The sequence below is a fragment of the Arthrobacter sp. P1_D4 genome, assembly GCF_056406115.1.
Genome location: NZ_JBFUAU010000006.1, coordinates 111,482 through 169,152, shown reverse-complemented (window position 1 = coordinate 169,152; position 57,671 = coordinate 111,482). Strand labels below are relative to the sequence as shown.

Here is a 57,671-nt window from a genome sequence, read left to right as displayed (position 1 = left end):
GAAGAAGGCGGCAGAGGCCAAGAAGGCCGCTAGCGCCTAGTCCCTCGCTCCTGGCGCGCTGCAGTGGCGCGCTCCAGCCGCCGTCGGCCTAGCGGCCTTCGGTGCCGTCCTTGACCCTCACCAACAGGGATCCCGGGTCCACCTCGACGGTGACCATCGTGGCCTCGCCGGAAGGATCGCCGTCGACCTGGGTGGGCATAGGTTCCGGGCACCGGATAGTGATCTTGCCGCACCGGTAATACGTCATGACCGGCAGGTCCTTCGTGTGCTTCAGGACGATCTTTGTGTACATGGCCAGCCAGCCGATCGCACTGCGCGGGCTCATCACCACCACGTCCAGCATCCCGTCATCGATCATGGCCTGCGGGATGAAGTCGATTCCCCCGGGGATCAGGCCGCAGTTCGCGAACAGGACGCTGCGGATCTTCCGGGCCTGCTCAGGCTGGCCATCCAGCGCGATGGAGACCTTCTTGCGGCGCCCCAGAAGGTGCCTGGCCCCGGCTTCCGTGTACGCCAGCCAGCCCACCGCCCTCTTCAGGCCGTCAAGGGTGTCGCTGACTACTTCGGCGTCCATGCCGATGCCTGCAATCACCAGGAACGTGTGTTGCGCTGACTCCCCGGTGAGCGAATTTTCCAGGGTGAGCCGCGCCGTATCGATGAACCGCTGGTCCCCGAACAGGGCGGCCTGCACGTTGCCGGGCAGGTCGTTGACCTCCAGATGCACATTGCGGGCCAGGAGGTTTGCGGTGCCCAGCGGGATCACGCCCATGGCGGTGTCCGTCCCGGCGAGGACCTCCGCCACCACACGCACGGTACCGTCGCCGCCGCCGGCCAGGACGACGTCGGCCCCGTAGGCCACCGCAGCCCGCGCCTGCGAGAATCCGGGGTCCTCTGCGGTGGTTTCAAAGACGCGGGGCGCCGGCCAGCCGGCCGCCGCGCACGCTGCTTCAATCAGGCCACGGGCCTCGGCAGACTTGGCCTTGATGGGGTTCAGGACCACGGCCACCTTCTGGCGGCCCGGGCCCGGGCTGTGGGTTTCCTCCCACACGGCACTGCGGGTGTGCTTGGCCTTCAGCCGGCGCACCCCCCACCAGCTGGAGACGGCAAAGACCAGGGCCCCAGCGATGACGAGGTAGAGCAGCCAGTCGCGCATTGTGATCCAACAGTATCCCGCCAGCGCATGCAGGCCGGCTTGCCGGGCAACCGTGACCGGATTGGATACTCTTGTCTGGTGATCGACGTAAAAGACCTCAGCGAAAATCCGGACAAGTTCCGTGCCAGCCAGCGCGCCCGAGGCGCCGACGAATCCGCGGTGGACGCGATCATCGCTGGGGACTCGGCCCGGCGGGCAGCCCTGATCCGGTTCGAGAACCTGCGGGCCGAGCAGAATGCGTACGGGAAGAAGGTCGCGCAGGCCAAGGGCGAGGAAAAGCAGGCCCTCCTCGCCGAGGTCAAGGCTCTGGCGGCCTCCGTCAAAGCGGCATCGGCCGAGGCCGATCTCGTCCAGGCCGCCCAGGACGAACTCCTCCGGACCATCCCCAACCTGATCGAGGACGGCGTCCCGGCCGGCGGTGAGGACGACTACATTGTGGTCAAGACGGTGGGCGCGCCGCGCGAATTCCCCGACTTCGAGCCGAAGGACCACCTCGAGATCGGCGAGCTGATCGGGGCCATCGACATGGAACGCGGGGCGAAGGTTTCCGGTTCACGCTTCTACTTCCTGCGCGGCGTCGGCGCCCGGCTTGAAATGGCGCTGCTCCAGATGGCCATGGAACAGGCGATCGACGCCGGGTTCGTCCCCATGATCACGCCCACCCTGGTCCGCCCGGAAACCATGCAGGGCACCGGCTTTGACGTCAAGCACGACGCCGAGATCTACCGTCTCGCCGAAGACGACCTGTACCTCGTGGGCACCTCGGAGGTGGCCCTCGCCGGCTACCACGCCGACGAGATCCTGGACCTTTCGGCCGGCCCCATCCGCTATGCCGGCCAGAGCTCGTGCTACCGGCGCGAGGCGGGCTCGCACGGCAAGGACACCCGCGGCATCATCCGGGTCCACCAGTTCAACAAGGTGGAGATGTTCATCTACACCACGGTTGAGGACGCTGCCGCCGAGCACGCCCGCCTGCTGGCATGGGAAGAGGAGATGCTGGCCAAGTGCGAGCTCCCGTACCGCGTCATTGACACCGCCGCCGGCGATCTGGGCAATTCCGCGGCCCGGAAGTTTGACTGTGAGGCCTGGGTCCCCACCCAGGGCGCATATCGGGAGCTGACCTCGACGTCGAACTGCACCACGTTCCAGGCGCGCCGGCTGAACATCCGGGAACGGGTTCTGAACGAGGACGGCGCGCCCAAGGGCACGCGGGCGGTCGCCACGCTCAACGGCACCCTGGCCACCACCCGCTGGATCGTCGCCATCCTGGAGCACCACCAGAACCCCGACGGCTCCGTCAACGTCCCCGCCGCCCTGCAGAAGTACCTCGGCGGCATGACGGTTTTCCCCGTCCTCTAACCCCGGTCCCGACCCCAGCCAGGCCTCCGATGGCCGCCGGGTAAACGCCCACAACAAGGACATTATGTGGGTGTTTACCGCAAGTTCACGCCTTGCTGTGGCGTGTGTCCTAGCGGCAGTCGGGGGTCTCTGCTCTACTTGTGAGATGACAACAATGACTGAATCCTCAGTCGCCGGCAACGATGACCGGCGCACCACACACCAGAACATGACAAACCAGAACACGACAGACCAGAACACGGCGGCCCCGGCCAGCGCGGCCCGGGTGGGAAACTCCCGGAACCGAGCCGGCGACAAGATGCTGATCGCCCTGGACGTCGATGGCACCCTTGTGGACCACGACGGGCATATGTCGGTTCCTGTCCGAGAGGCCGCCCAGGCCGTGGTGGCCGCAGGCCACCACGTCATGATCGCGACCGGCCGCTCCCTCAACGCCACATTGCCCGTCATCGAACATATCGGGATCGAGAACGGTTACGCCGTGTGCTCCAACGGCGGTGTGATCCTGCGCGTCGACTCCGGACTGCCCGAGGGCTACGAAATCCTCCACAAGGCAACGTTTGACCCCGGGCCGGTCCTTCGCGCGCTGCGCAAGCGGTTGCCCTCGGCCAAGTACGCGCTCGAGGACGGGGACGGCAACTTCCTGTCCACAGAACGCTTCCAGGACGCCAGCTTCGGCGTCGAAGCGGTCGGCGTCGACTTCCAGACCATGCTGGAGGCTACCGCCGTGCGCGTGGTGGTCTTCAGCTCGGAGAATACGCCCGAAGAATTCAACACCGCGATCCGCCACATCGGGCTCGCCGGCGTCACGTATTCGGTGGGCTGGACGGCGTGGCTGGACATCGCCGCTGCCGGTGTCACGAAGGCCAGCGCACTGGAACAGCTCCGCGACCGGCTCAGCATCGAAACGCACCGTACTGTCGCCGTCGGCGACGGCCGCAATGACATCGAGATGCTGACCTGGGCGCGCCGCGGCGTGGCCATGGGCCAGGCCCCCGTTGAGGTGATTGCCGCTGCTGACGAAGTGACGAAATCGGTCTACGACGACGGCGCCGCGCACGTGCTTCGCAGCCTCCTCTAAGGCCTCAAGGGCGCGGCAAACGGTCGGGCGGTTCCGAGGAGGGGCCGGGACGGGCTAGCGGACGTCGAGGATGAGGCTCAGGAGCCGCGCCGCAGCGGGCCGGGCCGCGTGCTCTTCGTTCCACTGGGACCGGGCCACGGCCTTGCTCACGGCCTGGGTGGTGATCCCGAGTTCCTCTGCGACCGTCTTCTGCTGACCCCGAACCCCCGGGGTGAGCAGGTCCAGTACCCGCCATTCCGCCTGGCTGCGGTCGTGCACGATGTGGCCCAGGAGGCGCAGCACGGCTTCCGCCTCTGCGGCAAGATCGGCCAGCGGGCCCTCCACGGCCACCCGGACGCGGTCCTTGTGGTTCCGGAGACGATCCACCGCGCGCCGGGCGTAGATCAGCCCGTGCCCGGAGGCGTCCTTGATCTGGTTCGGCAGGGGTTCATTGACCGGGCCCACGCCAATGCCCACGTACCAGCTGCCGCTGCGCAGGGCGATCATGGCCGCTTCCACCGTCTGATGCGGACAGTCCAGGATCCCTTGGACCTCATCCTCAACGGAACGATCGAAATCAAGGCGCGCCGGAATGTGCCGCAGGTCCTTGAGGAGCTGCGGCACGCGGTCGCCGTCGCGCCGGCTGTCGGTTTGATTGATGGTCAGCGTGAACATTCTGGATGACACACTACCTGCTGGCACTTGCGGGGCAAGTTGCCGGCGGCCGGTGACGGACCGGGGTTGTGCCCCGTCCGCCGAACGTGTTGCGATGGACCAAATGTGCCGACGCAGGAACCACGAGGCGAGGATCCCAGTGAGTAGTGACGTGAATGGAACCACCCGCGCACAGATGCCGGCCGAGGGCTCGTCCCTGGACAATGCGGTCCTGGACACAGGGATCCTGGACACCGCGGCCCTGGACCTGGTGGACCGCTGGTGGCGGGCGGCGAACTACGTCTCGGTGGGGCAAATCTACCTCCGGTCCAATCCGCTGCTGCGCGAACCCCTCCGCGCGGAACACACGAAGTCCAGGCTCCTTGGTCACTGGGGGACCACACCCGGACTGAATTTTGTCTATGCCCACCTGAACCGGGCTATCCGCCGGGACAGCCAGCAGATGCTCTTCATCGCCGGTCCCGGCCATGGCGGCCCCGCGGTGGTCGCCAACGCCTGGCTGGAGGGGACCTATTCGGAAATTTACGGCCACGTTGGTAACGACGAAGCCGGCCTGTCCGAGCTGTTCAGGCAGTTCTCCTACCCCGGCGGCATTCCAAGCCACGCCGCCCCGGAGACCCCCGGTTCGATCAGCGAAGGCGGCGAGCTCGGCTACTCGCTGGCACACGCGTATGGGTCTGTCTTCGACAACCCGGACCTGATCACGGCCGTCGTCATCGGTGACGGCGAAGCCGAGACCGGGCCGCTGGCTGCCAGCTGGCATTCGCACAACTTCCTTAACCCGGCGGCCGACGGCGCTGTGCTGCCCATCCTGCACCTCAACGGTTACAAGATCGCCAACCCCACGATTTTGGCCCGTATGCCCGAGGCCCAGCTGGAACAGCTGCTGCGCGGCTACGGGCACGTCCCCCATTTCGTCACCGTGGCCGATCCGGCCGACACAGCCGCGGCGCACCGGGATTTCGCGGCCGCACTGGACGCCTGCCTGGCCGGGATCCGGACCATCCAGCAGCGCCACCGCAGCGGCACTGCGCAGGACGGCACTGCGCAGGACGGCACTGCGCAGGACGGTGCTGCGCAGTGGCCCATGATCGTGCTCCGTTCGCCCAAGGGCTGGACCGGGCCCAAGACGGTGGACGGGGAGCAGGTGGAGGGCACCTGGCGCAGCCACCAGGTTCCGCTGAACGAGGTTCGCACCAATCCTGGGCACCTGAGCCAGCTGCAGCAGTGGCTCGAGTCCTACCGGCCGGCGGAACTCTTCGACGATCGCGGACGCCTGAGGCCGGAGACGGCCAGGAACGCCCCGGCCGGTGCGCTGCGGATGAGCGCAACCCCCCATGCCAACGGCGGGATCCTGCTGCGCCCGCTCAACCTGCCGGACTACCGCCGGCACGCCGTCGACGTCGCCGAGCCCGGCATCGAAAGGATCAGCCCCATGGTGACGCTCGGCCCCTGGCTGCGCGACGTCATTGCGCTGAACCCCGAGACCTTCCGGCTCTTCGGCCCCGACGAGACGGCATCGAACCGGCTGCAGGGCGTCTACGAGGCCACCGACAAGGTCTGGCAGTACAGGATTGATGCGCTGGATGAGCATATTGCCCGCGCCGGGCGGGTAATGGAAGTCCTCAGCGAACACCTCTGCCAGGGCTGGCTAGAGGGATATCTGCTGACGGGACGGCACGGGGTGTTCAACTGCTACGAGGCGTTCATTCACATCATCGATTCGATGTTCAACCAGCACGCCAAATGGCTCAAAGTCCACCGGCAGCTGCCGTGGCGCCAGCCCGTGGCCTCACTGAACTACCTCTTGTCCTCCCACGTGTGGCAGCAGGATCACAACGGCTTTTCGCACCAGGATCCCGGCTTCATCGACCACGCCGTGAACAAGAAGGCCGAAATCATCCGGGTCTACCTGCCCCCGGACGCCAACACGCTTCTGGCCGTGATGGAGCATTGCCTGGCCTCCCGCGACTACGTCAACATCGTGGTCAGCGGCAAGCAGCCCTCGCCAACCTGGCTCGGGCCTGACGCGGCCTCGCACCATTGCCGCCGGGGCCTGGGCATCTGGGAGTTCGCCGGCTCCGAAGTCGCCGGTGAGGAGCCCGACGTCGTCCTTGCCTGCGCCGGCGACGTCCCCACGGTCGAAACCGTCGCCGCGGCCGAGCTCCTGAAGCAGGGGGCGCCCGGGCTGAAAGTGCGGGTGGTCAACGTCGTGGACCTCATGCGGCTCCAGGACGCCAGCGAGCACCCGCACGGGCTGACGGCCCGGGACTTCGACGGCATCTTCACGGCGGACAAACCGGTGATCTTCGCCTATCACGGCTACCCCGCGCTGATCCACCGGCTCACCTACCGGCGCACCAACCGGGAGGGCCTGCATGTTCGCGGCTACAAGGAGGAAGGCACCACCACGACCCCCTTCGACATGGCCATGCTGAACGGAATCGACCGCTTCCAGCTGGCAATTGACGCGATCGACCGGGTCCCCGGACTGGCCGGGAGGCACTCGCTGCTGCGCCAGTCCCTGCAGGACAGCCGCATGCGGGCCCGCGACCACACCCGGCAGTACGGTGAGGACCCGGCGGAGATCAGCAGCTGGTCGCTGCGGATTTGAGCAGTGCCCGCCGGGCTAGCCCGGGAGCTCCTGCAGCCCGCCCCGGGGCAGATGGATCCAGCCTTCGGTCAAGGCAGCCGCGGCGTGCCCGGGCCCGGGCCGCAGCGTCGCGCCGACGGCGACGGCCCGCGCGGACAGGGCGGCGATGAGGGCATCGAACATGTCATCGGACGCCGCAAGATCGGCCCGGTACTCCGCCAGGTCCAGCCACGGCGCCTTCACGGCCAGATCCGCCACCGCTGAGGACAGCTTTTCCGCCTCCGGCGCCCCGCGCCCCTTGTAGCCGCGGGCATGGATCCCCCAGAGTTTCAGCGACGCCGCCGGGTACACCTCGGCAAGCCGGCCGCTGCCGTCCCTGGCCTGCGGCCCGTACTCCTTTGCGATCTTCGCCTGGATCACCGCGCAACGCATCGCCGGGTGGGCCAGCCGGTCCGCGGAGATGCTGAGCGGGATCAGGCCGGTGCTGCCGGTGACGAAACGGTCGGTGTCGCGGTAGGCGAGCAGCCGGCGGCCCTCGATCCCGTCATGGTCCAGCACTGGATGTGGTTCAAAGCTCAGGTGCCCGGCGATGAAGGGAAGAAACGCGTCCGGCCAGCCCAGCGGGGAATCGATCCCCGTCATGGCGCTGGTGCCGAAGAGGCGGAGGATCTCCTCGTCGCCCACGTCCAACGACAGATGCGCCAGGCGCGCCGCGCCGTGATCCCATTCGATGACGGCCGCTGCCGTCTTCTTCGCGGCGGCAGCGAGGTCGACGCCGAGAGTCCGCATCACCGCGCCCCAGCCACTTGACTGAACGCCGATCGAAAAACGCCCAACAAAAACGCGGGGTCACGTACCGCCCGTTCCGGAACCCCGGATGGGCGGTATGTGACCCCGCGCTGGAGTACAGGAACGGTCAGTGGCCGGCTGCCGGAACGTAACGCTTGATGGAGGCTGCCAGTTCGGCTTCGGCGGCGGCACGGTCGCCCCAGCCCTCGGCCTTGACCCACTTGCCCGGCTCCAGGTCCTTGTAACGGGTAAAGAAGTGCTCGATTTCCTTGATCAGGAACTCGCTGACATCGCTGATCTCTTTGATGTGGTCGAACCGGGCATCGGTCGGGACGCACAGGACCTTGGCGTCGCCGCCGCCGTCGTCGGTCATGTTGAACACGCCGATCGGGCGGGACTCGACGATCACGCCGGGGTAGAGGTCGAAGTCCTGCAGGAGCACCAGCGCGTCCAGCGGATCTCCATCCTCACCCAGGGTGTTCTCGAAGAAACCGTAGTGGGTGGGGTACTGCATCGACGTGAACAGGACGCGGTCCAGGCGGACGCGGCCGGTCTCGTGGTCGACTTCGTACTTGACGCGCGATCCTTTGGGGATCTCGATGGTCACGTCATGCTTCATGGAATGCTCCTCGACGAATTCAGGGGGTGCGCGGCACGTGCATAAGGGCTGTCGGTGCCGCCGACTACTATTGAGGATATAGCGAGAGGCGCTGGTTTCAGGAACTAGTGGGGACATTTCAGGACTAAGGACCAGCAGCAGCATGAAACCGAGAACCAGCCGCGAGGGTACCCAGCCGGTGCCCGGCAGGGGTCGCAGGATGCCCGCGCTGCTGCTCCAGACCCTCCTCGTGGTGGCAGTGGCTGTGCCGGCCGGCATCGCCATCTCCCCGGCGTTCCTCAGCCATGACGGGTCATCCGACGCCTCGCAGACAGCACCGCCCTGGCAGCAGATCCCCGCCACATTGAGCCCTCCCGGCAACAGTTTGGGGGCAGTCGGGCCCCTCAGCACTTCCGCGCCGGTTCCGGCCGGGGCCGCCCTCGCCGCGCAGTTGAACAAGACCCTTAGGCCCGACGGCGCCGGCACCTTCACCGGCATCGTCCAGGACGCCGCGACGGGGCAGGTCCTCTTCGACCGGGCTGCCGACGAGGCCCGCGTTCCGGCGTCGAACATGAAGCTCCTCACAGCCGGTGCGGCCCTGCGTGTCCTGGGCCCCGACCGCCGCTTCAGCACCCGCGTGCTGGCAGGGCCGACCCCCGGCTCGGTGGTCCTGACCGGCGGAGGTGATGTCCTCCTGGGCGCCGGAGAATCGGCCCCGGGCGCCGTTCTGGGCCGCGCCGGGCTGACCACGCTCGCGAAGGCCACTATCGATGCCCTCAAAGCCGGCGGCGTCACCGCCACGGTGAACGTCCTGCTGGATGACTCCCTCTTCAGCGGCACCTCGCTCAGCCAGGCGTGGAGCCCAGAGGACGTAGCCGCCGGGGAGATGGCCCCGCTGTACCCGCTGGCGCTGAACTCCGCCAGGTTCGATCCCGCCAAGACCACCGGACCCCGCCCGCGGGACGCCGCCATGACCGCCGCCGAGGTGTTCGCCGCCCGGCTCACGGCGGCCGCGGCGGCCGGGGGGCTGTCCGTGGCCCCCGGCGTCGCCCGGGGCCGGCCCGGTGACGCGCCGGAGGGCGGGCACGCCAAAGTCCTGGCCGAGGTCCAGTCCGCCACGGTGGGGCAGCAGGTGGACTTGATGCTGCAGACCTCGGACAACTACCTCGCCGAGGTGATGGGACGGATGACCGCCCTCGGCGTCGGCCGGCCCGGCAGCAGCGACGACGCCATTGCCGCCGTGCTGCAGCAGGTCAAGGACATGGGCGTTCCCACTGACTCGCTCCGGGCCGCGGACGTCTCCGGCCTGGCCCTGGCCAACAGGGTCTCGGCCCGGCAGCTCACGGACGTGGTCCGGGCCATGACCTCGGGCACAGACCCCCGGCTGCGCGCCGCCCTGAGCGGGTTCCCGGTCGCCGGGCTCACCGGCACCCTGGGGGACCGCTACACGGATGCGGCCTCGGCCGCGGGCGCCGGGCTGGTCCGCGCCAAGACGGGCACACTGAACACAGTCATTGCGCTTAGCGGTTCCGTGGTCGACGCCGACGGCCGGCTCCTGGTCTTTTCCTTCGTCGGCAACGGGCTGACCCCCGGCGCCGCGAACAAAGCCGCGCTGGACCGCTCCGCCGCCGTCCTCGCCGGCTGCGGCTGCCGCTGACGGCGCGGGCCGGCCGGGACCCCGCGCAGGTCTGGCTCTTCGCGCCGGTCTGGCCCTTCGGCCGGAGGTCCCGGAGCCCGGCCGGTTCGCCGGTCAGCGAAAATTAAGGCGCATTGTCGGGGCCCTGTGATCTGATGGACCCCATGGAGTCCTCTGCAAGCGAGACATCAAGCGAGACATCACCCAAGACGCCGAGTGCGGCATCGGTCCAGGTCCCGGATCTCATCAACTGGGAGCTCGCCGCGTCCACGGCAGCCCGGCTGACGCCGGCGGGCCCCGTCCTGGGCAGCGCCGAGATCGGCGCCGCCGTCGAAAATCTGCGGCTCATGGCGGACATTTCCGTGCCGCACGTCCACCACATCACCGGCCTGGACGCCGCCCGGGACCTGCGTGACTCCGAGGTCCTCGTCGTGGACCGGGCCTCATGGGCCAAGGCCAACACGCAGAGCTTCGCCGTCATGCTCAAGCCCGCCATGGGAAAGCTGCTGGAGGGCCGCGGTTCCATCAGCCCCGGCGCTGCCGGGGTCAGCGCGGCCATCACCGGCAGCCAGCTCGGCGCCATCCTGGCCTTCCTTTCGAGCAAAGTCCTGGGCCAGTACGATCCCTTCTCAGCGCTGGCCGAAAACTCCACGGCCCCCGCTTCCGGACGGCTGCTGCTCGTAGCGCCGAACATCATCTCCGTGGAACGCGAACTGAAAGTCGAACCCGCGGACTTCCGGCTCTGGGTCTGCCTCCACGAACAAACCCACCGGGTGCAGTTCGCCGCCGCACCGTGGCTGCGGCACCACATGCTCCAGGAGATCGAAAACCTCAGCGGACTGTTGCTGGGCAATGTCGATTCCCTGATGGAACGGGCCTCGGCGGCCGCGAAATCGCTGAAGGACCGCGCGGCACCCGGCGCCGCGCCCGGACGCGGCGCCATCCTGGACCTGCTCCAGAACCCGGAGGAAAAGGCGGCCCTGTCCCGCCTGACTGCCCTCATGAGCCTGCTCGAGGGTCACGCCAATGTGGTCATGGACGCCGTGGACGCCAGCATCGTTCCCTCGGTGAAGACCATCCGGCAACGTTTCAACGACCGCGGCCAGGACCGCGGCATGATCGAGAAATTCATCCGCAACCTGCTCGGCCTCGACGCCAAGATGCGCCAGTACAGTGACGGCGCCAAGTTCGTCCGGGAAGTGGTGGCCGCCGCCGGCATGGGAGGCTTCAACAGAGTCTGGGAGTCCGCGGACCACCTCCCCAGCGAACCCGAGATCCACGACTCCCGGCTCTGGCTCGACCGGATGGGCCTCTAGCCGCCATGACTGCCCCCGACGGCGCCGGTTCGACCTCGATTTCCAGCGGACGACGCCGGCCCGGCCGCCTCGCGCCGGTGGTCGGCACGGCACGAAAAATGCTGCAGGACGCCCTCGCCGCGGCCGGCTACCCGGACCGCGTCCTGGTTGCCTGCAGCGGCGGCCCGGACTCGCTGGCTCTCGCCGCCGTCGCCGCCTATTTCGGGCGCCGGGGCCACGTGGACGGCCATCCTGTCTCTGTCGGCGCCGTCGTCGTGGACCACCAGCTGCAGCCGGGCTCGGCCGCGGKCGCGGCCACCACGGCCCGGACCCTCGAGGAGCTCGGGATCTCTCCCGTGACGATCAGGACTGTCGACGTCGCCTCCAGCGGCGCGGGCCCCGAGGCCGCCGCCCGGGACGCCCGCCATGCGGCCCTTGAGGCCGCCGCGGACGAGGCAGGTGCAGCCGCGATCCTGCTCGGCCACACCCTCGATGACCAGGCCGAACAAGTGCTCCTGGGCCTGGCGCGCGGGTCGGGCACCCGGTCCCTCGCCGGGATGCGGCCGGCCCGCGGCCGGCTGCTGCGCCCGTTCCTGGGCCTGCGGCGCGCGGACACCCTGGAGATCTGCCGGGTGGAGGACCTGGAGCCCTGGCACGACCCGTCCAACACCGATCCCGTGTACGCGCGTTCCCGGACCCGGGTTGAGGTGCTGCCCCTGCTGGAGGACAAGCTTGGCCCCGGCGTTGCCGAATCGCTCGCCCGCACGGCCGCGATCCTGCAGCTCGACGCCGATTATCTGGAGGACGTGGCGAACGACACGTTCGAGCGGCTGCGCCAGCAGACAGGGGAGGAGATCAGCCTTCCGGAGGCCGGGCTGAGGGATCTTGCCCCGGCCGTGAGGTTCCGGCTGATCGCCAAGGCCGCCGCCGCCGTCGGCGGTCAGCAGCCCAGCTACCAGCGGCTGCTCGCGGCGGAAGCGCTCCTGCGCCGGCAGGGATCGGCCGGCCCGGTGGAGCTTCCCGGCGGGGTCAGCGTCTTCCGGCTCTCGCTCGCGCAGCTCCTTGCGGCGGAGCCGTCCGCCGCCGGTGTTCCCCGCGAAGCCGCCCGCTGTGGGAAGCTTGTATTCCGGCCTCAACAGCCGCCCCGAAATTAGTCGCACCCCGCATCTACACAGGAGCCATTGGTGGATTCAAACGACGTCCAGGCAGACCTCAAACACGTTCTCTACACCAAGGAACAGATCCAGCAACGGATCACCGAACTCGCGGCGCAGATCGACAAGGACTACGAGGGCCGCGACCTCCTGATCGTCGGCGTGCTCAAGGGCGCCGTCATGGTCATGGCAGACCTGGCCCGTGCGCTGCACACCCACGTCTCCATGGACTGGATGGCCGTGTCCTCGTACGGCTCGGGCACGCAGTCCTCAGGCGTGGTCCGCATCCTGAAGGACCTCGACACCGACCTCATGGGCAAAGACGTCCTGATCGTCGAGGACATCATCGATTCCGGCCTCACGCTGTCCTGGCTCAAGACGAACCTGGAATCGCGCGGCACGGCGTCAGTGGAAATCTGCACCGCCTTCCGTAAGCCGACTGCCGCCAAGGTCAAGATCGACGTCAAGTACGTCGGCTATGACATCCCCAACGAGTTCGTGGTGGGCTATGGCCTGGACTACGCCGAGAAGTACCGCAACCTGGACTTCGTCGGCACCCTGGCCCCGCACGTCTACGAGTAAATCGTTCACGCGAAGGCAACCCCGCCCGGGCCCCGGGCGGCCGGAGGCCCGGCCCCGCTACGCCCACAGGGAACTTTTGCCCTTTGCCGTGCGTGAGGTAGTGCGACGGTGTATAGCTAGAAGCTGACGCAGCACCACACGCGCGCAGACCGGTCGCCGTGCAGCACTACCAGGAGGGACGGGGCCAGCCCCGAACAGATGAAAGCTAAGAGTTTCTTCAAGGGCCCCGGCATCTGGATTGTCGTCGTGGTGGCCATGCTGCTGCTGGCATTTGCCACGCTTGCGCCGGGCGGCGCCAGCCGGATCGACACCGACAAGGGCCTTGAGCTGCTGACAGCCGGCGGCAAGGTTGAACAGGCCAAGATTTTTGACGCCGAGAACCGGGTGGACCTGGTCCTGAAGGACAACCTTCAGGTCGACGGGCAGGACAAGGGCAAGAACGTCCAGTTCTACTTCGTCAACGCCCGCGCCCAGGACGTCGTCAAGGCCGTCACGGACTCCAAACCGTCCGGCGGCTTCACCGACCAGCCGATCGAAAACAACTGGTTCTCCGGGCTCTTCTCCCTGCTGGTGCCCGTGCTGTTGCTCGGCGTCCTGTTCTGGTTCCTGCTCTCCCGGATGCAGGGCGGCGGCTCCAAGGTGATGCAGTTCGGCAAGTCCAAGGCCAAGCTCGTCAACAAGGACATGCCCCAGGTGACCTTCAGCGATGTCGCCGGCGCCGATGAGGCCGTCGAGGAACTCGAGGAGATCAAGGAATTCCTGCAGGAACCGGCCAAGTTCCAGGCCGTTGGCGCCAAAATCCCCAAGGGCGTGCTGCTCTACGGCCCCCCGGGCACCGGCAAAACCCTCCTGGCCCGCGCGGTTGCCGGCGAGGCCGGCGTACCCTTCTTCTCCATCTCAGGCTCCGACTTCGTGGAAATGTTCGTCGGCGTGGGTGCCTCCCGTGTCCGCGACCTCTTCGAGCAGGCCAAGTCCAACGCGCCGGCGATCATCTTCGTCGATGAGATCGACGCCGTCGGCCGGCACCGCGGCGCCGGAATCGGCGGCGGCAACGACGAGCGCGAGCAGACCCTGAACCAGCTGCTGGTGGAAATGGACGGCTTCGACGTCAAGACCAACGTCATCCTGATTGCCGCCACGAACCGCCCCGACGTCCTGGACCCCGCCCTGCTGCGTCCGGGCCGCTTTGACCGGCAGATCGGGGTTGAGGCCCCCGATTTGATCGGCCGCGACCAGATCCTGCAGGTGCACGCCAAGGGCAAGCCGATGGCTGCCGGCGTCGACCTCAAGGCTGTTGCCAAGAAGACACCCGGCTACACGGGCGCGGACCTGGCCAACGTTCTGAACGAGGCCGCCCTGCTGACGGCCCGGTCCAACGCCAACCTGATCGATGACCGCGCCCTGGACGAGGCGATTGACCGCGTCATGGCCGGCCCGCAGAAGCGCAGCCGGGTCATGAAGGAACACGAACGCAAAGTCACCGCGTACCACGAAGGCGGCCACGCCCTCGTCGCGGCTGCCCTGCGGAACTCCGCCCCGGTCACCAAGATCACCATCCTGCCCCGCGGCCGTGCCCTCGGCTACACCATGGTGGTCCCGGAAAACGACAAGTACTCCATCACCCGCAACGAGCTGCTCGACCAGATGGCCTACGCCATGGGCGGCCGCGTCGCCGAGGAACTCGTCTTCCACGATCCGTCCACGGGTGCATCCAATGACATCGAGAAGGCCACCGGGATCGCCCGGAAGATGGTCACCGAGTTCGGCATGAGCGAACGGGTCGGATCGGTGCGCCTCGGCCAGGGCGGCGGCGAGCCGTTCCTGGGCCGCGACGCCGGCCACGAGCGCAACTACTCGGACCAGATCGCCTACATCGTCGACGAGGAAGTGCGCCGCCTGATCGACGGCGCCCATGATGAGGCCTACGCCATCCTGACCGAGAACCGGGATGTCCTGGACGAGCTGGCGCTGGAACTGCTCGAACGCGAAACACTGAACCAGGCCGAAATCGCGCAAATATTCACCCACATCCGCAAGCGCGACTTCCGCGACGTCTGGCTCTCCAAGGAGACCCGCACGCTCCAGACCGCCGGCCCGGTGGAGTCACGCCGCGAAAAGGCGGAGCGTGAAGCCCAGGAGGAAGCCACCCACGCCCGGCTCGAAGAGCCCTTGGATGCCCAGCCCCCGCATGCCCAGGGCGTCGGCGGGCAGGAGTCCTTCCAGGGCGGTGCAACAGATATCGGGACTGATGGTCATCCCGGCTAGGCTTCTTCTGTGACTTCTAACTTCGACGACGACGTTCCCGCCCCCGCCGCTGCTTCGGCGGGGGACGGGGGAGCCCCGCATTCAAAGTCCAAAGTGGACCGCCCCAGGATCGAAGCGGCAGTACGGGAAATCCTGCTGGCGATCGGTGAGGACCCGGACCGCGGCGGCCTCATTGACACCCCGAAGCGGGTGGCCAAGGCCTACGTGGAAATGTTCGCAGGCCTGCACCACGACCCCGCCGAGATCCTGGCCACCACCTTCGACCTCGAGCACGAGGAACTCGTGCTGGTCAAGGACATTCCGTTCTATTCCACCTGCGAGCACCACCTGGTGCCGTTCCACGGGGTGGCGCATGTGGGCTATATCCCGTCCCACGACGGCAAGGTCACGGGCCTGAGCAAGCTGGCGCGCGTGGTGGACATGTTCGCCAAGCGCCCGCAGGTCCAGGAACGCCTGACCACCCAGATAGTCGAGGCCCTCGTTACGCACCTCAATCCGCGTGGCGCGATCGTCGTCGTCGAATGTGAACACCTGTGCATGTCCATGCGGGGAATCCGCAAGCCCGGCGCCAAGACCGTCACCAGCGCAGTGCGCGGGCAACTCCATGACCCGGCCACCCGTGCCGAAGCCATGAGCCTCATACTCGGAAGGTAAGAACACAGACCATGGACTCCCTAGCTGCAGCCCCGGGCACCGGCCCCGCCACTTCGCCCCTGCCCATCCTGCGCAAACCGCGCCCGGCGGCGAAGTTCCAGGACCTGCCCACGGACCGGACACTGGTGATGGGAATCCTCAACGTCACCCCTGATTCCTTCAGCGACGGCGGAGCCCACGCGACGGCGGACACGGCGATCGCGGCCGGGCTGCGGATGTTCTACGCCGGGGCGGACATCATTGACGTCGGTGGCGAATCCACCCGCCCGGGTGCCACGGCAGTCGGCGCTGACGAGGAACAGCGCCGCGTCCTGCCGGTCATCGAGGCCCTGGTCAAGGCCGGCGCCCTGGTCAGCATCGACACCACCCACGCCGCGACGGCTGCCGCGGCCCTGAAGGCCGGCGCCGCGATCATCAACGACGTCTCAGGCCTGACCATGGAACCGGAAATGGCCGAACTCGCCGCCCGCACCAAGGTCCCCTACATCCTCACGCACCGCCGCGGCGACGCCAGCACCATGAACTCCCTGACGGACTACCGTGACGTCGCCGGGGAAGTCGTGACGGAGCTCTCCGGCGTCCGCGACAAGCTGTACGCCGCCGGGGTCGCGCCGGAACAGATCATTGTGGACCCGGGACTGGGCTTCGCCAAGAACGAGGGCCAGAACTGGGAGCTCCTGCAGCACCTGGATGTCCTGCAGGCCATGGGCCACAAGGTCCTCGTCGCCGGCTCACGCAAACGCTTCCTCGGCAGCCTCCTGACCGTGGCCGGCAAGGCCGCCCAGCCGGTTGAACGCGACGCCGCCACCGCCGCCATGACCGCCATCAGCGCCTTCCGCGGCGCCTGGGCTGTGCGCGTGCACGACGTCGGCGCGAGCCTGGACGCCGTCAAGGTCGCCGCCCGCATGGTTCCCCCGGCGCCGGCCGGTTCCGCCAACGCCGGCACCAACTGACCGGCCGGCACCATGGATCAGATCACGCTGAGCGGCGTCACCGCCGTCGGCCATCACGGTGTGTTCGATTTCGAGCGCCGCGACGGGCAGCCCTTCGTTGTCGACGCGGTGCTGCACCTGGACTTCAGCAAAGCGGCCGCTTCCGACGACGTCCTGGACACCGCGCATTACGGCGAGGTGGCCAACTGCATCCGGGACTGGATCACCGGTGAGCCGCTGAACCTGATCGAGGCCCTCGCGGTGCGGATTGCCGAGGACGTCCTGCAGAAATTCGCCGTCGCCGCTGTGGACATCACCGTGCACAAGCCCAAGGCCCCGATCGAAGTCGACTTTGGCGACGTCGCCGTCAGCGTGCACCGGAGGCGGACGTGAGCCCGCTCTACACCCGTGCCGTGATCGCGCTCGGCAGCAACCTGGGGGAGCGCAGCGACACCCTGTCCGCCGCCGTTGCAGACCTCGTCGACCCGCCGGAGGTGCGCCTGCTGGCCATCTCGCCGATCGTCCAGACCAAGGCCGTGGGAGGTCCGCCGGACCAGCCCGACTTCCTGAACATGGTGATTGCCGTCGAGACGTCGCTGCCGCCGCTCGGACTGCTCGAGCACTGCCACGACGTGGAGCAGAAGCATTTGCGGGTGCGCGAGGTCCGGTGGGGGCCTCGGACCCTGGACGTGGACATCATCACGTACGGGGATGTGGTGAGCTCCGATCCCGAGCTCACCCTGCCCCACCCCCGGGCCGCGGAACGGGCGTTCGTGCTCTATCCGTGGTCGCTGATCGATCCCGCGGCGGAGCTCAACGGCGAACGCGTGGGCGATCTCGCGGCGAAAGCCGCCGATTTCGCCGACCTTGCCACCTTTGACGGCTTCCAGAACCCCGCCGCAGCGGATGTCACTGCCACGGAGATCACCGGCGTGCCCGGTGCGGCGGAGCGGCCGTGAAGCTGACCAGCCCCCTGCTCCTGCTGGCCATTTGCGTGGTCCTGGCCGTGGCCGGCTGGTTCGCCACCATGCTCTCCGGCCGCTACGGCCTGGCCACCCCGGTGCTGCCGCTGACGGGCCTGGTGACCATGGGCGTGATCGTGGCCCTCACGCTGGTGCTGGGCATCCGCGTGCTCCGGTGGCGCAACGGCAAGAAGAAGAAAATCCTCAACCCCATCCTGGCTGCCTGGACCCTGGTCCTCGCGCAGGCCTGCGCCTACACCGGCTCGGTCCTGCTGGGCTGGCACGCGGGAATCGTGGTGGAGCAACTGAGGCTGTGGAACCTGCGCAGCAACCAGGAGATCACCTGGCAGGCCCTGGCCATGGCTGGCGGCGGCCTGATCATGGTGATCGTCGGGCTCGTCGTCGAGCGGTTCTGCCGGATTCCCCCCGAGGACGGCGACGCCGATTCCCGGCCAGGCGTGCAGGGAAAACGCAGCAAGCCGTCGGCGGAAGGCGAATATGCCTACCGAAGCGATTGATCCTCCGGGCATCGACTGGCTCCGGGTCTCCCCGAAGTACGTCACGGTGCGCCTCGCGGGGTGGGCGCTGGGAACCCTGGTCGCGGTGGCCCTGCTGTCGCTTCCCCTCATCCTGGTGCTGACCGGCGTGTGGACCTGGCTGCCGGTCTGGCTGGCCGTCGCCCTCCCCGCGGTCGCGCTGCTGCTGGCCCTGTGGCGGCTCGCGCTGATTCCCCGGCAGGTGCGCTCGATCGGCTACGCCGAGCGTGAGGATGACCTCCTGATCCGGCGCGGCATTTTCTTCCAGCGCACCCTCGTGGTTCCTTACGGGCGGATGCAGTACGTCGACATCGCGGTGGGCCCGGTCGAACGCCAGCTGGGCCTGTGCACACTGAAGCTGCACACCGCGGCCGCCGCGACCAGCGCCGAGATTCCCGGGCTGCCCGCGAGCGAAGGCGCCCGGCTCCGCGAACAACTGTCCGCCCGCGGCGAAGCCCGGCTGGCCGGGCTGTGACGGGAAGGCCGTGACGGGATGGCGCTGACACCGGAGGATGCCGGACCCGCCGCCGACGCAACCGCCGTCGGATCCGGTATCGAAGGAACTGCCGACGCCGGCTGGCTGCGCGTGCACCCCGCCTCGCCCTTTGTCCGCGGCTGGGTGGCGCTGGCTGCGCTGCTGTTCTTTTTTGGACGCGACAGTTTCGAACGGTTCCTGCAGGGCGGCCCGCTCTTTGACGAGCGGCTGGCCGGACGGGCGCCCTGGCTGCTGCTCGGCGGCGGCGCCCTGATTCTGCTGACCGTTCTCGGCTACGTCCTGAGCTGGTACTTCACCCGCTACCAGGTGGCCGGCGGCTACGTGCGCGTCAACACCGGGTTCCTGTTCAAGCAGCAGCGGCAGGCCAGGCTGGACCGGGTGCAGGCGATCGACGTCGTGCAACCCCTGCTTGCACGGATCTTCGGACTGGCTGAATTGCGGTTCGAAGTCGCCGACGCCGGCCAGTCCGCGGTGCGCCTGGCGTACCTGCGCGCGGACGAGGCCCGGCAGCTCCGCGCGACAATCCTGGCCCGCGCCTCCGGTGCCGCGGGCGGGACGCCGGCGCGGGAACCGGGAGACCCGGAGTCCGGAGAGCTGGAGGCCGCCGCCGTGGAAGCCCCGGAACAGGCCGTGCTCACCGTGCCGCCGCCGCGCCTGGTGGGCTCGCTGCTCCTGAGCGAACAAAGTGTCGTGATCCTGGCTGGCGGCATTGCCTCGGTGATGCTCTCCGCCGTCACGGAAAACCGGAACTTCACGGTCTTCCTGATCCCTGCCGCGATCGGGCTCATCGCCTCCTACTGGTCCTCGTTCAACAAGGGCTACAACTTCACGGCCGCCATTTCCCCGGACGGCGTCCGGCTGCGCTACGGCCTGCTGGACACGCAGGCGCAGACCGTTCCGCCGGGCCGGATCCAGGCGCTGAAGGTCAGCCAGCCGCCGCTGTGGCGGATATTCGGCTGGTACCGGATCCAGGTCAACGTGGCCGGCTACGGCCTGGCCGGCAGCGCCGGCGAAGGATCGGCCCGGACCACGCTGCTTCCGGTGGGATACCTCGGCGACGTCATGGAAATCCTCTCCCTGGTGCTCCCGGATCCCGGGACCCCGGACCCGGTGGGGCTGTTCACCGCGGGGATCACCGGCCTCGCGGACCCTGCCGGGACCCCGGACAGCGCAGCGGGGAAGGACCCCGACGGCGGCTTCGTCACCAGCCCGCGCCGGGCCCGGTTCCTGGCGCCGCTGGGCTGGCGGCGCAACGGCTTCGCGGCAACGGAGACCGCCCTGCTCCTGAGATCGGGCCGCTGGTGGCGGAACTTCGTGGTGGTGCCGCACCAGCGCACCCAGTCCATGGCGCTCCAGCAGGGCCCGCTCGCCCGGCGGTTCCGGGTGGCGGACCTGGTCCTGCACACCACGGCCGGTCCGGTGGCCCCGCGGCTCATCCAGGCCGGGCTCGACGAGGCCCGGGCCCTGTTCGATGCCCAGTCGGCCCGTGCCCGCGCCGCGCGCAAGCACCAGAAGAGCGAACACTGGCTGGAGCCGGCGGCCCAGCCGGCCGCACCACCCGCCGAAGACCCCCAGGAAGGCCCGCATCATGGCTAAACCAGGACGCCTCGGCGTTGGAATCATTGGCGCAGGGAAGGTCGGCGCCGTCCTGGGGGCGGCGCTGCGCGGAGCCGAGCACGCCGTCATCGGGGCGTCCGCCGTTTCGGACGCCAGCAAAGAACGCGTCGAAACGCTCCTGCCCGGCGTCCCGATCCTGGACGTGCAGGACATCGTGGAGCGGGCCGAACTGGTCCTGCTTGCCGTCCCGGACGATGCCCTGGGCCCGCTGGTGAACGGACTGGCCAAACTCGGCGCCTGGCAGCCCGGCCAGCTCGTGGCGCACACCTCCGGGCGCTTCGGCGTCGGGATCCTGCATCCGGTCCGCGCCGCCGGTGCCGTGCCGCTCGCGCTGCACCCGGCCATGACGTTCACGGGCATGAGCCTGGACCTCACCAGGCTCCTGGACTGCACCTTCGGCGTCACGGCCGACGCAGCGATGCTGCCGATCGCCCAGGCACTCGTCGTCGAAATGGGCGCCGAGCCCGTCGCGATCGCCGAGGCCGACCGCGTCCTGTACCACGCTGCCCTCGCGCACGGCTCCAACCACCTGGTCACGCTCGTGGCGCAGGCCTCGCAGCTGCTCCGCGACGTCGGCGTCGACGCCCCGGACCGGATGCTGGGCCCGCTGCTGCGCGCCACCCTCGAGAACGCCCTCGCCTCCGGTGAAACGGCCCTGACCGGGCCCGTGGCCCGCGGCGACACCGGCACGGTGGCCGCGCACGCCGGCGCCCTCCGCGAGTACGACGGCGGCGCGGCCGGCGATATTCTTGAGGCGTACCTGGCCATGGCCCGGGCGACAGCCCGCCGGGCAGGAAGCCGCGGGCTCCTGAAGCCGGAACAACTCGAAGGCATCGAACAGGCGCTCGGCGGCCCCGGCCAGAACGGGACGCCCGCCCCGGAAGGACCCTGACATGGCAATCCAACTCGTCACCACTGCTGCCCAGCTCCGCGCCGCAAGCGCCCGGCTGCTGGCACAGAAGGGCGGCACGTCCCAGGGCCTCGTGCCCACCATGGGCGCCCTGCACGAGGGACATGCCCAGCTGGCCCGGACGGCCGTCGCCCAGAACGACGTCGTGGCGGCCACCATCTTCGTCAACCCGCTGCAGTTTGGCGAGGCGGCGGACCTCGAACGCTACCCCAGGACCCTCGACGCCGACCTCGCGCTGCTCGACGCCGAAGGGGTAGACCTGGCGTTCGCGCCGGGTGTTGAGGAGGTCTACCCCGGCGGGGCACCCCTTGTGCGGATCACTGCCGGACCCCTGGGCGAAAAGTGGGAAGGCGCGTCCCGGCCGGGGCACTTCGACGGCGCGCTGACCGTCGTCGCGAAACTGCTCCACTACGGCATTCCTGGGGCAGGCCTGCCCGGGGGCGGCCAGCCCGCGTACCGCGCCTATTTCGGCCAGAAGGACGCGCAGCAGCTGGCCCTGGTCCAGCGCATGGTGGCTGACCTGAATTTTCCCGTGGAGATCGTGCCGGTGCCCATTGTGCGCTCGGCCGACGGCCTGGCGCTGTCCAGCCGCAACCGATTCCTCTCCGAAGACCAGCGCGAGGCGGCCCTGGTGCTCTCCCGCGCGCTGCGGCTCATCGAGGAGCGCGCCAACGCCCATGAGCCGCTGGACATCGAATCCGCGCAGGCCCTCGTCCGGTCCCAGCCGCTCGTGGAGCTGGACTATTTCGAGGTGGTGGATCCGCGCACCCTCGAGCCCCTCGCGGAGAACTGCCGGGACACCCCGTTCCGCGGCGAGGGGCTGGCGATCATCGCTGCCAAGGTCGGCCCTGTCCGCCTCATCGACAACGCGCCCCTGAACTCCTAGCCCCAACCCCACCACCAATAAGCAACGCGGGGTCAGATACGGCCCATGCCGCCGCCCGTCATCGGCTTATCCGAACCCGCGTTGTTTTCGCGGTGACGGGAATGCCCCCGGGCCCTAGACTGTTGGAACCTGCAGCAGCGCCGACGCTCGCCGGACCCACACTAAACTCCCTGAGGGAATTCCCATGTCAACAGACGTCACTTCCAACGCCTCTGGCGATCCCGCACCGGGCGCTGCGCCCGCCATCCCCGGATCGGCCACGCCGGCCGCGCCCGCGGCATCCACCGCGCCCACCGCGCCGGCAAAGATGCCCCGGGAGTCCGTGGCCATCATCGCCACGCTGCTGGTGGCCACCTTCGTCGTGATCCTCAACGAGACCATCATGAACGTGGCCCTGCAGCGGCTGATGGTGGACCTGAACATCGATGCGCCCACCGTGCAGTGGCTATCCACGGGTTTCATGCTCACCATGGCCGTCGTGATCCCCACCACCGGGTTCATCCTGCAGCGGCTGACCACCCGTGCCGTGTTCATGCTGGCCATGGGACTCTTTTCCGGCGGCACCCTGCTGGCCGCCCTCGCGCCGGGCTTCGAAGTCCTGCTGCTGGCCCGCATCGTCCAGGCCGGCGGCACCGCCATCATGCTCCCGCTCCTGATGACCACCATCCTCACTCTCGTGCCGCTGGAGCGCCGCGGCGCAGTCATGGGCAACGTCAGCATCGCCATTTCGGTTGCGCCGGCACTGGGCCCGACAGTTTCCGGCCTGATCCTCCAGCATTTTTCCTGGCGGTTCATGTTCGTCTTCGTGCTGCCGATCGCCCTCGCCGCGCTCGCCATCGGGGCCAGGTATCTGACCAACATCGGTGAGACCGAGAAAACCCGGCTCGATGCCCTCTCCGTGGTGCTCACGGTCCCCGCCTTCGGCGGCCTGGTGTACGGCCTGAGCCAGATCGGCGGCGGCCAGGCAGGCTCCCGCACCCCCGCCGTGGTGGCACTGGCCGTTGGTGTGCTGGCCATGGCAGCTTTCGTCCTGCGCCAGTTGAAGCTCCAGAAGACCGGCGGCCCCCTGCTGGACCTGCGCGCCTTCACGTTCCGGATGTTCACCGTTTCCGTGCTGCTGCTGGTCGTGGCCATGATCGCGCTGTTCGGCGCGGTGATCCTGCTGCCGTTGTACCTGCAGGAAATCCGCGGCCTGACCTCCCTCGAGACCGGCCTGGTCCTGCTGCCCGGCGGCCTCGCCATGGGCCTGCTGGGGCCCTTCATCGGCCGCGTATTCGACAGGGTCGGGCCCCTGCCGCTGACAGTGACAGGCTCGATCATGATGGTGCTGTCCCTCTGGCAGTTCTCCATGCTGGACGCCACGTCGCCGCTGGGGTGGATCATCGCCCTGCACGTGGCACTCAGCCTGGGCCTGGCGCTGCTGTTCACCCCCGCCTTCACGACGGGGCTGAACCCGCTGCCGCCGCACCTGTACTCCCACGGCTCGGCCATCATGAGCACGCTGCAGCAGGTGGCCGGCGCCGCCGGCACGGCGCTCCTGGTCTCGATCTACGCCTTCGTGGCCGTTGCCTCGGGCATGGTCGCCGGCATGCATGCTGCCTTCCTGACGGCGGCCGTCATAGCCGTCGCCGCCGTCGTACTGTCCACCATGATGCGCAAAACCGAAGGTGCGGGACACCCGGCCGCCCACTAGCTGCAATTAAAAAAACAACGCGGGGTGACTTAGCGCCGGTCCGGACCTCCGGAATGGGCGCCATTTGACCCAGCGTTGCTTGATAGGGCGTTGCGTGGTGCGGGTTAGCCTGCGTAAAACGCGCTCAGCTCGGCGATCAGCTTGTCCGGCGCCTTGTTGACACCGTCGTGGCCCATGCCCGGCAGGATCGTATAGCTGGAGCCGGAGAGGACATCGTGGATCTGGGCGCAGGCCACCCCGAAATAGGCCGGACTCTTCTCGCCCACGATGATCAGCGTTTCCAGCGGCAGTTCCAGGAAGGGTTCGGCCGGCATGTCCGCGGCGATGATCGCCTTGATCTCGCGGACGCCGGTCTGCATGAGGTCGCGCAGCTGCTTGCCGATCGGGGTGCCCGCCGAGAGCTTGTTCGCCAGCGTCAGCATGGACAGCGGCATCCGGGAGAGGGCGCTGCCGGTCTCCAGGCCCTTGAGCAGGACGGCGAGGGCGCGGTCGTCGTCGCCGGCTGCGGTCGCCCGCTCGTATTCGGGCGTCCAGTCCGCCGTGACGCTGTGGTTGACGGACACGGCGGGGTCGTACACGGCCAGCCGTTCCACCGGCAGGGTGCGGGCCGCGTGCAGGGCCACTGCCCCGCCGAAGCTGTGGCCGAAGACGTCCGTGCTGGCGGTGTGCTTCATGACGGCGTCGAGGTCGTGGATGTCCACGTCGAGGGTGTAATCCTCAGGCTGCGGGGAGGACGAGCCGCGGCCGCGACGGTTGAAGGTGTGCACCGGCCGTCCCAGTGATGCGCTGAGTTTCTGCGCGAAACGGGTGTAGTCGGCGGCCGTCACCATCGAGGCCGGCACGACGACGATGCCCGAACCCGCCGAGGCGAGCTCGGCGCCCGTGCTCAAAAGCTCGATCGTTCCGCCGTTGGGGGTTCTGATGTTCTCGCGGGTCATGCTCCGAGCCTAGCCGAGGCCACGCCCCAGTGCAGTAAGCCGCGGTGCACTACGGCACCGGTCCAGCACGGCGCAGTCCACTATGACCGCAATCCACTGTGACCGCAGTTCAGTTGTGGTCCCGTCGCAGCGGCGCTGCATGATCGCCCCGCGCTAGTTGCCCAGCCGGCCGCCGGAGACCTCGAGGTAGCAGGCGCCGCAGAGCGACTCGTACCAGACGTCCTGGCCGTCGATCGCAACCTGGTTCCCGTCGAACACCACATGGTCCCCGATCCGGCGCGTGTTGAAGATGGCCTTCCGTCCGCAGCGGCAGATGGTCTTGAGCTCTTCGAGGGTGTGCGCGATCTCCAGCAGGCGCAGGGAACCGGGGAACGCGCGGGTCCGGAAATCGGTGCGGATACCGTAGGCGAGGACGGGGACGTTGTCCAGGACCGCGATGCGGAAGAGGTCGTCCACCTGCTCCGGTTCCAGGAACTGGGCCTCGTCCACCAGCAGGCAGGCCACCGGCGGGGTGTCCACGTGCTGCAGGAGGGCGTCGGGATCGTCGCCGTGGGCCTGGGCGGTGAACAGGTCGCGGGCCGACGCGCCGGCGGGGATCAGGAAGTCCACCGAACGGGTCATGCCCAGGCGGGACACGACGTCGGAGTCGCCCTTGGTGTCCACGTCCGGCTTGGCCAGCAGGACCCGCTGGCCGCGTTCCTCATAGTTGAAGGCGGCCTGCAGAAGCCCCGTAGATTTGCCGGAGTTCATGGCGCCGTAGCGGAAGTAGAGCTTGGCCAAGGGGGTCCTTTCGAAAGGGTCGCCCCCGATTCTAGCGGTCGGTCGCGTCGCAGCCCTCAGCGGCCGGGCCCACTGCGCCGCCACCGGGCCGGCACGCCCGCGGCTGCAAGGCTGCCGGCCAGGCTGACGGGCGGCGGAGTCGCAGCCCCGGGTCCGCCGTGGAGGAACCGGGCCGTGCGGAGGGCCAGCCGGCTTCCCGGCCGGATGGGGCCTTCGTGGAGCTGCCCGGGGACCACGGCGAAGCTGACCGCGGGGACGGCGTCGGCAAGCTGGTGGCTCGTGTCGGCGAAGTAGCCGGGGCTCCAGCCGCCGCTGAGCATGAGGGTGGGGGTGGTGATGGCGGCAAAATCCTCGAGTTCGGCGTCGGCATCCAGTACGGCGCGCATCTCGGCGACGGCCGTGGGCAGCAGTTGCCGCATTTCGGCGCCGAGCCTGGTCCGGGCCGAGAGGATGCTGAGCATGCGCAGTGCGCCCAGGGGCAGCATGGACACCGGGCCGGCCGTCTCCAGGCCTTGCACCAAATGCGCCCAGGCGTGGTCGAGTTCGCCGGCAGCCACGGACCTTTCCAGTTCGGGCCGCCAGCGCTGGGTGAGGTTCCCGGAGAGGCTCACGGCGGCGTCGTAAGTCACCATCCTGCGGATCGGCAGGCGCCGGGCGGCCTCGAGGGCCACGAACCCGCCATAGCTGTGGGCCACGACGTCGCTGGCGCCGGTCTCGCGGAGCACGGTTGCCAGGTCGGCCACCTCGGTGGCGGCGGAATAGTCGGCAGGCTGGTGCGAGGAACCGGCGCGTCCGCGGCGGTTGTAGCAGTGCACCGGCTGGTCCAGCAGCCGGCAAAGTTTTCGGGCAAAGGACCGGTAGAGCGCATCGGTGATCAGGGTCCCGTGCACGACGACGACGCCGGATCCTTCGCCGCGGGACGCCACGGCGGCGTCGGACGCGGCTGTTCTGCCCGGTGCGTGCCCCGCCGGGCGGATGGTGTGCAGCTCAAGGTGTCCCTTGCCGTCGTCGGTCCTCACTGTCCATGTCTCCACAACTTCGAGTCTATTCCCGCACCCCGTCCCCCTGGCCGCCGCCCGGGCAGAACCGGGCCGGGACCTTCCCGGACGCAAATCGACGGTAAACTTGGGGATTGTGACTTCCCAAAACACCCCCACCCCGAACACCGCCGCCGAGCCGCATGATGCCAGCGAACAGACCCGCATCCGCATGGAGAAGCGCGCCAAGCTGATCGAACGCGGCGTCGAGGCATATCCGGTGGGTGTCGAACGCACGCACTCGCTCACGGAAATCCGGGAGAAATACGCCTACCTGCAGGCCGATGAAACCACCGGCGATGCCGTTGGCGTGACCGGCCGCATCGTCTTCATCCGCAACACGGGCAAACTCTGCTTCGCCACCCTCCAGGAGGGCGGCCTGGACGGCAAAGCCGTGCGGCTGCAGGTCATGCTGAGCCTGGCCAACATCGGTGAGGAGGCGCTCGCGGAGTGGAAGTCCCTCGTGGACCTCGGCGATCACGTCTTCATCAAGGGCGAGGTCATTTCCTCACGCCGCGGCGAACTCTCCGTCATGGCGGATTCCTGGACCATGGCCTCGAAGGCGCTGCGCCCGCTGCCCGTGCTGCACGCCGGGCTGAACGAAGAAACGCGTGTCCGCCAGCGCTACGTGGACCTCATTGTCCGCGACGAAGCCCGCGAGATGGTGTACACCCGCGCCGCGATCACCCGCTCCATCCGCGAAACCCTGCACCGCCAGGGCTACGTTGAGGTGGAAACCCCCATGCTGCAGCTGGTTCACGGCGGCGCCACGGCCCGTCCCTTCGAGACGCACATGAACGCCTTCGACCAGAAGATGACGCTGCGCATCGCTACCGAGCTCTACCTCAAGCGCACGGTGGTCGGCGGGATCGACCGCGTCTACGACATGGGCCGGGTCTTCCGCAACGAGGGCGTGGACTCCACGCACAGCCCCGAGTTCACCACTTTGGAGTCCTACGAGGCGTGGGCGGACCAGTTCGTCATGGCGGACCGGATCAAGGAGATCATCCTGGACGCCGCCGACGCCGCCGGTGTGGGCCGCGTGCTGCAGACCGAAGCCGGGGAGATCAACCTCGACGGCGAATGGACCTGGCTGGCTGTCTACCCCGGACTGTCCGACTTCGTGGGCCAGGAAGTAACCCCCGATACCCCGGTTGCCGAGCTGCTTGAGCTGGCTGCCAAGCACGAGGTCAAGGTCGACGCCGCCTGGGAAGCCGAGAAGCTCGTCGTCGAACTCTTCGGCGAACTGGTGGAGCCGACGTTGCTCAACCCCACGTTCGTCTACGACTATCCGCCGTCCGCGCAGCCGCTGGCCCGCCAGCACCGCGAAGACGGCCGCCTGATTGAGGCCTGGGACCTCATCATCGGCGGCATGGAGCGGGGCACGGCCTTCTCCGAACTGATCGACCCGGTCATCCAGCGCGAACGCCTCACCGAACAGTCCCGCCGTTCCGCCGCGGGTGACGTGGAGGCAATGCAGCTGGACGAAGACTTCCTCCGTGCGCTCGAGTACGGCGCGCCGCCCATGGGCGGGATCGGCCTCGGCATCGACCGGCTCGTGATGCTGTTCACCGGATCCGGCATCCGCGAAACGATCCTCTTCCCCCTGTTGAAGCCCGAAGGACACTGAGCATGGACTACATCGCCGTATTGCTGCCCCCCATCGTGGTGGGCCTGCTTTTCTGGTTTGCCATGAAATCCATATTCAATGCCGACAAATCAGAGCGGCAGGCAGAAGCCCGCGCCCATGCCGAAGCCGAAACTAGGGCCAAAGGACCGGAATCCGGGACCCTGGGAAGCTAATTACCCGAAAGAAGTAATAGTTCCCTATTGCCGCCTTCGGTTTTCCTTTGGACAGAGTTTTGCGCTTTGACTCCCTGCTGTAACGCGGAGGATACTTATTCCAGATACATCCTGCTTTTCTTAACGCTCGATCTTTGGAAAGAGAGTCCTTTATGGCACAGAAAGTAAAAATCATCCTCGTTGATGATCTGGATGGGGGATCCGCGGACGAAACTGTCCGGTTTGGCCTTGACGGCGTCAGCTACGAAATAGACCTGTCGTCAAGCAATGCATCAGAACTGCGCTCCGCGGTGGACCGATTTGTGACGCACGCGCGCAAAACGTCAAGCGGACGCGCCACGCGCACGAAAATTTCCAGCGGACGGAATCAGGACTCTGCCCAGATCCGCCAGTGGGCACGGGACAACGGCTATGCGGTAAACAGCCGCGGGCGCATCCAGGCTGAAATTCAGGAAGCTTACCAAAAGGCTAATTCCTAGCAGGGACCCGCGTCAGGGTGCAGTGCGGGGCCCGGCATGAGGGCGCAGTATCCAGCCGCAATCACGTTTCATGGCGTCGTAATCGACCGTCTGTCAAATGCCAATGCCCCCGTTATCTGACGGGGGCATTGCCATGCCGGCGTCGGGGCGCCCGTCCAGCAGATCGGCCCGCCCGTCCGGCGATGAACAGACTCCGCCGCCCGTGTTCCTCCCCGGCAGCATTTCCAGGCAGATGTCCCGCACGAGGTGAACCATTTGCCGAAGATGGCCGCAATGGGTCCAGGCTTAGCGGCCATCTTCGGCAATTCGGGAACCTTTGCCATGCCGTCGGCGCCCGTCCGGCATTGCAACGTCCACCCTTCCGGCGGTGCGCCCGTCCGCCCGTCCGCGCGGCCGGAACGGCCCGCTTAGCGGCCGGTTTCGCCCTTCCGGATGGGCAGAATGCGCCGGTCCGGAGGGGTTCCGGGCGGTTCTTGCCCCTGGCCGGGGGACCCGGTCCGGGCGCGGTTGCGCAACCCTCCGGTTTCCCCTGTGGCGAACAAGCCCCAAATCTGGAACCCGGCCACGTAGCATCAAAGTACGTCGTAGCTAGGAGTGTGGCGAAATGTTTGAGCGATTTACGGACCGTGCCCGTCGCGTAGTTGTGCTTGCCCAAGAAGAGGCACGCATGCTGAACCACAATTACATTGGTACCGAACACATCCTCTTGGGTCTGATCCATGAGGGTGAAGGTGTTGCCGCCAAAGCCCTTGAATCCTTGAGCATTTCGCTCGACGGTGTCCGCGAGCAGGTCCAGGAGATCATCGGCCAGGGCCAGCAGGCGCCCTCCGGCCACATCCCCTTTACCCCCCGCGCCAAGAAGGTCCTGGAGCTCTCGCTGCGCGAGGCGCTGCAGCTGGGCCATAACTACATTGGTACCGAGCACATCCTCCTCGGCCTTATCCGGGAGGGCGAAGGCGTTGCCGCCCAGGTGCTCGTTAAGCTCGGCGCAGACCTGAACCGGGTCCGGTCGCAGGTTATCCAGCTGCTCTCGGGTTACCAGGGCAAGGAAGCCACGGGCGCCGGTGTAGGCCCCGGACAGGCTGAGGGGACCCCGGCCGGGTCCGTTGTCCTTGACCAGTTCGGCCGCAACCTGACCCAGGCGGCCCGCGAGAACAAACTGGACCCTGTGATCGGCCGCGAGCAGGAAATGGAACGCGTCATGCAGGTCCTTTCCCGCCGCACCAAGAACAACCCTGTGCTGATTGGTGAGCCCGGCGTCGGCAAGACCGCCGTCGTCGAGGGCCTGGCCCAGGCGATCGTCCGCGGCGATGTCCCGGAGACCATCAAGGACAAGCAGCTGTACACCTTGGACCTCGGGTCCCTCGTGGCCGGTTCCCGCTACCGCGGCGACTTCGAAGAGCGCCTGAAGAAGGTCCTCAAGGAGATCCGCACGCGCGGCGACATCATCCTGTTCATCGATGAGATCCACACCCTGGTGGGCGCCGGTGCCGCCGAAGGTGCCATCGATGCGGCCTCGATCCTGAAGCCCATGCTGGCCCGCGGCGAGCTCCAGACCATCGGTGCCACCACGCTGGACGAGTACCGCAAGCACATCGAGAAGGATGCCGCGCTGGAGCGCCGCTTCCAGCCGATCCAGGTCAAGGAACCCTCCGTCGCGCACGCGATCGAGATCCTCAAGGGCCTCCGCGACCGGTATGAGGCGCACCACCGGGTCACCATCACCGACGGCGCCCTCGCCTCGGCGGCGGCCCTTTCCGAGCGCTACATCTCGGACCGCTTCCTGCCGGACAAGGCGATCGACCTGATCGACGAGGCCGGTGCGCGGCTCCGCATCCGCCGCATGACTGCCCCGCCGGAGCTCAAGATCATGGACGAGAAGATCGCCGCCATGAAGCTGGAGAAGGAATCCGCGATCGACGCGCAGGACTTCGAAGGCGCCGCGTCGCTGCGCGACAAGGAGCAGAAGCTCATTGCCGAGCGCGCCGAAAAGGAACGCCAGTGGAAGACCGGCGGCATGGACGACATCTCCGAAGTTGATGAAGACCTCATCGCCGAGGTGCTGGCGAACTCCACCGGCATCCCGGTCTTCAAGCTGACCGAGGAAGAGTCCTCGCGCCTGCTGAAGATGGAAGACGAGCTCCACAAGCGCGTGGTCGGCCAGAACGAGGCCATCAAGGCCCTGTCCCAGGCGATCCGGCGCACCCGTGCAGGCCTCAAGGACCCCAAGCGTCCGGGCGGCTCGTTCATCTTTGCCGGCCCCACCGGTGTCGGCAAGACCGAACTGGCCAAGGCCCTCGCCGAGTTCCTGTTCGGCGAGGAAGACGCCCTGATCACCCTGGACATGTCCGAGTACTCGGAGAAGCACACGGTGTCGCGGCTCTTCGGCGCCCCTCCGGGCTACGTCGGCTATGAGGAAGGCGGCCAGCTGACCGAGAAGGTCCGCCGTCGTCCGTTCTCCGTGGTCCTGTTCGATGAAGTGGAGAAGGCGCACGCCGATCTCTTCAACTCGCTCCTGCAGATCCTGGAAGACGGCCGCCTGACCGACTCCCAGGGCCGCGTGGTGGACTTCAAGAACACCGTGATCATCATGACCACGAACCTCGGCACCCGGGACATCTCCAAGAGCGTTGCCACCGGCTTCCAGTCCGGCACGGACACGCAGACCGGCTACAACCGGATGCGGGCCCGGGTCACGGAAGAGCTCAAGCAGCACTTCCGCCCCGAGTTCCTGAACCGTGTTGACGATGTTGTGGTCTTCCCGCAGCTGACCCAGGACGAGATCATCGAGATCGTGGACATGTTCGTCGCCCGCCTGGAGAAGCGCCTCAAGGACAAGGACATGGGCATCGAGCTCACGTCCGCGGCCAAGGTTCTCCTGGCGACCCGCGGCTACGACCCCGCCATGGGTGCCCGGCCGCTGCGCCGCACCATCCAGCGCGAGATCGAGGACCAGCTCTCCGAGAAGATCCTCTTCGGCGAACTGCACTCCGGCGACATCGTGGTGGTGGACGTGGAAGGCGAAGGCGACGACGCGAAGTTCACCTTCGCCGGCAACGCCAAGCCGCGCATCCCGGAGATCGCTCCGAGCGTCTAAGCACCATCAACAACGGCCCCGCTGCCCCGAAAGGGACGGCGGGGCCTTTGCGTTGCCCGCCGTCGTGAAGCATTTGCCGGAGAGGGCCGTTATGGGAGCTGGCTTGGCGGCCATCTTCGGCGAACGGTGGCCGTGCTGAAGTGCCAGGGCCCGTCCCGCATGATTCGGGAGCTGTGTCTGAAAGCAATGTTTCACTCTTAGTGAACGTTTTGTGATCGATACCACATACGGTGTTGAATCGGTGCATGGCTGCTAAGGACTCAGAGACCCTGAGCGAACAACCCGAGACCCCCTTCCACGATCTGGACCACTACCTCGCGATCCCCAGAGTGAGCGGTTTGACGCTGAGCCCGGACGGCGCCCGGCTGGTGACCACCGTGGCGACCCTCGGCGCGAAGGGCACCGAATACTGCACCGCGCTGTGGGAGGTGGATCCGGGCGGGGCCAAACAGGCCCGCCGGATCACACGCAGCGCCAAAGGGGAGGCCGGTGCGGTGTTTGCCGCCAACGGCGACCTGTACTTCACCTCGGCCCGTCCCGATCCGGAGAGCCCCGAGGCAGACCCGGTGAACGCCCTCTGGATCCTGCCGTCCGACGGCGGCGAAGCCCGGGTGGCCTTGTCCCGGGCCGGCGGAATCGGCGGGGTCCACGCCGCCAAGGACGCCGACACCGTGGTGGTCGCGGCCTCGGTCCTGGCCGGCTCCACGGACGAGGACAATGACGAGGAACGCCGGAAAGCGCGCAAGGACAACAAGGTCGCGGCCATCCTGCACAGCGGCTACCCTGTCCGCTACTGGGATGCGGACCTGGGCCCGGCGCAGCCGCGGTTGTTCGCCGTCGAACCCGGAGACCCGTTGGAGGCCGGAAAGCCGGCCACCGTCGACGCCGCGCCGCCGCTGAAGCTGCGCAACCTGACGCCCGACGCCGGCACGCGGCTCAGGGACGCCGAATCGGTGCTCAGCCCGGACGGCACGACGATTTACAGCAGCTTCGCCAAGCCCCTCGCCAATGCCGATTCACGTTCCGTGCTGGTCGCCATCGACGTCGCCACCGGCACCCGCACGGTCCTTCTGGACACGGAAGGCCAGAGCTACTTCCCGGGCCCGGTCAGTCCGGACGGCCGGAGCGTGGTGGTGGTCAGCGAAAGCGACACCACGCCGCTGGCGGCCCCGCGGGTCTTGCTGCACCTCCTCGACGTCGCCGGCCCGGCGGCCGGGGACGGCGCCCTGACGCCGCTCGCCCATGACTGGGACCGCTGGGCCCGCCCTGCCGCATGGCTGCCGGACGGATCGGCCCTGCTGGTCACCGCCGACGAGGACGGCGCATCGCCGGTATTCCGGATCGGTGTGGCCGGAGACCCGGGTGGGGCGGCCCAAGTGCTACGCCTGACGGCCGACGCCGCGGCGTACACCGACGTCGTCGTCGCACCGGACGGACGCAGCGCCTACGCCCTGCGCAGCTCCTACGAATTCCCCGCCGAACCTGTACGGATCGACCTCGCCTCCGGTGACGTCGTCCGCCTGCCCGCGCCCGCGGAACGCCCCCGCTTCACGGGCACGCTGGAGCGCGTGGAGACGACGGCGGCCGACGGGGCCCGTGTGCCCGCGTACCTGGCCCTGCCCGAGGGCGCGTCCGCCGCGGCCCCGGCCCCGCTGCTGCTCTGGATCCATGGCGGCCCGCTGGGATCCTGGAACGCCTGGACCTGGCGCTGGAACCCGTGGCTGCTGGTGGCGCGCGGCTACGCGGTGCTGCTCCCGGACCCCGCCCTCTCCACCGGCTACGGCCAGGACCACATCCAGCGTGGCTGGGGGGAATGGGGCAAGGCTCCGTTCACCGACCTGATGGCCATCACCGACGCCGTCGTGCAGCGCCCCGACATCGACCAGACGCGCACGGCCGCCATGGGCGGCTCGTTCGGCGGGTACATGGCCAACTGGGTGGCCGGGCAGACGGACCGCTTCAAGGCAATCGTCACGCACGCCAGCCTCTGGGCCCTGGACCAGTTCGGCCCCACCACCGACGCCGCGCAGTACTGGCTCAAGGAGATGACGGCCGAGATGGCGCTGGAGAACTCCCCGCACCTGCACGTGGAGAACATCCGCACTCCCATGCTGGTCATCCATGGCGACAAGGACTACCGCGTGCCGATCGGCGAGGGACTCCGGCTCTGGTACGAACTGCTCGCCAAGTCGCAGCTGGCGGCAGACGGAAACGGCGAAACGGACCACCGTTTCCTGTATTTCCCGGACGAGAACCACTGGATCCTGCAGCCGCAGCACGCCAAGGTCTGGTACGGCGTCGTGGAGCACTTCCTGGCTAGGAACCTGCTGGACAAGGACGTTCCCGTCCCCGACGAACTCGGTCTCTGACGGACCGGGCCCGTGCCGGCAGAGAGCCGGCCGGGCCCGGGGCACCCGTAAGATTGGGCTGTGACTGAGACCGTGACTGAGACCGCGACTGAGACGATCCGCATCCGCCCCGCCCGCACCGACGACGTTGGCGCCATCAAGACCCTCGTGGCGCCGCTGGCCGACCAGCGGATCCTCATGGCCAAGGAAACCGTGGCCTACTACGAAAGCCTGCAGGAGTTCCGGATCGCCGAATCCGAAGACGGCGGGGTGATCGGCTGCGGGGCGCTGCACGTCATGTGGGAGGACCTCGCGGAGGTCCGCACCCTCGCGGCCTCGGACGCCTGGCGCGGCAAAGGCGTGGGCCACGCGCTGGTGGAGCGCCTGCTGGAGGATGCCCGCGCACTGGGAGTCTCCCGGGTCTTCTGCCTGACGTTCGAAGTGGAGTTCTTCAAAAAGCACGGCTTTGAAGTCATGGCTGACCAGACCGCCGTCGACCCCGTGGTGTATTCCGAGCTCCTGCGCTCGCACGACGAAGGCGTGGCCGAGTTCCTGGACCTGGCGCGGGTCAAACCGAACACGCTGGGCAACACCAGGATGATCAAGGAGCTGTAGCCGCCGCCGGGTTGCGGCTGCGCGCGGCTGTTCGCCGGCCAGCGAAGGCGGCGCCCCGGCCAGCGAAAGTGGCTCCAGGCCGGCGCCGGCAGCCGCCAGGAACTCGACGTCCACGCAGGGCTTCCCTTCAGTAAATTTGGTGGATAAACTGATGCCGGCCCAGGGGGTGGGCCGCCATACTTCCGGAGGCAAAAAATTGCACAAAGCCGTGATTTTTCCCGATCTCTCCGCAATCCACAGCTCAATCGCCAGCGCTCCGGCAGGGCCGCCGGACCAGCCGCTGGAAGCGCTGCCGCCCGAACCCGCTAACCACTCCTCGCCCGGCACCGGCGCGCCCGTGACGGGGCAAACCGCCGAGACAGTATCTGCCGCGTCGGGACCGCCGGCCACGTCCCGCGCCCGCAAGGGCCGGCTCGCCGCGCCGCCGTTCTCATGGCTGGGCGTCGATGCCTGGCCGCATTCTCCGGCGTGGGCTGACCAACAGGCCTGAAGCGCGGGGGTTCGGAACGCGCGGCCACAACCCCGCCGCCCCGGGATTCGCAGCCCGCCAGGGAGCCCGGGCCGGGGGAACGGGGAGCCTACCGCCGGCCGTGCCCCGGTAGTAGGGTCTAAGCAAGCAGCCAGGACACCATCCAGGGAGCACCGCCATGAAGAAACTCATCAATGATCCCAAAGCCGTGGTCGACGAGTCAGTGGAGGGGTTCGGGCTTGCTCACGCCGACCTCGTGACCGTCTTCCCGGACCCGAAATACATCGTGCGCAAGGACGCTCCCGTCGCAGGGAAAGTCGGGCTCGTCTCCGGCGGCGGCAGCGGACACGAACCGCTGCACGGCGGGTACGTGGGCCTGGGCATGCTCGACGCCGCCGTCCCGGGCGCCGTGTTCACCTCTCCCACTCCGGACCAGATCCTGCCGGCCACGCTGGCCGTAAGCTCCGGCGCCGGCGTCGTGCACATCGTGAAGAACTACACCGGTGACGTCCTGAACTTCGAAACCGCCGCCGAACTCGCGCAGGCCGAAGGCGTCGAGATCCGCACCGTGCTCGTCAACGACGACGTCGCAGTGCAGGATTCGCTGTACACGGCCGGGCGCCGGGGCGTCGGCGGCACCGTCCTGGTCGAGAAAATCGCCGGTGCGGCCGCCGAGCGCGGTGACAACCTGGACGCCGTCGCCGCGATCGGTGACCGCGTCAACCAGAACGTGCGGAGCATGGGCGTGGCGTTGTCCGCCTGCACCGTTCCGCATGCCGGGGTGCCCAGTTTTGAGCTCGAGGAAAACGAGATCGAGATCGGCATCGGCATCCACGGCGAACCGGGACGGCACCGCATCCCGATGGAAAACGCCGACGGCATCACCGACCGGCTCCTGGATCCGGTGGTCAGCGACCTCGGCCTTGCTTCCGGGGACCAGGTGCTCCTGTTCGTCAACGGCATGGGCGGCACCCCGCAAAGCGAGCTGTACATCGTCTACCGCAGGGCCGCGCAGAAACTGGCCGAGCAGGGCGTCACCGTGGCCCGCTCCCTGGTGGGCAACTACATCACGTCCCTCGAAATGCAGGGCTGCTCCATCACTGTCCTGCGCCTCGATGACGAGATGACAACACTCTGGGACGCTCCGGTGCACACTCCGGCCCTTCGCTGGGGCGTCTGACCGTGGGCTTGGACGTCGGCTGGGCGGTGCGGTGGCTGACGCTTTCGGCGCAGGCCATGGCGGAGCACCGGGTGGAACTGATCGAGCTGGACCGGCCCATCGGGGACTCGGACCACGGCGAGAACATGGACCGCGGCTTCAAGGCCGTGATGGACAAACTTGCCGAGACGCCGCCCGAAACCCCGGCCGCGGCCCTGAAACTGACGGCCATGACGCTGATGTCCAAGGTCGGCGGGGCGGCCGGCCCGCTGTACGGCACGGCGTTCCTGCGGGCCGCCACGGCCCTGGGTGAGGCCTCCGACGTCGACGCCGCCACCCTCGCTGCCGCGCTGCAGGCCGCCCGCGACGGGATCGTCGCCCGCGGCAAGGCCGAATCCGGCGACAAGACCATGGTGGACGCCTGGACGCCCGCGATCGAGGCGGCCGCCGCAGCGGCTGGCGACGGCGACGGCGATGTCAGGAAGGTGCTGCTAGCCGCGGCGGAGGCCGCCGAAGCCGGCGCCGTGTCCACGGATCCGATGCTCGCCCGCAAGGGCCGGGCCAGCTACCTGGGGGAGCGCAGCATCGGCCACCGCGACCCCGGAGCGGTCTCCAGTGCGCTGATTCTGCGCGCCGCGGCCGGAGCGGCCGAATGACAGTCCGGCTGGTGGTCGTCTCGCACAGCTCCAAGATCGCGGACGGCGCCGTCGAACTCGCCGCGCAGATGGCTCCCGACGTCCTGATCCTGCCCGCCGGCGGCACCGACGACGGCCGCATCGGCACGAGCCTGGACAAGGTCATGGCGGCCCTGGAGCAGGCTGCCGGTGACGGTGTGGTGGTGCTCGCCGACCTCGGCTCCGCGGTGATGACGGCCGAGTCCGCTGCGGAGTTTGCAGCCGACCCGGGCTCGGTGCTGATTGCTGACGCGCCCATCGTCGAAGGACTCGTCGCGGCCGCGGTGGCTGCCCAGGCAGGGGCCGAAGCGGCGGCGGTGAAGGACGCGGCCGAGGCCGTCTACCGGCCCCCGGCCCATCCCGCGGAGGCGGGGCATGTGCACCAGCAGCCGCCGGACGCCACCGGGGACTTTGAACTCGTCAACCAGACCGGCATGCATGCCCGGCCGGCAGCGAAGATCGCCGGAGGCCTGTCCGCCATGGACGCCGAGGTGACCGTGAACGGCGCCGATGGCGCCTCCATGACCGAACTCATGATGCTCGCCGCCGGCAAGGGAACCGTCCTGCACGTGGAGGCCAGCGGCCCGGACGCCGCCAAGGCGGTCGACTACCTGGAACGCCTGGTCGGCTCGGGGTTCGGTGAGCCGTAAGCGCTAGGGTGCCTGGCGGAGGCCGGCCGCGTCGAGCACGACGCTGGCGGTGATGAAGGTTCCGCACTGCTCACCAAACGGGTGCGCCGACCTGGGCGTGAACGCCGCGGCCCGGGCCGGCAGAGGGTTCCCGGCGGTGTCCGTGCGTGCCCGTGGCCGTCACCTCGATCCGGCTGGCGCTCAGCGTCTCCATCATCAGCATTCCGGTCAGGGTCCCGTCGGGTGAGGAAGTGGCCGAGCAGGCGCCGTCGCCGCCGTAGGGGCCCGGCTCGCAGCCTTGGTCCACGGCCGTGCTCCCGGGAACCAGTTCGAGGTCCGCCTCCTTGCAGCGGCCGTCCTGGCAGGCGGCCAGGTGGATGGTCCGCACTGACGGGGCGTACTCCCGGTCCACCGTGAGCGACACAACGGGCGCCTGGGCGATCGCCGGGCAGGCGGCCTCCGGCCGGCACGAGACAGCCAGGACTGCGGTGAGGACCAGCACGGCCGCGGCCGCCAGCTTGCGCATGCTCCAGCGTAGATCCTCAGCCCGGGAGCCGGAAGCCGCCCTGGTGCAGTTCGGCGAGGCCGTCGCCCAGCAGCCCTGCCAGCGCCCGTTCCAGCTGCTCGGGGGCCGCGTTGAGCCGGTGCAGGGCCGCGAGCGGTATGCCGATGCCCTGCGGTTCGAAGCCCAGGTCCGCTGGAGCCTGGTGGAACAGGACCGGCGCCACGGGCTCCTCGGCTGCCCGCAGGATGGCCATCACGGCGCCGCGCACCTGCCGGTCCGTGCCGTGCCAGGCCTGTCCCTTGGGCGTGTACGTCGGCGCCGGCTCCCCGGCCGCCAGCCAGGCGCAGGACTCCCGGACAGGGCACTGGCCGCACTTGGGGGTCCGAGCAGTGCAGACCAGGGCGCCGAGTTCCATGACGGCGGCGTTCCAGCGCACCGAGGCGTCGGGGCCGTCCGGGAGCAGCGATGCCGCCAGCCGCATTTCGGCGGCGGTCAGGGCCTGCGCCGGCAGGGCAGAGCCGGTGACCAGCCGCGCGTGGACCCGGCGGATGTTCGTGTCCACCACCGTTTCGCGGCGTCCGTAGGCGAACGCGGCGACGGCCGCGGCCGTGTAGCTGCCCACGCCCGGCAGGTCCAGGAGTTCGGTGTAGGTGTCGGGGACGGCCCCGCCGTGGCTGTCCCTGATGGCGACGGCGGCGGCACGCAGGCGCAGGGCGCGCCGGGGATATCCCAGCCGGCCCCAGGACCGGACGGCCTCCCCGGCGGGTTCGCCGGCCAGATCTGCAGGTTCCGGCCAGCGGCGCAGCCACTCTTCCCAGACCGGCAGGACCCGGACCACCGGCGTCTGCTGGAGCATCACTTCGCTGACCAGCACACCCCAGGGCGTGCAGTCCGCGGCCCGCCACGGCAGGTCCCTGGCATTGGACGCGAACCAGTCATCCAGGGCCGCATGGAGGGCTGGGAGATTGCCGGCGCGGCCGGGCGCCCCGGCGGGCAGGGGTTCCCGCGGTGCCGCGGCGGATACGGGGGGCGTGGGGGTTAGAGTTTCGATCCATTCAGCGTAATAGATCGGGGTAACGGATCGGGACGGCGTCCGGTCCCGCGGCGTGGTCGGGCGCCATAGCCCGCGCGGTTCTCTAGGCTAGAAGAATGGTCAGGCAAGGCACTTCAGGTACGGGCGGTTCGCGGCCGAAAGGTTCGGCCACGGGGCAATCCGGGCGCAAATCCGGACGGCCCCCGCTGCGCCGGGTCTACCGCCGCCGCCGGCTGTTTGCAGGGGTGGTCCTGCTGCTCGTCATCGCGGTGGCCTTCGGCGGCTTTGTGGCGGTCTCGAATGCCATGGGCGGGGGCCAGTCTGCCGGCGCCCAGCCGTCCGGGGCAGGAGCGTCGCCGGCGGCCAGCCCGGCTGGCTCCGCGTCGGGGAGCCCCACGGCGTCCGGGGAGGCTTCGGCCTCACCCACGGCCACATCGGGGGAGGGCTGCGAGCAGAATCTGATCACCGTTACGGCCGCCACCGACAAACAGGCTTACGCCGCCGGTGAGAAGCCGCTGCTGAGCCTCACGGTGACCAACAACAACAAGGTCCCGTGCGAGGTCAACATCGGGACGTCGCAGATGGAGTACATGATCACCAGCGGCTCGGACCGGATCTTCTCCTCCAAGGACTGCCAGGCGGAGAGCGCGGACCTGATGAAGACCATTGCTCCGGGCAAGAGTGAGACGGCGAACTTCCCGTGGCAGCGCAACCGCACGGTGCAGGGCTGCGAGCCCGTCGAGGCCACGCCCGGTGCCGGCGGCGCCTACTACGTCTTCACCGCCCGGCTGGCGAACAAGAACAGCCCCAAGGCCGTGTTCCAGCTCAGCTGACCCGTATAACTCCAGCTACCCCCGACGGGTTTGTGGAGGGGGTTAGAGGAAGCGGTCCAGCAGGCTGGCCTCGGCCATGCGGCTCAGGCCCTCCCTGACGGTCCTGGCACGCTGGTCACCGATCCCGTCGACGGTCATGAGGTCATCGATTGTTGCCGCCATCAGGAACTGCAGGCCACCGAAGTGGTCGACGAGCCGGTCGGCGACGGCCTTCGGCACGGCCTTGAGCCCGGAGAGCAGGCGGTAGCCGCGCGGCTGCACGACGGCGTCGAGGTTGGCCTCGCCGCCGGCGAAGCCGACGATCCCGGCGATCTTGCCCAAGTCGATCAGCTCGGTCGGGCCCAGGCTGACGAGGGCCTTGACCGCTTTGTCGATGTCCTCCGCTGTTGCGGCCGGACCGGAGTAGTCCCGGATGATGACGTCGCTGCCCGGGCCGCGGCCGACGGTGAGCTCGTCCAGCTGCAGCGAGAGCAGGCGGCCGTCCTCGCCCAGTTCCAGGACGTACTGGGAGATTTCCTCGGAGATCCTGCGCACCATTTCCTGGCGCTGCAGGGTGACCGCTACGTCACGGACCGTCACCATGGCCTCGATTTCCAGGGCGGAGAGTGAGCTGGTGACCTGGTCCAGGCGCGAGCGGTAGCGTTCCAGGGTTGCCAGGGCCTGGTTGGCGCGGGCCAGGACCTTCTCGGAGCCCTCCAGGACGTGGCGCAGCCCGTGCACGTACAGCGCGATGATCTGCATTGACTGGCTGACCGAAATGACCGGGACGCCCGTCTGGATGGCCACGCGTTCCGCGGTCCGGTGCCTGGTGCCCGATTCCTGCGTTTCGATGCTCGAGTCCGGGACGAGCTGGACGGCCGCGCGCAGGATGTTGCTGGCATCCTTGTCGCAGACGATGGCGCCGTCCATCTTCGCCAGTTCCCGCAGCCGGGTGGGGGAGAAGTCGATGCCGATCTCGAAGCCGCCCGAACAGATGGACTCGATGGTCCTGTCGATGCCCAGCACGATCAGCGCGCCGGTCCGGCCGCGGAGGATGCGTTCCAGGCCGTCGCGGAGGGCTGTGCCCGGTGCCACCCTGGCCAGGGTCGCCTTGAGCGCATCTTCAGGGCTCCGAGCCATAGATTTCCCTTCAAAGGTGCAGGGACGAGCCTGCAAGTGCGCCGGATTCCAGGGTCTCCCGGCAGGATCAAAGTACTCAGTTCCCCGCTCTCCCCATGATAGGGGTAAAGCACGGCCACTTCCGCACAGGCAAGCCTTAAAGTGGTCCATTGCGGCGTGCCGCCGCGGGCCTCCTGAAGGGCTAGCGCGGGCGCCGTCCGTGAGGGCATTTTGGCGCCGCAAGGCCGCAGCTTCGTGCCCGGGCCCCGCGCAGCTTCATGCGCGGTCCGGCCGCAGCTTCGTCCGCGGTCCGCGGCCTGCGATAAACTTGGATCCTTGGGTGTACCGCGGGCTCTCCGCGCCGTGACCCGTCCACTGCCGCAGCGAAAGTAGCATCGTGTCTCAAGAAGTCCTCAGCCCCGCCCGAGTCCAGGAGATTCACAAGCAGGCGGCCCGGCGCCGGACTTTCGCGGTCATTTCGCACCCCGACGCCGGCAAATCCACCCTGACGGAGGCCCTGGCGCTGCACGCAAAGGTGATCGGCACGGCCGGCGCCTCCAGCGGAAAGGCCAACCGCAAGGAGACGGTCTCGGACTGGATGCAGATGGAAAAGGACCGCGGCATCTCCATCAGCTCTGCCGCTTTGCAGTTCGCCTACCGGGACACCGTCATTAACCTCTTGGACACCCCGGGCCACGCCGACTTTTCCGAGGACACCTACCGCGTGCTCGCGGCCGTGGACTGTGCCGTCATGCTGGTCGACGCCGCGAAGGGCCTGGAAACCCAGACCATGAAGCTCTTCGAGGTCTGCAAGCAGCGCAACCTGCCCATCATCACTGTCATCAACAAGTGGGACCGGCCCGGCCTGGACGCCCTGGCGCTGATGGACGAGATCACCGAACGCACCGGCCTGCAGCCGATGCCGCTGACCTGGGCCGTTGGCATCTCCGGCGACTTCCGCGGCGTCTGGGACCTGCGCAACGACCGCTTCGCGCAGTTCAAGCGCAACAACGCCGGCGCCAACATCGCCCTCACCGAATACTTCACCCCCGACGAGGCCGCCGCCAGCCAGGGCGACGACTGGTCCAACGCCGTGGACGAGGCCGGACTGGTCATCGAATCCAACCTGGCGTTCGACGTCGCGGCCTTCCACGCCGGCAAGGCGACGCCGATCCTCTTCAGCTCGGCCGCGCTGAACTTCGGCGTCAAGGAAATCCTCGACGCCCTCGTCGACTTCGCCCCGCCAGCTGCCCCGCGGCCCGACGTCGACGGCGACCCCCGCCCCGTGGATGCCCCGTTCGCCGGGTTCGTCTTCAAGGTCCAGGCCGGCATGAACAAGGCCCACCGCGACCACGTTGCCTTCATCCGTGTTTGCTCCGGCATGTTCGAGCGCGGCATGGTGGTCACCCAGACCCGGACGGGGAAATCCTTCGCCACCAAGTACGCCCAGCAGGTCTTCGGCCGCGAACGCGAGGTGATCGACGAGGCTTTCCCGGGCGACGTGGTGGGCCTCGTGAACGCCTCCTCCCTCCGGGTGGGGGACAGCCTGTTCCTGGACCAGCCCGTGGAGTTCCCGGCGATCCCGCTGTTCGCCCCGGAGCACTTCCAGGTGGCGCGCTCCAAGGACCCGAGCCGGTTCAAGCAGTTCCGCCGCGGCATCGAACAACTCGAGCACGAGGGCGTCATCCAGGTGCTCCGCTCCGACATCCGCGGCGACCAGGCGCCCGTTCTTGCCGCCGTCGGCCCCATGCAGTTCGAAGTGGTCGAGGACCGCATGGCGCACGACTTCAGCGCCCCGATGCGGCTGGAGCGGCTCCCGTATTCCATGGCCCGGATCTCGACCGCCGACGCCATGCCGGCGCTGGCCAACGTCCCCGGCGCCGAAGTCCTGTTGCGCTCCGACGGGGAATACCTGGCCCTGTTCAACGACGTCTGGGCCCTGCGCCGGATTGAAAAGAACCACCCTGACCTCACCCTGGTGCCGATCGGGACCCACAACCCCGCAAAATAGCCTAGGCGGCGGACCGAAAGACTCCCCGGAAGTCTTCCGGAATCCGGTTTCCGCGTTATGATAAGTAAGCTTGCTTATGATGCGGGTGCCGGGATTTGTCCCGGCTTTGGACTGATCCGCCCGCTTCCAGCGGCGGCCCCATTAGAGGGACCACGTAGACCTTTGACAACCATGGACCCCGGTTTCCTGCTCAGCGGGCGCTACCGGATCGAAGAACTCATTGGCCGGGGCAGCCAATCGAGCGTGTACCGTGCCACGGACGAGGTCCTGGGGCGTGAAGTGGCAGTCAAACTCTTCCGCGACGGGACAGTGGACGAAGAACGGACCCGCAGGCAAGCCGATGAAGTGCGGATCCTGGCGGGGATGGCCCACCACGCCCTCGTGACATTGTTCGACGCCGGCACGGACCTCAGTGACCCGACCCGCCGGCTCAGTTATCTGGTGATGGAACTCGTCCGCGGCCCCGACCTGCGCCGCCGCTCGGCCGAGGGCCCGCTGTCGGCGGCCCACATGGCGCTGATCGGACACGATCTCGCCGACGGTCTTGCGCACATCCACCACCACGGCATCATCCACCGGGACGTCAAGCCGGCCAACATCCTGCTCGTGGACTACAGCGTCGAGGACCGGCGCGCCCGCGCCAAACTCAGTGACTTCGGCGTGGCCATCACCATCCGCGAAGGCCACCACGGCGACCCCGATGACAGCTCCGGCACCCCGGCCTACCTCAGCCCCGAACAGGCTGCCGGCGAACCGGCGGGCCCCGCCAGCGACGTCTATTCGCTGGGGCTGGTCCTGCTGGAAGGCCTGACCGGGAAAATGGCCTATCCCGGCGCGCCGGTGCAGTCCGCCCTGGCCCGGCTGCTCCACGACCCGGACGTCCCTGAAGACATCGCGCCCATGTGGGCGGCCCTGCTGACCTCCATGCTGGACAGGGATCCGGCCGCCCGCCCGCCGGCCCGGGAAGTGTCCCTGGCCCTGCGCCAGGAAGTCATCAACGGCACAGGACGCCGCCGCCGGGACCGGGCCGCGCTGTTGACCGACGAAGAAGGGCGCATGCAGGCGGTCGAGCGGTACCGGATCCTGGACACTCCCGCGGACGGCGTCTTTGACCGGATCGCGGCGCTGGCCGCACGCATGTTCTCGGTGCCCGTGGCGATTGTCAGTGTTGTGGACCATGACCGGATCTGGTTCAAGTCCCACCACGGCACGGATGTCACGGAAATCGGCCGGGACCCCGGATTGTGCGCCTCCGCCGTCCTGCAGGGCGATGCCTGGATTGTCCAGGACGCCGTCAACGATCCCCGGACGCTGGCCAACCCCCTCGTGGCAGGCGAGTTCGGCCTGCAGTTCTATGCCGGGGTGCCGCTGCGCACTCCGGACGGCTACAACCTGGGCACCTTCTGCATCCTGGACCGTGAGCCCCGCGAGTTCAGCGATGAGGACACGGCTGCGCTGGAGGACCTGGCGGCGCTCGTGATGCACGACCTGGAGTTGCGGCTCCACAGCCGGCGGGCGCTCGCCGGGTAACCCGCGGTCCGCCTGACGGGCTGGCCTACCGCCGGCCGGCGTGAAGGGCCAGTTCGAGTTCGAAGCGCGCCGTTGGGTCCTCGAGGGCGTCGCCAAAGAGCTCGCGCAGCTGCGCTGCCCGGTAGCCCACGGTCTGCGGGTGAATCCCGAGCTCGGCGGCCACGGGCGCCCGCTGGCCCCAGTGGCGCAACCAGGAGAGCAGGGTTTCGGCGAGCCGGTCGCGCTGTGCGGGCCGGAGCCCTTCCAGCGGCGCGAGCCGGCGGTTGGCGAGTTCCGTGATCGCTGAGGGTTCTGCACCGAGAATCACCTGCGCCAGGTGCTCGTCGGCCCAGATCGGGGGATCATCCGGTCCCTCCCGCGGAGGCAGTGCCGCGGCCGCCAGCACGGCCAGCCGCAGCGAATCCGGAACCCTCTCCCAGCCCCCGGCCGGTCCCACGGAAGCGCCGCGCCCCTTCAGGGCACGGTCCAGGTCGTCCCGGGCGGAGCGCGACATCCGCGCCGGCACCAGGGCGACAACATCGGTCTCGCGCTCAATCACAAGGGTGCCCGGGCCCAGGCGCAGCCGCAGCCCGGCCGCCCGGTCCAGCGGCAGCGTCACCACCGCCATGCGCTGGGGCAGGGACCAGTCCGCCATCGCCGCCGTCTGGCGCAGGGCCGCCTCGTCGGCCTGGCCTAGCAGGAGCAGGTCCAGCAGTTCGGTGCGCCGCCGGTCCACTGCTCCGGCCCGTTCGGACTGCTCAAAGGCGTAGGCCTCGGCGCTGACCGCCGACAGCTCATCGATGTACGCGAGGATCGATTCGCCCAGGTCCACCACGACGCCCTGGCCCAGATGGTGTTCCACTGAGACTTTGGACATCTCCCGGAACGTCACACGGGCGCCCATCCGGTAGGCGCTCAGGAGCGCGTCCATGCTCCGCCCCTGCCGGAACTCGCCGCTGCCCAGCCCGGCCACCAGCTCCCGGCTTTCCTCGGACAGCGCCGGCAGCCGGGTCCCGGGCAGTTGCAGGAAGCGGTCCAGCGCCGCGGCCACGCCCCTGCGCAGCCCCCTGCCAAAGCGCCCCTCGATCGGCCTGGCGTACGCCGGGACGAGCTGCGGGACGGCCTCGATGATGGCCTCGACAATGCCGGGCATCCGCGGCCGCAGCATGTCGCTGACCTCCCGCGGCAGGGCCAGCCAGGGAGGATCGTAGGCGGGGGTGGGGTCGGCAGGCTCCCGGGCAGGGGATGTGTTCATGGAAAGTCCGATGAGTTGTTGCGGCGGGATAGTTTTCTCAAGTCGATCGTATGCCTTGGGTGAAGAAGTATGGCGCAATCTGACATAAGCTTGATGAATGATCCGGCTCCGTAAGCTGGCGCGCGCCGCATCTCTACTGACCACCCCACTAGCTCCAGAAGACATTCTGTCGCTGTTCAATCCCGTGTTTTCCGCCCGCCAATTGCGCGGCGTGGTCACCAGGGTGGTTCCAGAAACGGCCGATTCCGCCACCATTTTCTTCCGTCCCGGCCGCGGCTGGCAAGCACATCTTGCCGGCCAGTGGGCCCGTATTGGCGTCGAGCTCGACGGTGTCCGCCACTGGCGGTCCTACTCGCTCAGCGCCCCCGCCGGACAGGACCCGGCAATCACCGTGACCGACATGGGCGCCGTGTCCGGGGCCCTCGTGCGAGGCACCAAGCCCGGCGACGTCCTGTTCCTGGCGCCCCCGCAGGGCGATTTCGTCCTTCCCGAGCATCCGCGGCCGCTGCTCATGCTCACGGCCGGCAGCGGGATCACCCCGGTGATGTCGATGATCCGCACGCTCGTTCCGCACCGCCCGGATTCGGACGTCGTCCTGATCCACACCGCCCGCACCGCCGCGGACACCATCTTCCGTGAAGAACTCGCCGAGCTCGCCGACCAGTTCCCCAACCTGCGCGTCACGCACTGGTTCACTGGTGAGAGCGGACGGCTGGACTTCACCTCGGCCGCCGACCTGGACCGGCTCTGCCCGGACTGGCGCCAGCGCGCCGCCTACGCATGCGGTCCGGAAGGGTACCTCAACGACGCCGAGGCGTTGTGGGAGGCCGAAGCGGAGGACGCCCAGCAGGCCGCGGCCAGCTCGGGCACCCTGACCATCGAACGCTTCAGCACCAGCCTCGCCGGCGGCGCAGGGCACGACGGCGGCCTGGTCACCTTCGAGGCCTCCGACCGTGAAGTCGAGGCCGATGGCGACACCCCGCTGCTCGATGTCGGCGAGGACGCCGGCATCCTCATGCCCAGCGGCTGCCGGATGGGTATCTGCCACAGCTGCCTCATCCCGCTGCGGGCCGGCCACGTCCGTGACCTGCGCACCAACGAAGTGCACGGCGAGCCCGGCCAACTAATCCAGACGTGCGTGTCGGCAGCCGCCGGCCCCGTTAACCTCGACCTCTGAGGAGTATCACCGCATGACGATTGTTTCCAACAAACCGGACCTTTCCGACGCCGACACCCCCGCCACCAGCGGTTCAGCCGACACAGCAAAGGTCGTCACGGTCGCGAAGACGCGGCCCGGAGCCCTCGCCGAAACCGGCAGCCCGCTGCTGCGCCCTCCCGCGGCCGCCCACCTCTCCGACGAGCAGGTGGCGGAGCTGGGGCGCGAACTCGACGCCATCAAGGATGACATCCTCGCCAAGCGCGGGTCCGCCGATGCCGCCTACATCCGCCGCATGATCAAGATCCAGCGCGGCCTGGAGCTCTCCGGCCGTGCCCTGCTCCTTGTCAGCAAGAAGAAGCCCGCCTGGTTCGCCGGCACCGCGCTGCTGAGCTTCGCCAAGATCCTGGAAAACATGGAACTTGGGCACAACATCCTGCACGGGCAGTGGGACTGGATGCGGGACCCGGACATCCACTCCACCACCTGGGAATGGGACTTCGTCACCCCCGCGCGCTCCTGGCAGCACACCCACAACGATCTCCACCACCGCTGGACAAATGTGGTCGGCAAGGACAACGACATCGGATACAACCTGCTGCGGATGGATCCGGACCAGAAATGGACTCCCTTCAACCTGGGCAACCCGCTGTACAACGCGCTGCTGGCACCGGTCTTCGAGTGGGGCATCGCGATCTACGACCTCGAACTGGTGGACTACAAAGAGGGCCGGAAGTCCAAGGAAGCCCTGACCAAGGACCTGAAGGCCCTCGGCCGCAAGGCACTGACGCAGTTCACCAAGGACTACGCCGCCACTCCCGCCGTCGCCATGCTGACCGGTTCCGGCAAGCAGGCCCTCTACGGCACGCTGACCGCCAACGCCGTCCGCAACGTGTGGGCGCACGCAGTGATCTTCTGCGGCCACTTCCCCGAAGGCACTGACACCTTCACCGAGGAAATGGTGGAGGGCGAGACCCGCGGTGACTGGTATGTGCGGCAGATGATCGGCTCGGCCAACATCTCCGGCTCCAAGTTCATGCACCTCATGACCGGCAACCTCTCGCACCAGATTGAGCACCACCTGTTCCCGGACCTTCCCTCGAACCGCTATGCGGAAGTGCAGCCGAAGGTGCAGGAGATCTGCAAGCGCTACGGACTGCCGTACACCACGGGCCCGCTGCTGAAGCAGGTCGGCTCCACGTGGGCGAAGATCTTCAAGCTGGCCCTGCCGCCCAAGAAGGCCTAGCAAACCCAGGCCGGCTCAGCCGGAGTGAAATCAGGAGAGGGGCGTCTGCCATCGCGGCAGGCGCCCCCTTTTCGTTGTGCCGGAACGTGCTCAGGATTTGCCCGCCACACCGAGGACGTGGGCCAGCCGCGGATTGCCGGGAAGCACCGAAAAGCCGAAGCGCTCGATGCCCTGCACGCTCAGGCCTGCCGCGGCGATCATGGCGGCGGTGTCACGGTTCGGGTGGCATCCGCCTGCCAGCCGGCCCCACAGCGGTGTGAGCAGGTCTTCGGCGGCCCCCAGCAGGCGGTGCGCTGAGCGGACGTGTTCGTAGAACAGCAGCAGACCGCCGGGGCGCAGGACCCGGACCACCTCCGCCAGGGCGAGGGACGGGTCCGGCACGCTGCACAGCACCAAGCTGGAAACAACGACGTCGGCCGAGGCATCCGCCGCCGGCAGCGCTTCCGCCACGCCGTCCCTCACCGTGACGGGCACAGGCGCCCTGCCGGCGGCGGCGAGGGCCAGCGCACGGAGCGTGGGGTCCGGTTCGAGGGCCAGCACACCGGACACCGCGGAAGGGTAGAACGGGAAGGTGGCCCCGTAGCCCGCCCCGATTTCGATGACGAAGCCGTGCGCCGGCGCCACGAGCCGGCGGCGGTGCTCTGCTGCGCCGCGGGCGTCCATCCGCGGACCCACCCGGGCATACGATCTCCCGAATGATGACTCACGGCGGGTGGTTTCCGGCATCGGGGCCTCCAACAGGTCAGCTGACCGCGGCCGGGTTGAGCTTAAGCCTGCGCAGCAACTGGGCGTTCAGGGCAACCACAATGGTCGACGCCGACATCATCACGGCGCCCGCGGCGGGGGACAGGACAATTCCGGCGAAGGCGAGGACACCGGCAGCCAGCGGCACCGAGATGACGTTGTATCCGGTGGCCCACACGAGGTTTTGCCACATCTTCCGGTAGCTCGCCCTGGAAAGATCGAGCATTGACAGCACAGCCCGCGGATCGTTGCCGGCCAGGACCGCACCGGCGGATTCCACGGCCACATCCGTGCCGCCGCCAATCGCGATCCCCACCTCCGCCCGTGCCAGCGCGGGGGAGTCGTTGACGCCGTCGCCCACCATGGCCACCTTCAGCCCGCGGCCCTGGAGCTCCGCCACTTTCTTGTCCTTGTCGGCCGGGAGTACCTCGGCGAACACTTCGTCGATGCCGAGCTCGGCGGCGACGGCGTGCGCCACCTGCCGGGCGTCGCCGGTGACCATGGCCACCTTGATGCCGCGTGCCTGCAGGGCCCGGACGGCCTGGCGGGACTCGGGCCGCACGGCATCCTCGAGGCTGACAGCACCCAGAACCCTGCCGCCGTCCACGACATGAAGCACCGCCGCGCCGCGCTCCAGCCAGGCGCCGGTCGTGGCGGCCAAATCCGACGGCTCCGGCAGACCCAGCTCCCGGAGCAGGGCCGGACCGCCCACCTGGACCGTGCGGCCGTCGACCGTGGCGCGGACTCCGCGGCCAGTCAGCGACGTGAACCCGTCCGCCGTCGGAAGCTTCAGTCCCCGTTCACGGGCCGCGGCAACGATTGAGCGGGCCAGGGGATGCTCGCTGTCAGCCTCCACGGCGGCCGCGAGTGCCAGCACCGTATCCTGCGCAGCGTCTTGGCCGGTTGTTCCCGCGTCTGCGGCGGCGACTTCCTTGAGTTCCGGTTCGCCCCTGGTCAGGGTTCCGGTCTTGTCGAACAGCACGACATCGACTGTCCGCATGCGCTCCAGCGCCATCCGGTTCTTGATCAGGACGCCCGCCCGGGCGGCGCGCTCGGTGGAAATGGCGATGACGAGCGGGATGGCAAGGCCGAGGGCGTGGGGGCAGGCGATGACCAGGACAGTGACGGTGCGGGTGACCGCGTCTCCTAGGCTGCCCATCAGGGTCCAGAAGATGAACGTCAGGACGCCGGTGCCGGCCGCGAAGTAGAAGAGGAAGGCCGCAGCCCGGTCGGCCAGGGCCTGGGCCCGGGAGGAGGAGGCCTGTGCCTCGGCCACGAGGCGCCGGATCCCGGCGAGGGCCGTGTCCTCGCCGATGGCCGACACCCGGACCCTCACGGAGTTGTCAGTGGCGATGGTGCCGGCCACCACGGGATCCCCCGGGGCCCGCAGGACGGTTTTTGATTCGCCCGTGATCATGGATTCGTCGAATTCGGCCTGCCCGCCGCTGACGGTGCCGTCGGCCGGCATCCGGCCGCCGGGGCGGACCAGGATGGTGTCCCCGGCACGGAGTTCGGCGAGGCTGACGGTCTCCGTGCCGGCGGTCGTGACGCGTTCCGCTTCGTCGGGCAGCAGCGCCGCCAGGGCATCCAGCGCACCCTGCGCCGAGCCGAGGGCGCGCATCTCGATCCAGTGGCCCAGCAGCATGATGGGGACCAGCAGCGCCAGCTCCCACCAGAAGTCGAGATCGAAACCGCCGATGCCGAGGCTGGTCACCCAGGAGGCGATAAAGGCGACGCTGATGGCCATGGCAATCAGCAGCATCATCCCCGGTTTTCGCGTCTTCAGTTCATTGAGTCCGCCCTGGAGGAACGGACGGCCGCCGTAGAGGTAGATCGCCGTGCCGAAGACCGGCGGGATCCATGCTGAGCCGGGGAAGGCGGGAGGAGCGTAGCCCAGGAGTTCCGCGAACATGGGGCTGAAGAAGACCACCGGCACGGCCAGGGCCAGTGACAGCCAGAACCTGTCCCTGAACATCGCGACGCTGTGCCCGGCATGCTGGCCGTGAGTGTGTACCGTGTGCTCGTCCGCGGCGGAGCTCACAGCATGGTTGCCGTGCGGCGTCCCGCCCGGGCTGTGGTTTCGGAGGCCCTGGTCCGCGCCGGGGCTGCTGTGCCGGTGTTCCATGGTGTGTGCTCCTGACGGATGCTCAGTCATCTGCGGCTACGCCCAACATACCCCCGGGGGGTATCTTTGGCAAGAGGGCATTTCCAGCCTCAGCGGACCTCTGGCAACTCGCATCGTCCCCAGGTCCCAGACCACCGGGGCGCCCGGCTTCCGCGGCGTCAGCTGATCAGCAGTCCCAGGGCCTCGGCCAGGTGGCCGACCTCGCGGACCGAGAAGCCCGCCGGAACCGGTCCGTGCCCGTTGGGGCTGGCCGGTACCACGGCATGGGTGAAGCCGAGCCGGTGCGCCTCCTGGATGCGCTGGTTGATGCCGGGCACCGGGCGGACTTCGCCCGCCAGGCCCACCTCGCCGAAGGCTATGAGCCGCTGGGGGAGCGGCTTCCTGGCCTTGGCCGAAGCCACCGCCAGGGCCACGGCGAGGTCCGTGGCGGGTTCGCTGAGCTTGACCCCGCCGACCGTTGCCACGTACGAGTCGTCCTTATTCAGCAGGCAGCCGGCGCGCTGCTGCAGGACGGCCAGCAGCATCGCGACGCGCGAGCTGTCGAGCCCGCTGGTGGCGCGGCGGGGCTGGGAGCTGGCACTCTCGGCGAGCAGCGCCTGCACCTCGGCCAGCAGCGGCCGGCGGCCCTCCAGCGTGACCGTGATGCAGGTTCCCGAAACGGGCTCCTTGGTCCGGGAGACGAACAGCCCACTGGGATCGGCGAGGCCCTCGATGCCGTCCTCGTTCAGATCGAAGCAGCCGACGTCATCGGTGGGTCCGTAGCGGTTCTTGACCGCGCGCAGCAGCCGCAGCCGCGAGTGCCGTTCGCCTTCGAACTGGCAGACGACGTCCACGAGGTGTTCCAGCAGCCGGGGCCCGGCGATGGAGCCGTCCTTGGTCACGTGCCCGACCAGCAGCGTGGTCATGTTGCGGCGCTTGGCCGCGGCGATCAGGGACGCCGCCACCTCGCGCACCTGGGACACGCCGCCGGCGCTGCCCTCGACGTCGGCGCTGCTGAGGGTCTGCACGGAGTCCACCACCAGCAGGCGTGGCTCCAGCTTCTCCACCTGCCCCAGGGCCTGCCCCAGGTCAGTTTCGGCAGACAGGTACAGGGATTCGGCGACGGCGTCGATCCGGTCCGCGCGGAGCTTGACCTGGGCCGCGGATTCCTCGCCGGTGATGTAGAGGACGTCCTGCGCCGTGCGGGCGAACTTGGCCGCAACGTCCAGCAGCAGCGTCGACTTGCCCACCCCGGGCTCGCCCGCCAGCAGGATCACGGCGCCTGGCACCAGCCCGCCGCCGAGCACACGGTCGAGTTCATCCACGCCGGTGGGCAGGAACGCGGCGGTAGTGGCGTCGACGTCGGCGATCCGGCGGGCCGGTTCCAGGACCGTCGTGGCCGCCGTCGTCCGGGCGACGGCGGTGCCGGTCTCCTCCACGCTGCCCCACGCCTGGCACTCGCCGCAGCGGCCCACCCACTTGGCCGTCGTCCAGCCGCATTCGGCGCATTTATAGCCGGGCGCCTTCGGCCCCCGGGAAGTCTTCGTAGCCATTGGTCCACACTATCGGGGGCCAGCGACAACAAGTGCGCCGGCGGCGGGGTCAGCAGGCCCGTGCCCCCAGCTGCAGCAGCTACAGCGGGGGCAGGATGTCCCGGGCTTCCTTGGAATCCAGCCCGGCGGCCTCGAGCAGGTCCACCATGAGCGGGCGGAACAACATGACCACCGTTTCGCCCTCCAGCCGCTGGACGTCCAGTATCCGCGGATGCAGCCGGCCTGCGATCTCCCGCAGCTCCGAGCGTGCTGTCCGCAGGTGGGCGCGGCGGGCGCCGTCGTGGACTTCCGCCAGGCCGAGCGAGAGCTCGTCGACGGCGGCGGCCGTCTCCTGCAGGACCTCGGCGATGTTCTGGGTGGCCTCGTCGGAGAGCGCCGCATGGTTGATGGCGCTGGTCAGTCGGCGCGCAAAGACCCGGCTGTTGCGCAGCGCGAGATCGATGTAGTCCAGCGACTGCTCCATCTGGTCCAGTTCGTCCCGGTGCCGCCGGTAGGCTGGGGCCAAGGTTGCCACTTCGCCGGAGGCACGCAGCGACTGGCGCATGGCGTCGACGAGCGGCTGGCAGTTCCGGCCCCGGATGAGGGCGTGCCAGGCCTGGGTGGAATCGCTGTAGCTCAGCGCCGAGGCGCATTCCCGCAGCACCTCGGCGAGCTCGTGCAGGAGCTTCTTGACGTCGCTGCGGGGTTCACGCCGCGGATCCTTGGGAACGAGGACGGTCATCAGCAGCGCGAACACTCCGCCCACCACGGCGTCGATGCTGCGGGTGAACGGGCCCCCGATCGGTGCGGGCAGGAGCACCACGAGCACCGACTGCAGGCCCAGTTGCGTCGTGAAAATCGTCCCGCTGTCCAGGAACCTGGCCAGCAGGATGGAGAAAAGGAGCACGACGGCGGCCTGCCAGATTCCGGAGCCCAGCCAGTGCAGCAGCAGGTCTCCGACCACGATTCCGAGCGTGCAGCCCAAGCCCACCTCGATGACGCGGCGCAGCCGGGGGTCGCGGGAAAAACCGAGCGCAATAAGGGATGACGTGGCCGCAAACAACGGCCCGCTGTGACCCAGGACGTATTCTGCGAAAGCGTAAGCGCCCACGGCGCAAGTGGTCATCTGGATGGCCGGGCCCAGGGAGTTCCGGCTCCGGACAAAGCCGGTGCGGACCCGGCCGCGCAGGAATCGTGCGCTTGCGGAGAGTCCAGTCGCGGAGGCCATGCCCTCCAGTCTATTTGCTGCGCCGGGACGGCCGGCACGGCAGGACACGGCACGGGCCGCGGGCACTGTGCGGCTGATACGACTGTGACGCACAGAACACAATGGCGGCCCGGCATATGTAAGCCAATAGTCCCGCGTCGTTCACCGGCCGTTCACTTTGGTCCGCAATTCTCTTCACCTGGGCCACTTACGGTCGGTAAAGGTACAAACCCGTACGCATCCCTGCGGGCCTTCTCCGGGCCCGGCACTCACAGCCCTGGAAGGGGTACAACTCAGTGAAGGCTCTCCGCTTCGGCCGCAACGCGGCTATCGCTGTAATCGCCGTCGGCGCACTTGCGCTGACCGCCTGCGGTTCGGACAACGCAACCAACACGGCCCAGACCGCCGCGCCGTCCGCCTCGGGTCCCGCGGTCACCGGCACCCTGACCGGCATCGGTTCTTCCGCCCAGGGCGCAGCCATGGATGTCTGGAAGACCAACTTCGCTACCGCGAACCAGGGCGCAACTGTGCAGTACTCCCCGGACGGTTCCGGCGCCGGACGCAAGGCGATCCTCGACGGCTCGGCCCAGTTCGCCGGCTCCGATGCCTACCTCAAGGATGACGAACTCGCCAGCTCCAAGGAAAAGTGTGGTCCCGACGGGGCCATTGACATTCCGGTCTACATTTCCCCGATCGCCGTCGCCTTCAACGTCCCTGGCATCACGGACCTGAAGCTCGACGCCGCCACCGTCGCAAAGATCTTCCGCGGCGAGGTCGCCAACTGGAATGACCCCGCCATCGCGGCCATGAACCCGGGCGTCCAGCTTCCGGACCTCAAGGTCACCCCGGTGAACCGCTCCGATGACTCGGGCACCACCACCAACTTCACCGACTACCTGTCCGCCGTAGCCCCCACCGTGTGGACCGACAAGGCAGCCGGCGTCTGGCCCGCCAGCCTGAAGGGCGAGAACGCCAAGGGCACCTCCGGCGTCGTCAAGACTGTCACCGACACCCCCGGCGCCGTGACCTACGCCGACGACTCCGCTGTCAGCGGCAAGCTCGGCACCGCGCAGATCAAGGTCGGCGACTCCTTCACGAAGATCTCCGCCGAGGCAGCTTCCAAGGCAGTCGACCAGGGCAAGCCGGTCGAGGGCCGCAACGCCAACGACCTCGCCATCAAGCTGGACCGCACCACCACCGCCGCGGGCGCCTACCCGATCGTCCTGGTGTCCTACCACATCGTCTGCACCACCTACGACACGCAGGCCACCGCTGACCTGGTCAAGGCCTTCGTCAAGTACGCCGCCTCCGACGCGGGCCAGCAGGCCGCCGCCGACGCCGCCAAGTCGGCGCCGCTGTCCAAGACCCTCCAGGACAAGGCAATGGCTGCCGTCGACTCCGTCAAGGCCAAGGCCTAGGAATACGCTGCGCCGCGAGGCGAAGTGGAAAAGGGCATAGTGGAAACACGGGCCTGATCAAGGTTCCCTGCATCATGGCGGCCGCCACCGGCGGCCGCCATGGAGCAGGGAACTGACGCGTTTGTTCCATACATCAAGATTTGCCGGGCACCGGCCGCGGAGGCCTCCGCACCCGGCGCCCGGATCCCATCCAAACCGAAGGACCGTGAAGTGACCACCACCTCCCTGACCAAGTCCCGGGGCGCAGGCCACGCCGGTGACAAAGTCTTTTCCGCAGCCACCTTGGCAGCAGGGTGTTTGATCCTCGTCGTGCTCTTCGGCGTGGCACTGTTTCTCGTGATCCAGGCGCTCCCCGCCCTCGTGGCTCCGGCGGACAAGATCCAGGGCGGCGAAGGATTCTTCACCTACATCTGGCCGCTCGTCATCGGCACCCTCATCGCCTCGGTGATCGCTCTCGTGATCGCGACGCCGATCGCGATCGGAGTCGCGCTGTTCATTTCGCACTTCGCACCGCGCCAGCTCGCCTCCGGCCTGGGTTACGTGATTGACCTCCTCGCCGCCATCCCGTCCGTGGTCTACGGCGCCTGGGGCGTCGCGTTCCTGGCCAAGGAAATCTCGCCGTCGTACAACTGGCTGGCCGAGAACATGGGCTGGCTGCCGATCTTCCAGGGCCCCGCCTCCGCCACCGGCAAGACCATCCTGACGGCCGGAATCGTGCTCGCCGTCATGGTCCTGCCCATCATCACCTCCCTGACCCGCGAAATCTTCCTGCAGACCCCCAAGCTGCACGAAGAGGCCGCGCTGGCGCTCGGGGCCACCCGCTGGGAGATGATCCGGATGACCGTGCTGCCGTTCGGCCGGCCCGGAATCATCAGCGCCGTGATGCTGGGACTGGGCCGGGCCCTCGGCGAGACCATGGCCGTCGCGCTGGTGCTGTCCTCCGGAGCCCTGACCGCCAGCCTGATCCAGACCGGCAACCAGACCATCGCCGCCGAAATCGCCCTGAACTTCCCCGAGGCCAGCGGGCTCAAGGTCAGCACGCTGATCGCCGCGGGCCTGGTGCTGTTCGTCATTACCCTCGGAGTGAACATGATTGCCCGGGGAATCATCAGCCGGCACAAAGAATTCTCGGGAGCCAACTAAATGACCTCCACCCTGACTCCGGTACGCAAGCGCTCGGCGCTGACCAGGGGCCAACTGCCCAAGGCCGCGCCGTACATCGTCCTGGCCGTTGCTTTGATCCTCGGCGCGGCGATCCTCGCGCTGATCGGCTTCAATGCCTTCGGCTGGGGGATCGTCTCCGCCATTCTCTTCGCCGCCGGCCTGGTGGGCTGGAGCCTTGTTGTGGAAGGCGCCCGCAAAGCCAAGGACAAGCTGGCCACCTGCCTGGTTGTGGGGGCCTTCCTGGTTGCCCTGCTGCCCCTGTTCTCGGTGATCTGGACCGTGCTGATCAATGGGCTCCCCGGGCTCCTGGATCCCGGGTTCCTCACCACCTCCATGAACGGGGTCACCGGCGCCTTCGACAACAAGACGGTCGAGGAAGGCGCCCCCCTGCTGGGCGGCATCTACCACGCGCTCATGGGCACCTTGCTGATCACGGTGCTCGCCACCCTCATCTCGGTCCCCGTGGGCCTGCTGACCGCGATCTACCTCGTGGAATACGGCGAGGACCGCGCACTGGCCCGGGCCATCACCTTCTTCGTGGACGTCATGACCGGCATCCCCTCGATTGTCGCCGGCCTGTTCGCCGCCGCCGCGTTCTTCGCGGTGGTCGGCCCGGGCACCAAGACCGGCGCCGTAGCCGCCGTCGCACTTTCGGTGCTGATGATCCCGGTGGTGGTCCGCTCCAGCGAGGAAATGCTCAAGATCGTGCCCAACGAACTCCGCGAGGCCGCCTACGCCCTCGGCGTCCGCAAGTGGCGGACCATCCTCAAGGTGGTCCTCCCGACGGCGATCTCCGGCATCGCGTCCGGCATCACCCTGGCGATCGCCCGCGTGATCGGCGAAACCGCGCCGATTCTGGTCACCGCCGGATTCGCGACCACCATCAACACCAACGTGTTCAGCGGCTGGATGGCCTCCCTGCCGACCTTCATCTACACCCAGATCCTGAACCCCACCTCGCCGTCGAACCCGGACCCGTCCTC

52 protein-coding genes (2 of these 52 running past the window's edge) are annotated in these 57,671 nt (G+C 68.4%); 37 read left to right on the top strand and 15 right to left on the bottom strand.

From position 1 onward, the window contains the following. A protein-coding gene (locus AC1D0A_RS07355) for a hypothetical protein (protein ID WP_018774949.1) crosses the window boundary here: on the top strand, positions 1-40 show its final stretch. Its footprint begins 182 nt before the window's first position; the window shows 40 of its 222 coding nt (coding positions 183-222); the start codon falls outside the window, past its left edge; its stop codon occupies positions 38-40. Between the two features lie 48 nt (positions 41-88). On the opposite strand, the gene AC1D0A_RS07350 is transcribed toward AC1D0A_RS07355, so the two are convergent. Continuing rightward, positions 89-1,153, bottom strand: coding sequence for a diacylglycerol/lipid kinase family protein (locus AC1D0A_RS07350; protein WP_476945467.1), 1,065 nt, complete (start codon positions 1,151-1,153; stop codon positions 89-91). Between the two features lie 78 nt (positions 1,154-1,231). Here AC1D0A_RS07350 and serS point away from each other — a divergent pair, with 78 nt between their 5' ends. Both serS and AC1D0A_RS07340 read left to right on the top strand, forming a co-directional pair. Then, entirely contained in the window at positions 1,232-2,512 is a 1,281-nt protein-coding gene (gene serS / locus AC1D0A_RS07345; RefSeq protein WP_028275985.1) for a serine--tRNA ligase, read from the top strand. Positions 2,513-2,657: 145 nt separating this feature from the next. After that, positions 2,658-3,593, top strand: a complete 936-nt coding sequence (locus AC1D0A_RS07340) for an HAD family hydrolase (RefSeq protein WP_476942699.1) — start codon at positions 2,658-2,660, stop codon at positions 3,591-3,593. A 54-nt stretch (positions 3,594-3,647) separates the two neighbouring features. Here the strand turns inward: AC1D0A_RS07340 and AC1D0A_RS07335 are convergent, their stop codons facing one another. Further along, the gene (locus AC1D0A_RS07335) at positions 3,648-4,247 is read right to left on the bottom strand and encodes a hypothetical protein (protein ID WP_243178301.1); all 600 of its coding nucleotides are present in this window, start codon (positions 4,245-4,247) and stop codon (positions 3,648-3,650) included. A gap of 175 nt (positions 4,248-4,422) precedes the next feature. Between AC1D0A_RS07335 and AC1D0A_RS07330 the strand changes: the two genes are divergently transcribed. After that, the gene (locus tag AC1D0A_RS07330; RefSeq protein WP_476945513.1) at positions 4,423-6,861 is read left to right on the top strand and encodes a phosphoketolase family protein; all 2,439 of its coding nucleotides are present in this window, start codon (positions 4,423-4,425) and stop codon (positions 6,859-6,861) included. Between the two features lie 15 nt (positions 6,862-6,876). On the opposite strand, the gene AC1D0A_RS07325 is transcribed toward AC1D0A_RS07330, so the two are convergent. Then, positions 6,877-7,629: a DUF429 domain-containing protein gene (locus AC1D0A_RS07325; protein ID WP_476945466.1), complete on the bottom strand. Its 753-nt coding sequence runs from the start codon at positions 7,627-7,629 to the stop codon at positions 6,877-6,879. A 127-nt stretch (positions 7,630-7,756) separates the two neighbouring features. Next, a complete protein-coding gene (locus AC1D0A_RS07320; RefSeq protein ID WP_018774943.1) occupies positions 7,757-8,248 on the bottom strand; it encodes an inorganic diphosphatase in 492 nt (163 codons plus the stop codon). A gap of 142 nt (positions 8,249-8,390) precedes the next feature. On the opposite strand from AC1D0A_RS07320, the gene dacB reads away from it, so the two are divergent. From dacB to AC1D0A_RS07245, 15 genes are all read left to right on the top strand, one after another. Further along, positions 8,391-9,884 carry a D-alanyl-D-alanine carboxypeptidase/D-alanyl-D-alanine endopeptidase gene (gene dacB, locus AC1D0A_RS07315; RefSeq protein WP_439954092.1) on the top strand — a complete coding sequence of 498 codons (1,494 nt, stop codon included), beginning with the start codon at positions 8,391-8,393 and terminating at the stop codon, positions 9,882-9,884. Between the two features lie 134 nt (positions 9,885-10,018). After that, the gene (locus AC1D0A_RS07310; protein WP_028276932.1) at positions 10,019-11,179 is read left to right on the top strand and encodes a zinc-dependent metalloprotease; all 1,161 of its coding nucleotides are present in this window, start codon (positions 10,019-10,021) and stop codon (positions 11,177-11,179) included. A gap of 98 nt (positions 11,180-11,277) precedes the next feature. Further along, positions 11,278-12,312 (top strand): tRNA lysidine(34) synthetase TilS, encoded by a 1,035-nt coding sequence (gene tilS / locus AC1D0A_RS07305; RefSeq protein WP_476945512.1) that lies wholly within the window; start codon positions 11,278-11,280, stop codon positions 12,310-12,312. Positions 12,313-12,342: 30 nt separating this feature from the next. Further along, the gene (gene hpt / locus AC1D0A_RS07300) at positions 12,343-12,894 is read left to right on the top strand and encodes a hypoxanthine phosphoribosyltransferase (protein ID WP_018774939.1); all 552 of its coding nucleotides are present in this window, start codon (positions 12,343-12,345) and stop codon (positions 12,892-12,894) included. A 198-nt stretch (positions 12,895-13,092) separates the two neighbouring features. After that, complete coding sequence (gene ftsH / locus AC1D0A_RS07295; RefSeq protein WP_028276931.1) at positions 13,093-15,159, top strand: ATP-dependent zinc metalloprotease FtsH; 2,067 nt, start codon at positions 13,093-13,095, stop codon at positions 15,157-15,159. 9 nt (positions 15,160-15,168) lie between these two features. Then, entirely contained in the window at positions 15,169-15,813 is a 645-nt protein-coding gene (gene folE / locus AC1D0A_RS07290) for a GTP cyclohydrolase I FolE (RefSeq protein WP_230007204.1), read from the top strand. Positions 15,814-15,824: 11 nt separating this feature from the next. Continuing rightward, complete coding sequence (folP, locus tag AC1D0A_RS07285) at positions 15,825-16,766, top strand: dihydropteroate synthase (RefSeq protein ID WP_476945465.1); 942 nt, start codon at positions 15,825-15,827, stop codon at positions 16,764-16,766. Positions 16,767-16,778: 12 nt separating this feature from the next. Continuing rightward, entirely contained in the window at positions 16,779-17,138 is a 360-nt protein-coding gene (gene folB / locus AC1D0A_RS07280; protein ID WP_223914703.1) for a dihydroneopterin aldolase, read from the top strand. Then, complete coding sequence (gene folK / locus AC1D0A_RS07275; RefSeq protein ID WP_243178304.1) at positions 17,135-17,704, top strand: 2-amino-4-hydroxy-6-hydroxymethyldihydropteridine diphosphokinase; 570 nt, start codon at positions 17,135-17,137, stop codon at positions 17,702-17,704. Before folB ends, folK begins: the two co-directional genes overlap by 4 nt. Then, complete coding sequence (locus AC1D0A_RS07270; RefSeq protein WP_028276927.1) at positions 17,701-18,225, top strand: DUF3180 domain-containing protein; 525 nt, start codon at positions 17,701-17,703, stop codon at positions 18,223-18,225. The genes folK and AC1D0A_RS07270 overlap by 4 nt, the downstream gene beginning before the upstream one ends. Continuing rightward, on the top strand, positions 18,206-18,718 hold the full coding sequence (locus AC1D0A_RS07265) for a PH domain-containing protein (protein WP_243178305.1): 513 nt from the start codon (positions 18,206-18,208) through the stop codon (positions 18,716-18,718). Before AC1D0A_RS07270 ends, AC1D0A_RS07265 begins: the two co-directional genes overlap by 20 nt. An 18-nt stretch (positions 18,719-18,736) precedes the next feature. After that, complete coding sequence (locus AC1D0A_RS07260) at positions 18,737-20,335, top strand: PH domain-containing protein (protein ID WP_476945464.1); 1,599 nt, start codon at positions 18,737-18,739, stop codon at positions 20,333-20,335. Beyond that, positions 20,328-21,248, top strand: coding sequence for a Rossmann-like and DUF2520 domain-containing protein (locus AC1D0A_RS07255; protein WP_476942693.1), 921 nt, complete (start codon positions 20,328-20,330; stop codon positions 21,246-21,248). The genes AC1D0A_RS07260 and AC1D0A_RS07255 overlap by 8 nt, the downstream gene beginning before the upstream one ends. 1 nt (position 21,249) lies before the next feature. Then, positions 21,250-22,152: a pantoate--beta-alanine ligase gene (panC, locus tag AC1D0A_RS07250; RefSeq protein ID WP_243178307.1), complete on the top strand. Its 903-nt coding sequence runs from the start codon at positions 21,250-21,252 to the stop codon at positions 22,150-22,152. Positions 22,153-22,336: 184 nt separating this feature from the next. Then, positions 22,337-23,845, top strand: a complete 1,509-nt coding sequence (locus AC1D0A_RS07245; protein ID WP_476945463.1) for an MDR family MFS transporter — start codon at positions 22,337-22,339, stop codon at positions 23,843-23,845. A gap of 104 nt (positions 23,846-23,949) precedes the next feature. Here the strand turns inward: AC1D0A_RS07245 and AC1D0A_RS07240 are convergent, their stop codons facing one another. The 3 genes from AC1D0A_RS07240 to AC1D0A_RS07230 form a co-directional block, all read right to left on the bottom strand. Further along, the gene (locus AC1D0A_RS07240) at positions 23,950-24,783 is read right to left on the bottom strand and encodes an alpha/beta fold hydrolase (RefSeq protein WP_028276921.1); all 834 of its coding nucleotides are present in this window, start codon (positions 24,781-24,783) and stop codon (positions 23,950-23,952) included. A gap of 153 nt (positions 24,784-24,936) precedes the next feature. Next, positions 24,937-25,563 carry a thymidine kinase gene (locus tag AC1D0A_RS07235; RefSeq protein WP_028276920.1) on the bottom strand — a complete coding sequence of 209 codons (627 nt, stop codon included), beginning with the start codon at positions 25,561-25,563 and terminating at the stop codon, positions 24,937-24,939. 56 nt (positions 25,564-25,619) lie between these two features. Next, on the bottom strand, positions 25,620-26,597 hold the full coding sequence (locus AC1D0A_RS07230) for an alpha/beta fold hydrolase (protein WP_459383604.1): 978 nt from the start codon (positions 26,595-26,597) through the stop codon (positions 25,620-25,622). Between the two features lie 100 nt (positions 26,598-26,697). Here AC1D0A_RS07230 and lysS point away from each other — a divergent pair, with 100 nt between their 5' ends. The 10 genes from lysS (at position 26,698) to dhaM (ending at position 37,894) form a co-directional block, all read left to right on the top strand. After that, a complete protein-coding gene (gene lysS / locus AC1D0A_RS07225) occupies positions 26,698-28,230 on the top strand; it encodes a lysine--tRNA ligase (RefSeq protein WP_243178317.1) in 1,533 nt (510 codons plus the stop codon). Positions 28,231-28,232: 2 nt separating this feature from the next. Then, on the top strand, positions 28,233-28,403 hold the full coding sequence (locus AC1D0A_RS07220; RefSeq protein WP_223914693.1) for a hypothetical protein: 171 nt from the start codon (positions 28,233-28,235) through the stop codon (positions 28,401-28,403). A 152-nt stretch (positions 28,404-28,555) separates the two neighbouring features. Continuing rightward, positions 28,556-28,882 (top strand): histone-like nucleoid-structuring protein Lsr2, encoded by a 327-nt coding sequence (locus AC1D0A_RS07215; RefSeq protein WP_028276918.1) that lies wholly within the window; start codon positions 28,556-28,558, stop codon positions 28,880-28,882. A 604-nt stretch (positions 28,883-29,486) separates the two neighbouring features. Continuing rightward, on the top strand, positions 29,487-31,979 hold the full coding sequence (locus tag AC1D0A_RS07210) for an ATP-dependent Clp protease ATP-binding subunit (protein WP_028276917.1): 2,493 nt from the start codon (positions 29,487-29,489) through the stop codon (positions 31,977-31,979). A gap of 245 nt (positions 31,980-32,224) precedes the next feature. After that, positions 32,225-34,348 (top strand): S9 family peptidase, encoded by a 2,124-nt coding sequence (locus AC1D0A_RS07205; RefSeq protein WP_476945462.1) that lies wholly within the window; start codon positions 32,225-32,227, stop codon positions 34,346-34,348. Positions 34,349-34,408: 60 nt separating this feature from the next. Further along, positions 34,409-34,942, top strand: a complete 534-nt coding sequence (locus AC1D0A_RS07200) for an amino-acid N-acetyltransferase (RefSeq protein WP_173403079.1) — start codon at positions 34,409-34,411, stop codon at positions 34,940-34,942. Positions 34,943-35,150: 208 nt separating this feature from the next. Further along, on the top strand, positions 35,151-35,432 hold the full coding sequence (locus AC1D0A_RS07195; RefSeq protein ID WP_476942687.1) for a hypothetical protein: 282 nt from the start codon (positions 35,151-35,153) through the stop codon (positions 35,430-35,432). Between the two features lie 157 nt (positions 35,433-35,589). After that, on the top strand, positions 35,590-36,591 hold the full coding sequence (gene dhaK / locus AC1D0A_RS07190) for a dihydroxyacetone kinase subunit DhaK (RefSeq protein ID WP_223914689.1): 1,002 nt from the start codon (positions 35,590-35,592) through the stop codon (positions 36,589-36,591). Between the two features lie 2 nt (positions 36,592-36,593). Next, complete coding sequence (gene dhaL / locus AC1D0A_RS07185) at positions 36,594-37,226, top strand: dihydroxyacetone kinase subunit DhaL (RefSeq protein ID WP_243178321.1); 633 nt, start codon at positions 36,594-36,596, stop codon at positions 37,224-37,226. Then, positions 37,223-37,894 carry a dihydroxyacetone kinase phosphoryl donor subunit DhaM gene (gene dhaM / locus AC1D0A_RS07180; RefSeq protein ID WP_243178322.1) on the top strand — a complete coding sequence of 224 codons (672 nt, stop codon included), beginning with the start codon at positions 37,223-37,225 and terminating at the stop codon, positions 37,892-37,894. The genes dhaL and dhaM overlap by 4 nt, the downstream gene beginning before the upstream one ends. Before the next feature lie 70 nt (positions 37,895-37,964). Here dhaM and AC1D0A_RS07175 read toward each other — a convergent pair whose 3' ends face one another. Both AC1D0A_RS07175 and AC1D0A_RS07170 read right to left on the bottom strand, forming a co-directional pair. Beyond that, entirely contained in the window at positions 37,965-38,399 is a 435-nt protein-coding gene (locus tag AC1D0A_RS07175; protein ID WP_476945461.1) for a hypothetical protein, read from the bottom strand. 16 nt (positions 38,400-38,415) lie between these two features. After that, on the bottom strand, positions 38,416-39,252 hold the full coding sequence (locus tag AC1D0A_RS07170) for an HhH-GPD family protein (protein WP_476945460.1): 837 nt from the start codon (positions 39,250-39,252) through the stop codon (positions 38,416-38,418). A 275-nt stretch (positions 39,253-39,527) separates the two neighbouring features. Here AC1D0A_RS07170 and AC1D0A_RS07165 point away from each other — a divergent pair, with 275 nt between their 5' ends. Beyond that, on the top strand, positions 39,528-40,244 hold the full coding sequence (locus AC1D0A_RS07165; RefSeq protein WP_028276910.1) for a hypothetical protein: 717 nt from the start codon (positions 39,528-39,530) through the stop codon (positions 40,242-40,244). 42 nt (positions 40,245-40,286) lie between these two features. On the opposite strand, the gene disA is transcribed toward AC1D0A_RS07165, so the two are convergent. Next, positions 40,287-41,363, bottom strand: a complete 1,077-nt coding sequence (gene disA, locus AC1D0A_RS07160) for a DNA integrity scanning diadenylate cyclase DisA (protein WP_018774911.1) — start codon at positions 41,361-41,363, stop codon at positions 40,287-40,289. Positions 41,364-41,739: 376 nt separating this feature from the next. On the opposite strand from disA, the gene AC1D0A_RS07155 reads away from it, so the two are divergent. Together AC1D0A_RS07155 and AC1D0A_RS07150 are read left to right on the top strand one after the other, a co-directional pair. Continuing rightward, on the top strand, positions 41,740-43,353 hold the full coding sequence (locus AC1D0A_RS07155) for a peptide chain release factor 3 (protein ID WP_028276909.1): 1,614 nt from the start codon (positions 41,740-41,742) through the stop codon (positions 43,351-43,353). A 171-nt stretch (positions 43,354-43,524) separates the two neighbouring features. Beyond that, positions 43,525-44,883, top strand: a complete 1,359-nt coding sequence (locus AC1D0A_RS07150; protein WP_243178325.1) for a protein kinase domain-containing protein — start codon at positions 43,525-43,527, stop codon at positions 44,881-44,883. Positions 44,884-44,908: 25 nt separating this feature from the next. Here AC1D0A_RS07150 and AC1D0A_RS07145 read toward each other — a convergent pair whose 3' ends face one another. Beyond that, positions 44,909-46,117, bottom strand: a complete 1,209-nt coding sequence (locus AC1D0A_RS07145; RefSeq protein WP_243178326.1) for a PucR family transcriptional regulator — start codon at positions 46,115-46,117, stop codon at positions 44,909-44,911. Between the two features lie 97 nt (positions 46,118-46,214). Here AC1D0A_RS07145 and AC1D0A_RS07140 point away from each other — a divergent pair, with 97 nt between their 5' ends. Next, complete coding sequence (locus AC1D0A_RS07140) at positions 46,215-47,294, top strand: ferredoxin reductase (protein ID WP_243178327.1); 1,080 nt, start codon at positions 46,215-46,217, stop codon at positions 47,292-47,294. A gap of 13 nt (positions 47,295-47,307) precedes the next feature. Next, positions 47,308-48,519, top strand: a complete 1,212-nt coding sequence (locus tag AC1D0A_RS07135) for a fatty acid desaturase family protein (protein WP_243178328.1) — start codon at positions 47,308-47,310, stop codon at positions 48,517-48,519. Positions 48,520-48,609: 90 nt separating this feature from the next. Here AC1D0A_RS07135 and AC1D0A_RS07130 read toward each other — a convergent pair whose 3' ends face one another. The 4 genes from AC1D0A_RS07130 to AC1D0A_RS07115 all read right to left on the bottom strand — a co-directional run bounded on the left by AC1D0A_RS07130 (position 48,610) and on the right by AC1D0A_RS07115 (position 54,127). Further along, entirely contained in the window at positions 48,610-49,245 is a 636-nt protein-coding gene (locus tag AC1D0A_RS07130) for a class I SAM-dependent methyltransferase (RefSeq protein WP_243178329.1), read from the bottom strand. 16 nt (positions 49,246-49,261) lie between these two features. After that, positions 49,262-51,388, bottom strand: coding sequence for a copper-translocating P-type ATPase (locus AC1D0A_RS07125; RefSeq protein WP_476945459.1), 2,127 nt, complete (start codon positions 51,386-51,388; stop codon positions 49,262-49,264). 158 nt (positions 51,389-51,546) lie between these two features. Further along, complete coding sequence (radA, locus tag AC1D0A_RS07120; protein ID WP_223914678.1) at positions 51,547-52,920, bottom strand: DNA repair protein RadA; 1,374 nt, start codon at positions 52,918-52,920, stop codon at positions 51,547-51,549. Positions 52,921-52,999: 79 nt separating this feature from the next. Continuing rightward, positions 53,000-54,127 (bottom strand): FUSC family protein, encoded by a 1,128-nt coding sequence (locus AC1D0A_RS07115; RefSeq protein WP_028276614.1) that lies wholly within the window; start codon positions 54,125-54,127, stop codon positions 53,000-53,002. Between the two features lie 275 nt (positions 54,128-54,402). On the opposite strand from AC1D0A_RS07115, the gene pstS reads away from it, so the two are divergent. The 3 genes from pstS to pstA all read left to right on the top strand — a co-directional run. Continuing rightward, on the top strand, positions 54,403-55,524 hold the full coding sequence (gene pstS, locus AC1D0A_RS07110) for a phosphate ABC transporter substrate-binding protein PstS (protein ID WP_028276613.1): 1,122 nt from the start codon (positions 54,403-54,405) through the stop codon (positions 55,522-55,524). A 210-nt stretch (positions 55,525-55,734) separates the two neighbouring features. Continuing rightward, positions 55,735-56,667: a phosphate ABC transporter permease subunit PstC gene (gene pstC / locus AC1D0A_RS07105; RefSeq protein ID WP_230007456.1), complete on the top strand. Its 933-nt coding sequence runs from the start codon at positions 55,735-55,737 to the stop codon at positions 56,665-56,667. Further along, positions 56,668-57,671 carry the 5' portion of a phosphate ABC transporter permease PstA gene (gene pstA / locus AC1D0A_RS07100; RefSeq protein WP_459383616.1) on the top strand. Its footprint extends 106 nt past the window's final position, so the window shows 1,004 of its 1,110 coding nt (coding positions 1-1,004); the start codon lies at positions 56,668-56,670; the stop codon falls past the right edge of the window.

Bases quoted from the DNA above. Each gene is read 5' to 3' on its own strand.
- panC (WP_243178307.1), top strand. From the start codon at position 21,250: ATGGCAATCCAACTCGTCACCACTGCTGCCCAGCTCCGCGCCGCAAGC.
- ftsH (WP_028276931.1), top strand. From the start codon at position 13,093: ATGAAAGCTAAGAGTTTCTTCAAGGGCCCCGGCATCTGGATTGTCGTC.
- AC1D0A_RS07340 (WP_476942699.1), top strand. From the start codon at position 2,658: ATGACAACAATGACTGAATCCTCAGTCGCCGGCAACGATGACCGGCGC.
- AC1D0A_RS07145 (WP_243178326.1), bottom strand. From the start codon at position 46,117: ATGAACACATCCCCTGCCCGGGAGCCTGCCGACCCCACCCCCGCCTAC.
- AC1D0A_RS07130 (WP_243178329.1), bottom strand. From the start codon at position 49,245: ATGCCGGAAACCACCCGCCGTGAGTCATCATTCGGGAGATCGTATGCC.
- folB (WP_223914703.1), top strand. From the start codon at position 16,779: ATGGATCAGATCACGCTGAGCGGCGTCACCGCCGTCGGCCATCACGGT.
- AC1D0A_RS07125 (WP_476945459.1), bottom strand. From the start codon at position 51,388: ATGGAACACCGGCACAGCAGCCCCGGCGCGGACCAGGGCCTCCGAAAC.
- AC1D0A_RS07350 (WP_476945467.1), bottom strand. From the start codon at position 1,153: ATGCGCGACTGGCTGCTCTACCTCGTCATCGCTGGGGCCCTGGTCTTT.
- AC1D0A_RS07240 (WP_028276921.1), bottom strand. From the start codon at position 24,783: ATGACCCGCGAGAACATCAGAACCCCCAACGGCGGAACGATCGAGCTT.
- AC1D0A_RS07205 (WP_476945462.1), top strand. From the start codon at position 32,225: ATGGCTGCTAAGGACTCAGAGACCCTGAGCGAACAACCCGAGACCCCC.
- AC1D0A_RS07330 (WP_476945513.1), top strand. From the start codon at position 4,423: ATGCCGGCCGAGGGCTCGTCCCTGGACAATGCGGTCCTGGACACAGGG.
- AC1D0A_RS07265 (WP_243178305.1), top strand. From the start codon at position 18,206: ATGCCTACCGAAGCGATTGATCCTCCGGGCATCGACTGGCTCCGGGTC.
- AC1D0A_RS07150 (WP_243178325.1), top strand. From the start codon at position 43,525: ATGGACCCCGGTTTCCTGCTCAGCGGGCGCTACCGGATCGAAGAACTC.
- AC1D0A_RS07115 (WP_028276614.1), bottom strand. From the start codon at position 54,127: ATGGCCTCCGCGACTGGACTCTCCGCAAGCGCACGATTCCTGCGCGGC.
- AC1D0A_RS07215 (WP_028276918.1), top strand. From the start codon at position 28,556: ATGGCACAGAAAGTAAAAATCATCCTCGTTGATGATCTGGATGGGGGA.
- AC1D0A_RS07260 (WP_476945464.1), top strand. From the start codon at position 18,737: ATGGCGCTGACACCGGAGGATGCCGGACCCGCCGCCGACGCAACCGCC.
- AC1D0A_RS07140 (WP_243178327.1), top strand. From the start codon at position 46,215: ATGATCCGGCTCCGTAAGCTGGCGCGCGCCGCATCTCTACTGACCACC.
- AC1D0A_RS07335 (WP_243178301.1), bottom strand. From the start codon at position 4,247: ATGTTCACGCTGACCATCAATCAAACCGACAGCCGGCGCGACGGCGAC.
- dhaK (WP_223914689.1), top strand. From the start codon at position 35,590: ATGAAGAAACTCATCAATGATCCCAAAGCCGTGGTCGACGAGTCAGTG.
- AC1D0A_RS07245 (WP_476945463.1), top strand. From the start codon at position 22,337: ATGTCAACAGACGTCACTTCCAACGCCTCTGGCGATCCCGCACCGGGC.
- disA (WP_018774911.1), bottom strand. From the start codon at position 41,363: ATGGCTCGGAGCCCTGAAGATGCGCTCAAGGCGACCCTGGCCAGGGTG.
- AC1D0A_RS07320 (WP_018774943.1), bottom strand. From the start codon at position 8,248: ATGAAGCATGACGTGACCATCGAGATCCCCAAAGGATCGCGCGTCAAG.
- dacB (WP_439954092.1), top strand. From the start codon at position 8,391: ATGAAACCGAGAACCAGCCGCGAGGGTACCCAGCCGGTGCCCGGCAGG.
- AC1D0A_RS07135 (WP_243178328.1), top strand. From the start codon at position 47,308: ATGACGATTGTTTCCAACAAACCGGACCTTTCCGACGCCGACACCCCC.
- AC1D0A_RS07255 (WP_476942693.1), top strand. From the start codon at position 20,328: ATGGCTAAACCAGGACGCCTCGGCGTTGGAATCATTGGCGCAGGGAAG.
- AC1D0A_RS07175 (WP_476945461.1), bottom strand. From the start codon at position 38,399: ATGCGCAAGCTGGCGGCCGCGGCCGTGCTGGTCCTCACCGCAGTCCTG.
- dhaM (WP_243178322.1), top strand. From the start codon at position 37,223: ATGACAGTCCGGCTGGTGGTCGTCTCGCACAGCTCCAAGATCGCGGAC.
- AC1D0A_RS07325 (WP_476945466.1), bottom strand. From the start codon at position 7,629: ATGCGGACTCTCGGCGTCGACCTCGCTGCCGCCGCGAAGAAGACGGCA.
- AC1D0A_RS07310 (WP_028276932.1), top strand. From the start codon at position 10,019: ATGGACCCCATGGAGTCCTCTGCAAGCGAGACATCAAGCGAGACATCA.
- radA (WP_223914678.1), bottom strand. From the start codon at position 52,920: ATGGCTACGAAGACTTCCCGGGGGCCGAAGGCGCCCGGCTATAAATGC.
- AC1D0A_RS07165 (WP_028276910.1), top strand. From the start codon at position 39,528: ATGGTCAGGCAAGGCACTTCAGGTACGGGCGGTTCGCGGCCGAAAGGT.
- folP (WP_476945465.1), top strand. From the start codon at position 15,825: ATGGACTCCCTAGCTGCAGCCCCGGGCACCGGCCCCGCCACTTCGCCC.
- AC1D0A_RS07210 (WP_028276917.1), top strand. From the start codon at position 29,487: ATGTTTGAGCGATTTACGGACCGTGCCCGTCGCGTAGTTGTGCTTGCC.
- AC1D0A_RS07220 (WP_223914693.1), top strand. From the start codon at position 28,233: ATGGACTACATCGCCGTATTGCTGCCCCCCATCGTGGTGGGCCTGCTT.